Annotated in this window: 48 protein-coding genes (2 of these 48 cut by a window edge); 28 read left to right on the top strand and 20 right to left on the bottom strand. The window is 69.1% G+C overall.

Going from position 1 to position 57,671, the window contains the following annotated elements; genetic code table 11:
- On the top strand, positions 1–1,628 hold the 3' portion of the coding sequence (rho, locus tag AAFF32_RS04615) for a transcription termination factor Rho (protein ID WP_342316619.1). The gene continues 43 nt to the left of window position 1, outside the view; 1,628 of the gene's 1,671 nt are visible here — the last part of the coding sequence; its start codon lies beyond the left edge, outside the window; its stop codon occupies positions 1,626–1,628.
- A 127-nt stretch (positions 1,629–1,755) separates the two neighbouring features.
- On the opposite strand, the gene AAFF32_RS04610 is transcribed toward rho, so the two are convergent.
- Entirely contained in the window at positions 1,756–2,610 is an 855-nt protein-coding gene (locus AAFF32_RS04610) for a protein tonB (protein ID WP_342316618.1), read from the bottom strand.
- A gap of 320 nt (positions 2,611–2,930) precedes the next feature.
- Between AAFF32_RS04610 and AAFF32_RS04605 the strand changes: the two genes are divergently transcribed.
- Positions 2,931–4,766 carry a monovalent cation:proton antiporter-2 (CPA2) family protein gene (locus AAFF32_RS04605; RefSeq protein WP_216964541.1) on the top strand — a complete coding sequence of 612 codons (1,836 nt, stop codon included), beginning with the start codon at positions 2,931–2,933 and terminating at the stop codon, positions 4,764–4,766.
- Positions 4,767–5,363: 597 nt separating this feature from the next.
- Here the strand turns inward: AAFF32_RS04605 and AAFF32_RS04600 are convergent.
- The 4 genes from AAFF32_RS04600 to AAFF32_RS04585 all read right to left on the bottom strand — a co-directional run bounded on the left by AAFF32_RS04600 (position 5,364) and on the right by AAFF32_RS04585 (position 11,730).
- Positions 5,364–8,639 (bottom strand): ankyrin repeat domain-containing protein, encoded by a 3,276-nt coding sequence (locus AAFF32_RS04600; protein WP_342317226.1) that lies wholly within the window; start codon positions 8,637–8,639, stop codon positions 5,364–5,366.
- A 43-nt stretch (positions 8,640–8,682) separates the two neighbouring features.
- A complete protein-coding gene (locus AAFF32_RS04595) occupies positions 8,683–8,952 on the bottom strand; it encodes a YcgL domain-containing protein (RefSeq protein ID WP_216964542.1) in 270 nt (89 codons plus the stop codon).
- A gap of 361 nt (positions 8,953–9,313) precedes the next feature.
- Positions 9,314–10,327 (bottom strand): cytochrome d ubiquinol oxidase subunit II, encoded by a 1,014-nt coding sequence (gene cydB, locus AAFF32_RS04590; protein ID WP_216964544.1) that lies wholly within the window; start codon positions 10,325–10,327, stop codon positions 9,314–9,316.
- Positions 10,327–11,730, bottom strand: coding sequence for a cytochrome ubiquinol oxidase subunit I (locus AAFF32_RS04585; RefSeq protein WP_342316617.1), 1,404 nt, complete (start codon positions 11,728–11,730; stop codon positions 10,327–10,329). Before AAFF32_RS04585 ends, cydB begins: the two co-directional genes overlap by 1 nt.
- A gap of 203 nt (positions 11,731–11,933) precedes the next feature.
- On the opposite strand from AAFF32_RS04585, the gene AAFF32_RS04580 reads away from it, so the two are divergent.
- On the top strand, positions 11,934–14,321 hold the full coding sequence (locus tag AAFF32_RS04580) for a S9 family peptidase (RefSeq protein ID WP_342316616.1): 2,388 nt from the start codon (positions 11,934–11,936) through the stop codon (positions 14,319–14,321).
- Between the two features lie 140 nt (positions 14,322–14,461).
- On the opposite strand, the gene AAFF32_RS04575 is transcribed toward AAFF32_RS04580, so the two are convergent.
- Positions 14,462–15,355 (bottom strand): DUF2950 domain-containing protein, encoded by an 894-nt coding sequence (locus AAFF32_RS04575; protein ID WP_216964550.1) that lies wholly within the window; start codon positions 15,353–15,355, stop codon positions 14,462–14,464.
- A 26-nt stretch (positions 15,356–15,381) separates the two neighbouring features.
- Complete coding sequence (locus tag AAFF32_RS04570; protein WP_342317225.1) at positions 15,382–17,061, bottom strand: DUF3300 domain-containing protein; 1,680 nt, start codon at positions 17,059–17,061, stop codon at positions 15,382–15,384.
- A gap of 138 nt (positions 17,062–17,199) precedes the next feature.
- Here AAFF32_RS04570 and hemF point away from each other — a divergent pair, with 138 nt between their 5' ends.
- Positions 17,200–18,123 carry an oxygen-dependent coproporphyrinogen oxidase gene (hemF, locus tag AAFF32_RS04565; protein ID WP_342316614.1) on the top strand — a complete coding sequence of 308 codons (924 nt, stop codon included), beginning with the start codon at positions 17,200–17,202 and terminating at the stop codon, positions 18,121–18,123.
- Between the two features lie 9 nt (positions 18,124–18,132).
- On the opposite strand, the gene AAFF32_RS04560 is transcribed toward hemF, so the two are convergent.
- Together AAFF32_RS04560 and polA are read right to left on the bottom strand one after the other, a co-directional pair.
- Complete coding sequence (locus AAFF32_RS04560; RefSeq protein WP_342316613.1) at positions 18,133–18,630, bottom strand: YetF domain-containing protein; 498 nt, start codon at positions 18,628–18,630, stop codon at positions 18,133–18,135.
- Positions 18,631–19,190: 560 nt separating this feature from the next.
- Entirely contained in the window at positions 19,191–21,965 is a 2,775-nt protein-coding gene (gene polA / locus AAFF32_RS04555) for a DNA polymerase I (RefSeq protein WP_342316612.1), read from the bottom strand.
- 111 nt (positions 21,966–22,076) lie between these two features.
- Between polA and AAFF32_RS04550 the strand changes: the two genes are divergently transcribed.
- The 4 genes from AAFF32_RS04550 (at position 22,077) to AAFF32_RS04535 (ending at position 24,300) form a co-directional block, all read left to right on the top strand.
- Positions 22,077–22,367 carry a DUF2782 domain-containing protein gene (locus AAFF32_RS04550; RefSeq protein WP_216964561.1) on the top strand — a complete coding sequence of 97 codons (291 nt, stop codon included), beginning with the start codon at positions 22,077–22,079 and terminating at the stop codon, positions 22,365–22,367.
- 88 nt (positions 22,368–22,455) lie between these two features.
- Positions 22,456–23,202: a methylated-DNA--[protein]-cysteine S-methyltransferase gene (locus AAFF32_RS04545; protein ID WP_342316611.1), complete on the top strand. Its 747-nt coding sequence runs from the start codon at positions 22,456–22,458 to the stop codon at positions 23,200–23,202.
- Positions 23,199–23,939 carry a 2OG-Fe(II) oxygenase gene (locus AAFF32_RS04540; protein ID WP_216964565.1) on the top strand — a complete coding sequence of 247 codons (741 nt, stop codon included), beginning with the start codon at positions 23,199–23,201 and terminating at the stop codon, positions 23,937–23,939. Before AAFF32_RS04545 ends, AAFF32_RS04540 begins: the two co-directional genes overlap by 4 nt.
- 118 nt (positions 23,940–24,057) lie before the next feature.
- Entirely contained in the window at positions 24,058–24,300 is a 243-nt protein-coding gene (locus tag AAFF32_RS04535) for a hypothetical protein (RefSeq protein ID WP_342316610.1), read from the top strand.
- 82 nt (positions 24,301–24,382) lie between these two features.
- On the opposite strand, the gene uvrD is transcribed toward AAFF32_RS04535, so the two are convergent.
- Complete coding sequence (uvrD, locus tag AAFF32_RS04530) at positions 24,383–26,563, bottom strand: DNA helicase II (RefSeq protein WP_342316609.1); 2,181 nt, start codon at positions 26,561–26,563, stop codon at positions 24,383–24,385.
- A 72-nt stretch (positions 26,564–26,635) separates the two neighbouring features.
- On the opposite strand from uvrD, the gene AAFF32_RS04525 reads away from it, so the two are divergent.
- Positions 26,636–27,622, top strand: a complete 987-nt coding sequence (locus tag AAFF32_RS04525) for a hypothetical protein (RefSeq protein ID WP_342316608.1) — start codon at positions 26,636–26,638, stop codon at positions 27,620–27,622.
- A gap of 100 nt (positions 27,623–27,722) precedes the next feature.
- Here the strand turns inward: AAFF32_RS04525 and AAFF32_RS04520 are convergent, their stop codons facing one another.
- Positions 27,723–28,292 (bottom strand): TIGR00645 family protein, encoded by a 570-nt coding sequence (locus tag AAFF32_RS04520; protein ID WP_216964576.1) that lies wholly within the window; start codon positions 28,290–28,292, stop codon positions 27,723–27,725.
- A 403-nt stretch (positions 28,293–28,695) separates the two neighbouring features.
- On the opposite strand from AAFF32_RS04520, the gene AAFF32_RS04515 reads away from it, so the two are divergent.
- The 6 genes from AAFF32_RS04515 to AAFF32_RS04490 all read left to right on the top strand — a co-directional run bounded on the left by AAFF32_RS04515 (position 28,696) and on the right by AAFF32_RS04490 (position 36,849).
- Complete coding sequence (locus AAFF32_RS04515; RefSeq protein ID WP_342316606.1) at positions 28,696–29,391, top strand: glutathione S-transferase N-terminal domain-containing protein; 696 nt, start codon at positions 28,696–28,698, stop codon at positions 29,389–29,391.
- 44 nt (positions 29,392–29,435) lie between these two features.
- Entirely contained in the window at positions 29,436–31,649 is a 2,214-nt protein-coding gene (locus tag AAFF32_RS04510; protein ID WP_342317223.1) for a S9 family peptidase, read from the top strand.
- A 247-nt stretch (positions 31,650–31,896) separates the two neighbouring features.
- Entirely contained in the window at positions 31,897–33,720 is a 1,824-nt protein-coding gene (locus AAFF32_RS04505) for a DUF885 domain-containing protein (protein WP_342317222.1), read from the top strand.
- Positions 33,721–34,043: 323 nt separating this feature from the next.
- Positions 34,044–35,222, top strand: coding sequence for a beta-ketoacyl-[acyl-carrier-protein] synthase family protein (locus tag AAFF32_RS04500; RefSeq protein WP_216965332.1), 1,179 nt, complete (start codon positions 34,044–34,046; stop codon positions 35,220–35,222).
- A gap of 17 nt (positions 35,223–35,239) precedes the next feature.
- A complete protein-coding gene (locus tag AAFF32_RS04495; RefSeq protein ID WP_216964579.1) occupies positions 35,240–36,013 on the top strand; it encodes a beta-ketoacyl synthase chain length factor in 774 nt (257 codons plus the stop codon).
- On the top strand, positions 36,013–36,849 hold the full coding sequence (locus AAFF32_RS04490; RefSeq protein WP_342317221.1) for a glycosyltransferase family 2 protein: 837 nt from the start codon (positions 36,013–36,015) through the stop codon (positions 36,847–36,849). The genes AAFF32_RS04495 and AAFF32_RS04490 overlap by 1 nt, the downstream gene beginning before the upstream one ends.
- 100 nt (positions 36,850–36,949) lie before the next feature.
- Here AAFF32_RS04490 and AAFF32_RS04485 read toward each other — a convergent pair whose 3' ends face one another.
- From AAFF32_RS04485 to AAFF32_RS04445, 9 genes are all read right to left on the bottom strand, one after another.
- Positions 36,950–37,444 (bottom strand): DUF4156 domain-containing protein, encoded by a 495-nt coding sequence (locus AAFF32_RS04485; protein ID WP_216964583.1) that lies wholly within the window; start codon positions 37,442–37,444, stop codon positions 36,950–36,952.
- A gap of 77 nt (positions 37,445–37,521) precedes the next feature.
- Positions 37,522–38,268, bottom strand: a complete 747-nt coding sequence (gene fabG / locus AAFF32_RS04480; RefSeq protein WP_216964585.1) for a 3-oxoacyl-ACP reductase FabG — start codon at positions 38,266–38,268, stop codon at positions 37,522–37,524.
- Positions 38,265–38,663, bottom strand: coding sequence for a phosphotransferase (locus AAFF32_RS04475; protein WP_216965334.1), 399 nt, complete (start codon positions 38,661–38,663; stop codon positions 38,265–38,267). Before AAFF32_RS04475 ends, fabG begins: the two co-directional genes overlap by 4 nt.
- A 53-nt stretch (positions 38,664–38,716) precedes the next feature.
- Positions 38,717–41,062, bottom strand: coding sequence for an MMPL family transporter (locus tag AAFF32_RS04470; RefSeq protein ID WP_342316605.1), 2,346 nt, complete (start codon positions 41,060–41,062; stop codon positions 38,717–38,719).
- Positions 41,063–41,073: 11 nt separating this feature from the next.
- Positions 41,074–41,724: a LolA-related protein gene (locus AAFF32_RS04465; protein ID WP_342316604.1), complete on the bottom strand. Its 651-nt coding sequence runs from the start codon at positions 41,722–41,724 to the stop codon at positions 41,074–41,076.
- Positions 41,666–42,664 (bottom strand): acyltransferase, encoded by a 999-nt coding sequence (locus tag AAFF32_RS04460; protein ID WP_342316603.1) that lies wholly within the window; start codon positions 42,662–42,664, stop codon positions 41,666–41,668. The genes AAFF32_RS04465 and AAFF32_RS04460 overlap by 59 nt, the downstream gene beginning before the upstream one ends.
- Complete coding sequence (locus tag AAFF32_RS04455) at positions 42,661–42,957, bottom strand: hypothetical protein (protein ID WP_342316601.1); 297 nt, start codon at positions 42,955–42,957, stop codon at positions 42,661–42,663. Before AAFF32_RS04455 ends, AAFF32_RS04460 begins: the two co-directional genes overlap by 4 nt.
- 94 nt (positions 42,958–43,051) lie before the next feature.
- Positions 43,052–43,753, bottom strand: a complete 702-nt coding sequence (locus AAFF32_RS04450; protein WP_342316600.1) for a ketosynthase — start codon at positions 43,751–43,753, stop codon at positions 43,052–43,054.
- A gap of 22 nt (positions 43,754–43,775) precedes the next feature.
- A complete protein-coding gene (locus AAFF32_RS04445; protein WP_342316599.1) occupies positions 43,776–44,045 on the bottom strand; it encodes a phosphopantetheine-binding protein in 270 nt (89 codons plus the stop codon).
- Between the two features lie 149 nt (positions 44,046–44,194).
- On the opposite strand from AAFF32_RS04445, the gene AAFF32_RS04440 reads away from it, so the two are divergent.
- From AAFF32_RS04440 to AAFF32_RS04380, 13 genes are all read left to right on the top strand, one after another.
- Entirely contained in the window at positions 44,195–45,661 is a 1,467-nt protein-coding gene (locus AAFF32_RS04440) for an NAD(P)/FAD-dependent oxidoreductase (protein ID WP_342316598.1), read from the top strand.
- Positions 45,662–45,675: 14 nt separating this feature from the next.
- Positions 45,676–46,680: a pteridine-dependent deoxygenase gene (locus AAFF32_RS04435; protein WP_342317220.1), complete on the top strand. Its 1,005-nt coding sequence runs from the start codon at positions 45,676–45,678 to the stop codon at positions 46,678–46,680.
- Positions 46,681–47,222: 542 nt separating this feature from the next.
- Complete coding sequence (locus AAFF32_RS04430) at positions 47,223–47,471, top strand: hypothetical protein (RefSeq protein ID WP_216964600.1); 249 nt, start codon at positions 47,223–47,225, stop codon at positions 47,469–47,471.
- 360 nt (positions 47,472–47,831) lie between these two features.
- Positions 47,832–48,173: a hypothetical protein gene (locus tag AAFF32_RS04425; RefSeq protein WP_216964602.1), complete on the top strand. Its 342-nt coding sequence runs from the start codon at positions 47,832–47,834 to the stop codon at positions 48,171–48,173.
- Positions 48,170–49,834: a PA domain-containing protein gene (locus AAFF32_RS04420; protein ID WP_216964604.1), complete on the top strand. Its 1,665-nt coding sequence runs from the start codon at positions 48,170–48,172 to the stop codon at positions 49,832–49,834. The genes AAFF32_RS04425 and AAFF32_RS04420 overlap by 4 nt, the downstream gene beginning before the upstream one ends.
- 356 nt (positions 49,835–50,190) lie before the next feature.
- A complete protein-coding gene (locus tag AAFF32_RS04415) occupies positions 50,191–51,663 on the top strand; it encodes a porin (RefSeq protein ID WP_342316597.1) in 1,473 nt (490 codons plus the stop codon).
- 27 nt (positions 51,664–51,690) lie between these two features.
- Positions 51,691–52,701 (top strand): sulfate ABC transporter substrate-binding protein, encoded by a 1,011-nt coding sequence (locus AAFF32_RS04410; protein ID WP_342316596.1) that lies wholly within the window; start codon positions 51,691–51,693, stop codon positions 52,699–52,701.
- A gap of 85 nt (positions 52,702–52,786) precedes the next feature.
- Positions 52,787–53,656 carry a sulfate ABC transporter permease subunit CysT gene (cysT, locus tag AAFF32_RS04405; protein WP_216964610.1) on the top strand — a complete coding sequence of 290 codons (870 nt, stop codon included), beginning with the start codon at positions 52,787–52,789 and terminating at the stop codon, positions 53,654–53,656.
- The gene (gene cysW, locus AAFF32_RS04400; RefSeq protein ID WP_342316594.1) at positions 53,646–54,506 is read left to right on the top strand and encodes a sulfate ABC transporter permease subunit CysW; all 861 of its coding nucleotides are present in this window, start codon (positions 53,646–53,648) and stop codon (positions 54,504–54,506) included. The genes cysT and cysW overlap by 11 nt, the downstream gene beginning before the upstream one ends.
- A gap of 145 nt (positions 54,507–54,651) precedes the next feature.
- Positions 54,652–55,695 carry a sulfate/molybdate ABC transporter ATP-binding protein gene (locus AAFF32_RS04395; RefSeq protein WP_342317219.1) on the top strand — a complete coding sequence of 348 codons (1,044 nt, stop codon included), beginning with the start codon at positions 54,652–54,654 and terminating at the stop codon, positions 55,693–55,695.
- 84 nt (positions 55,696–55,779) lie between these two features.
- Positions 55,780–56,772, top strand: a complete 993-nt coding sequence (gene hemB / locus AAFF32_RS04390; RefSeq protein ID WP_216964615.1) for a porphobilinogen synthase — start codon at positions 55,780–55,782, stop codon at positions 56,770–56,772.
- Between the two features lie 2 nt (positions 56,773–56,774).
- Positions 56,775–57,224, top strand: a complete 450-nt coding sequence (locus tag AAFF32_RS04385) for a GNAT family N-acetyltransferase (RefSeq protein ID WP_216964616.1) — start codon at positions 56,775–56,777, stop codon at positions 57,222–57,224.
- Positions 57,225–57,274: 50 nt separating this feature from the next.
- On the top strand, positions 57,275–57,671 hold the 5' portion of the coding sequence (locus AAFF32_RS04380) for an SDR family oxidoreductase (protein ID WP_216964618.1). 350 nt of this gene lie beyond the right edge of the window; only the first 397 of its 747 coding nucleotides appear in the window; it begins with the start codon at positions 57,275–57,277; its stop codon lies beyond the right edge, outside the window.

Raw genomic sequence — 57,671 nt, 5'->3', positions numbered from 1 at the left:
GCGTGCGCAAGGCGCGCGTGAGCAAGGCCGCCGACAACGCGCCGGCCGTCGCCGACTCCACGCCCGCTCCCGCGCCCGCCTCCGAAGCGCCCGCGCCGCGCGCCGAAGCGCCGGCCCCGGCCGCCGACGGCGGCGGTTCGTCCGAATCCCGCGCCGACGGTGGCTCCGGCCAGGGCGGCGAAGGCGGCCAGCGCGAAAACTTCGAAGGCGGCAACCGCGGCAACAACCGCCGCGACCGCTTCCGCAACCGCCGCGATCGCCAGCGCGAGCGCTACCGCGACCAGAACGGCGGCATGCAGGATGAAGGCGGCAACGGCGAGAACTTCGTCCCGCGCCCGCACCCGCAGGTGCCGGAAGGCTTCCCGCAGTACTCGCTGGGCGACCTCAAGCGCATGCCCACGCCGAAGCTGCTGGACGTGGCCGACCAGCTCCAGATCCAGGAAGGCGTCGCGCGCGCCCGCAAACAGGACGTCATCTTCGCCGTCCTGAAGGTCCTGACCCGCCACGGCGAAGGCGTCGCCGCCGACGGCGTGCTGGAAATCCTCCCGGACGGCTTCGGCTTCCTGCGCGCCGCCGAGGCCAGCTACCTGGCCGGCCCGGACGACGTCTACATCTCGCCCAGCCAGATCCGCCGCTTCAACCTGCGCACCGGCGACCACCTGTCCGGCCGCATCCGCTGGCCGAAGGACGGCGAACGCTACTTCGCCCTGGCCGTGGTCGACACGATCAACGGCGAGCCGCTGGAAGCGTCGAAGAACAAGGTCCTGTTCGAGAACCTCACGCCGCTGTTCCCGCGCCGCAAGTTCCGCCTGGAACGCGGCGATGGCAGCACCGAGGACATCACCGGCCGCATCCTCGACCTGATGGCGCCGCAGGGCAAAGGCCAGCGCGCGCTGATCGTCTCGCCGCCCAAGGCCGGTAAGACGATGATGATGCAGCAGGTGGCCACGGCCATCACCAGCAATCATCCCGACGTGCACCTGATCGTGCTGCTCGTCGACGAGCGCCCGGAAGAAGTGACCGAAATGCAGCGCACCGTGCGCGGCGAAGTCGTCTCCTCCACGTTCGACGAACCGGCCGGCCGCCACGTGCAGGTCGCCGAAATGGTGATCGAGCGCGCCAAGCGCCTGGTCGAGCACAAGAAGGACGTCGTGATCCTGCTCGACTCCATCACCCGACTGGCGCGTGCGTACAACAACGTCGTGCCGTCCTCGGGCAAGGTGCTCACCGGCGGCGTCGACGCCAACGCGCTGCATCGTCCGAAGCGTTTCTTCGGCGCCGCGCGTAACGTGGAAGAAGGCGGCTCGCTGACCATCATCGCCACCGCGCTGATCGACACCGGCAGCAAGATGGACGAGGTGATCTACGAAGAGTTCAAGGGCACCGGCAACTCCGAAGTGCACCTGGACCGTCGCATCGCCGAGAAGCGCGTCTACCCGGCCATCAACATCAACCGCTCCGGCACGCGTCGCGAAGACCTGCTGATCGAGCCGGAACTGCTCCAGAAGATCTGGATCCTGCGCAAGCTGCTGCACGGCATGGACGAGATCGGCGCGATGGAGTTCCTGCTCGACAAGATGAAGACGACCAAGTCCAACGACGAGTTCTTCAGTTCGATGAAGCGCTGATCGTTACCGATCGCCTTCAACAGAAAACGCCCCGGTTTCCGGGGCGTTTTTCTTTGCGCGAGGGTCGCGGGCGCTCCCCTCGCGTGTCGCGATTCAGCGGTCCACCGCTTCGCGCGCGCACCGTCTCTCAACTCCCCTCCAGCGGCGTCAGCAGTCTCGGCCCCTTGCCGATCGGCTCGATTCCGCCTGCGGCCAAGGCGTCCGCGCCCACCGACGCATCGGCCTCGGCGAGCCAGGGCGCCTTCGCGCGGGGACCGGGAATGTACGTTTCCCAGCGACCGTATTCGGTGTGCTTCTCCTCGGGCGAGGCAAAGTCGAATGCCACGCGGACGAGCCACGCCGGATCGTCGGCGTCCTCACCGTGCGTGGGCGTGACGAACTTCCACCTGCGCGCGGTGGCGAGTGCGGATTCGCCCAGCAGGCGACGCCAGTTCGCCATGTCCTTCAGGCTGTCGACGACGCGCAGGTTGACCTGCTCTACGAAGGCGTCCTCCACATCGCCGCTGCGGCCGACGCGCATGACCACGTACGCCGCACCACGAACACCGTAGAAGTACGCATCCTTCGGATACTTGGGCCTGATCCGCTCCTTGGCGACCACCCATTCCTCGTCCTTCGGCGATCCACCGAATCCGGCGCCGACGATGCGCACGGCAACGCCACCGTCGGCTGCCTGGCGTGCGCTCAGTCGCACCCGCATGGGCGTGCGCACCTTCGCCACCTTGCCGTCCACCAGCACCGGTTCGAACTTCCACGCGCCGCGCGCACGGTCCATCACGCGCGACGCGAACGGCACCTTCTCCGGCTCGTCGATGGCATAGCCGCTGACGCTGCCGTCGGGTTCGATGTCGATCGTGCCGGTGAACATCACGCTGGTTTCGACCTGGTCGACCAACGGCGTCTGCTTCGGCGTGGCGGCCGAGGCCGTGCCGAATACGGCGCAAAGCGCCAGCGCCATCACGGCGATATCCGTTCGCTTCATGAAATCTCTCCGCATGGAATTCCCCTGGAATCGTGTGCGATGCCGTCGGTCAGCAATCGGGCGACCGCGAGATCGGACTGTCGCGCGCAATGGTGCGCTCGTCCGTTCACTCTGGATCGCAGTGCCATGACGCCTCCGTGTCGTGCCCCCTTGCGGCACGCCATCCCGCGCCTTGCGCCCCCCGGATGGCCCCGTGCCGAGCCTACCGGCCATGCGCGCGGTCCACAACGATTCGCGCCGAACACGGCTTGCAGCGTTGCCCATCCGGCAACGCCTGGACCACATGTCGGCGTGCATAATCCCGGAACGGAGGCGTTTACATGCATGGCGGCGGACTAGAACTGGCACTGGTGTTCCTGCTGGCCGCGGTGATCGCGGTGCCGGTGTTCCGCCGGTTCGGGCTGGGCGCGGTGCTGGGCTATCTGGCAGCCGGCGTGATACTGGGGCCATACGGGCTGCGCTTCGTCGCCAATGCCGAGCCGGTACTGACCGCCGCCGAGATCGGCGTGGTGATGCTGTTGTTCGTGATCGGCCTGGAACTCTCCCCCGCGCGCCTGCGCGTGATGCGCAAGCCGATCTTCGGCGCCGGCGGAGCGCAGGTGGTGCTGAGCACGCTCGCCATCGGCGGCGTGACGATGCTCACCGGGATGTCATGGCAGGCGGCGCTGGTGATCGGCATGGGCCTGGCGTTCTCGTCCACGGCCATCGGCCTGCAGTTGCTGTCCGAACGCAAGGCGATGACCACCGACCACGGCCGCCTCGCCTTCGCCGTCCTGCTGTTCCAGGACCTTGCAGCGATCCCGCTGCTGGCGGCGATCCCGCTGCTCGGCCGCGCCGGCGCGGTGGACGCGGAACTGGGCTGGGACGAAATCGTCAAAGCGCTGGGCGCGATCGCCGCGGTGGTGATCGGCGGACGCGTTCTGCTGCGGCATGTGTTCCGCATCGTCGCGCGCGCGCAGATGCCGGAAGTGTTCACCGGCGCAGCGCTGCTGGTGGTGCTGGGCACCGCATGGATCATGCAGGGCGCGGGCCTGTCGGCGGGCCTGGGCGCGTTCCTGGCCGGCGTGCTGCTGGCCGATTCGGAATACCGCCACGAACTCGAAGCGCAGATCGACCCGTTCAAGGGCCTGCTGCTGGGTCTGTTCTTCATGGCCGTGGGCATGAGCATCGACCTCACGCGCGTGCTGTCCGAGCCCGTGCTCATCGCCAGCATGACCGTTGCGCTGCTCACGGCGAAGTTCGCGATCCTGTTTACCGTCGGCCGCTCTGCCGGCGGCCTGGACACGCGTGAATCGTTGCGCCTGGGCGCGGTGCTCGCGCTGGGCGGCGAGTTCGCCTTCGTGATCTTCAACGAAGCGGTGAAGTCCGGTCTGATCGATGACCCCACGCGCGACCGACTCGTTGCCGCAGTGGGCATGTCGATGGCGCTCACGCCGCTGCTGGTGATCGCCGTCTCGCGCGTGCTCTCCGTCGCCGCGCGGCGCACGCAGCCGCGCGCGTTCGACGCCATTCCCAACGACCAGCCGGAAGTGCTGATCGCCGGCTTCGGTCGCTTCGGCCAGATCGTCGCACGCATGCTGCTGGCGCAACGCACGCGCTTCATCGCCATCGAGCACAGCGCCGACCAGGTGGACTTCGTTCGCCGCTTCGGCAATCCGGTGTACTACGGCGATCCGGCCAAGCCGGACCTGCTTCGCTCCTGCGGCGCGGACCAGGTGAAAGTGTTCGTCATCGCCATCGACAGCGTCGAGGAAAACCTGCGCACGGTGGAGACGATACGTCGGCTGTATCCGGACGCGACGGTGTTCGCGCGCGCCCGTGACCGCCGCCACGCGTGGGAACTGATGGACCTGGGCGCGCGCGCCATTCGCGAGACCTTCTACAGCAGCCTGAAGATGGGCGAGAAGGTGCTGGTGGAACTCGGCGTCGCCGAAGACGTCGCCCGCGTCCACGCCGAACAGTTCCGCGACCACGACGCACGACTGCTGCGCGCGCAGTACCTCATCCGCGACGACGAGGACGCCCTGCTGCAATCCACGCAGGATGCACGCCGCGAGCTTGAAGAGTTGTTCAACGCCGACAGCGGCGCGGGCGTGCTCAACGAACTTGCCGATGCGACGCGCAATGATCTGGCATCGGTGGACGAAGAGGAGTGAGGAGAACGTCCTCATCCTGTTGCACTGTCCCACCCTGACACACCGTCATCCGAAATACCTTCATCCCGACGAAGGATTTCTGTTGCTGTTGCTGTTGCTGTTGCTGTCGAACAGCCTTTCAGGCCCCTAGCCCCGAAGGGCGCCGCACATGGATGTGCGGCGGTGAGCGCTGAGCCAGGGATGGCGAATCGCGAACGCGCCTACTCGCTGTCCGGTCGTGGGATTGGTTTGGGCAAATGGAAGGCCCTTTCTTTTGGTTACTTTTCTTTGGGCAAGCAAAGAAAAGTGACCCGAGCGGCGTAGCCGATCGGAAGCTTTGCTATTGCTCCTTCTTTGAGAAGCCTGAGAAAGCCAAATCAAAATGGATTCCAGCTTTCGCTGGAATGACGGTGACAAGGTTCGCCGTCATCGGAGTGCCCGCGCGCTGCGGGCCTGGATCCCGGCCTTCGCCGGGATGACGGTGAGGTGGTTCATCGCAGAGGGAGTGCCCTTGCGTTACGGGCCTGGATCCCGACCTTCGCCGGGATAACGGTACGAACAGCATGACCTCCACCGGCATCGCGTCGTAGCGACCCAGCGCCGCCCAGAGCGAGCCACTCACCGCGGCTCGCGCAGGAACCTCGCCATCGACATGTTCTGCCCCGACGCCGGCGGAGCAAATTCCGCCGCGATATCGATGAACCCGCGCATCACCGCGATCTCGCGCGGCGTGCGGTTGAGCGAATCGCGCAGGTCCGGATCGGCCCCCGCGCGCAGCAAGAACTGCACCACGCGCAGCAGGCCATGCAGCGCCGCCAGATGCAGCGGGCCGAAGCCACGCGGATCCTTCGCGTCAAGCGAAGCGTCGTGATCGACCAGCAACTGCAGGCCCGCGATCAGCACGTCTTCATCGGCCGCGGTGCCCGGCTCGGCGCGCGCACCGAGCAGCAGCAGCAACGGCGTCGCACCTGCCGCCGGCTGGTCGGCATCCACGCCCGCCAGCAGCAGCGTGTCGAACATGGCCACCAGGCGCGAACGCTCGCGCGCGTTGAAGCCATACATCGCGGCGCAATGCAGCGCCTGACGGCCCTGCGCGTCGCTGGCCTGCACGTCCGCGCCCGCGGCGAGCAGGCGCGCGGCCAGATCGGTCAGGCCCAGTGCGCAGGCGACCATGAGCACGGTCAGGTCGCCCGGCAGGCGCTGTTCCAGCGGCGCGCCCGCCGCGAGCAGGCGGTCCACGATTTCGGCGTGACGCATGCTCACGGCGGCCGAAAGCGGCGTCGCGCCGGAGTTCGCCGTGCGTTCCGGATCGGCGCCACGCGCCAGCAGCAGGTCGACCACCGCGCGATGACCGCCGCCGGCCGCGCGCAGCAGCGCGGTGCAGCCCTGTGCGTCGGCGGCGTCGACCGGCAGGCCGAGGTCGAGCAGGCGACGGACCGCATCCGCGTCACCGACGATGGCGGCGGCGGGCACGTCCTGCGCCTGCAGCGGACGCTTCGGCAGCGGCCAGCCGCGCCAATCGAGCCAGTCGGCCAGGTCGCGTCGGCCGGAAGAGAGCGCGACACCGAGCGGCGTCTGACCGTCGGCCGCGAGCAGGTCCGGCGCGGCGCCGTGCGCGACGAGCCGCTTGAGCATGCCGTCGCGGCCGAGCGCGGCGGCCAAGTGCAGCGCACTCATGCCGTGGCTGTCGCGCGCATTGAGGTCGACACCGATGGCGAGCAGGCGATCGAGCAGGCGCGCCCAGCCCTGGCGCACCGCGAGCGCCAGCGGCGGATCGCCCGCCGGCGAGCGCGCGAACGGGTCGGCGCCGCGTTCGAGCAGTTCCAGTGCGAGGTCCTCCAGCGAGGCCGCATCGGCCGCGCCCTGCGAAGCCGCGAGGAAGCGCGCCAGTCCACCTGCGCCGGCGGGCGACACCGCGTGCTGCAGCAGCGCGCGCACCGACGGTTCGGCCTCCGCACCGCGCGCGAGCAGCGCCTGCATGGGCGTGTCGCCTTGCGGATCACGCACCTCCGGGTCCGCGCCCTGCGCGAGCAGCCAGCGCACGCGCGCGGCCGAACCCACGGCGTCCTCGTCGTGCAGGAGCGCGCCGCGTTCCTTCGCACTGAGCAGTTGGGCGAGGCCACCGAGTTCCTCGGCACGGCCGTCGCGCAGGCCATCGCGCAACAGCACGGTCGGCGCGCGATCGGGCAACGGCGCCTCTTCGTCGGCGTCTTCGCTCAGCGCGGCCGGCAGCGGGTAGGCGCGATCGAGCGCGGCGACCAGCGACCAGCGTCCTGCCTCGGCTGCACGATCGATGGCGCGCTTGCCGTCGGCGTCGCGGTGTTCGGCCTCGCTTCCCAGGTCGAGCAGCGTCTGCACCAGCGATGGCGAAGGCGCATCGGCCATGCACGCCAGGATCAGCGCGGTGCGGCCGCGTGCATCGGCGGTGGTCGCGGCCTCGGCACCGCCACGCGGGAGGTGCTGGAGCAGGCGGCCGAGCAGCGCTTCGCGCGAGGCGCGTGCGGCGTCGAGGAACGGGGTGCGGCCGTCGTGGTCGCGGATAGTCGGATCGGCGTGGGCACCGAGCAGCGTGGCGGCGATGTCCTCGTGTCCGGCGAAGGCGGCCTCGTGCAGCGCGGTGCGGCCACGCCGGTCGCGCGCGTCGACCTTCGCCTTGTGCTTGAGCAGCAATGCGACACCCGCCGGGTCGTCTTCCTCGCCGCCCGCCGCGGCGAGCAGCGCCGGCTGGCCGTCCGCCGGCTCCGGACGCGCACCGCGCTCGAGCAGGAACTTCGCCAATCTCCAGTTGCCCACCGCGCACGCCACGCCCAGCGGCGAGAGGCCATCGCGATTGAGCGGGTCGAGTTCGGCCGCGGCATCGCGCAGCAGTGCCGCCACGCCCGGATCGGAACTGCGCGCGGCGTGATGCAGCGGCGTGTTGCCTTCGTTGTCGGTCAGGCGCGGATCGGCGCCGTTGGCGAGCAGGGTCATCACCGCGTCGGGGCGACCGTGCCAGCTGTCGCGCGTGGCCGCGAGCAGCGGCGTCATGCCGGCGTGGCTGGCATTGAGATTGGCGCCGTTGGCGATCAACGCGCGCAGCAGGCGCAGGTCCGGCAGCACCGCGGCGAGGACGGCGAGGTTGCGCTGGTCGCGGTCGTCGGGCGGCGGACCCGCACCGACATCGGCGCCCAGTTCGATCAGTTCCAGCGCGCGTTCGACACGTCCGGCACGCGCAGCGGCATAGAGCAGCGGGGCCAGCGGCTCGCCTTCGGCCAGCGCGATGGGCGCTTCGGGTTCCTCGTCTTCGTCGTCTTCGTCGAAGGCGAATCCGGGCAGGGGATCGGCCGGCTCGATCTGCTGCAGCAAGGCGTGCAGCGCCGGCGCACCCACGGCCAGCACGGCCGCGAAGGCCCAGCGCGCACCGCCGCCGAGCAGCCCCGGCCACGCGAGCAGGACCACGCCCACGGCCAGCGCCAGCACGATCGCGGCGACGCCCAGGCCACGCCAGGCGCCCAGCTCGAGTTCGCCCAGCGCATGCCAGTGTTCGCGCAGCGGGCCGCCGTCGCGCTCCAGGCCGAGCCACAGCGGCCACAGCCGCCACAGGCCGAGCAGGACGAGGCCGACGACCGCACTCAGCCCGAGGGCCGAGGCCAGCGAGCCGTTCTCGCGCAGGGAAGACAGCGGCCAGGCAACGATCGCCGCCAGCACGGCGACCGCGCCGGCCCAGGCCAGCGCAAGGGCGAGCGCATCGCGCAGGGCCTCACGACGCGCGGGCAGGCCGCCGTCGCGCCAGGCGCGCACGGCCAGCGCATTCAGCGGCTGCGCAAGCGTGCCCGCGAGGGCGGCCACGACGCCGCCGAATCCGGCCAGAAGGCCCAGCGCCACACCACCGGCGAGCACGCCGCCAATGCGCATCGGCCAGGACACGGTGCGCGGAGCGCGGGAGGTCGGCGTCTGCTCAGGCATCGGTGCCCCAGTCCTCCCGCATCGGGTCTTCCACGCTGGGCGGGAATTGCAGGTGGAAGCCGCGCATGACGAGGTTTTCGCGCACGACGGCGACGTCCTCGCGGGCCAGCCTGCGTTCCGGGGTCAGTGCCAATTCCAGCACGAACTGCAGCGAACCCAGCTGCGTGCGCAACGGTTCGGGCAGGCGCGCGAAGTCGTCGCGCGCCGCGAAATAAACATAAGTGTCGGCCTTGCGGAGGCTCTTGTAGACGTAGGCTTGCATCGTTTCGGCAGCGTGGCGCGCTGGGGGACGGCGCGGCGAGAATTTCGCCACAGCATACCGTTGGAAGGCCGGGATTCGGGATTCGAGATTCGGGATTCGTAAAGCGCTTGTGTGAAGGGCGCCGCTCCCGGGCGAGCCAACGCTCCATTGCGCCAGCGGTGGCCCCTCGGAAAACCCATCGCCGAGCCCCCACCCTTCCGCCGTCATTCCCGCGAAGCCGGGAATGACGTGCTCCTGCGAATCCCGAATCCCGAATCCCGAATCCCGAATCCCGAATCCCGAATCCCGAATCCCGATTCCCGATTCCCGATTCCCGATTCCCGATTCCCGATTCCCGATTCCCGATTCCCGATTCCCGAATTCAGTGATACCCCGAGTCCGCCGCGACCTTCCCCTTGAACACGCTGTACGACCAGTACGTGTAGCCCAGGATCGCCGGCAACAGCACGATCAGGCCCACCAGCACGAAGCCCTGCGACGACGGTGGCGAGGCCGCATCCCAGATGGTCAGGCCCGGCGGCACGATGTTCGGCCAGATGCCCAGCACCAGGCCGATGAAGCCCAGCACGAAGAAGCACAGCGTCAGCACGAACGGGGTCGCGTCGCGGCCCCGCTGCATGGCCGCGCGCCACAAGCCGAACGCGTTCACCAGCGCCAGCAGCGGCACCGGCGCCAGCCACCAGAAGTTTCCGCCGTCGAACCAGCGCGCCATGATCCGCGAGTCCAGGAACGGCAACCACGCGCTCACCAGCCCCATGAACGCCACCACGACCAGCACGAGCGGCCGCGCGAGATTGCGCGCGATGTCCTGCATGCGGCCTTCGGTCTTCAGGATCAGCCAGGTCGAACCCAGCAATGCGTAGCCGAACAGCACCGCGACGCCGGTCAGCATCGAGAACGGGCTGAACCAGCCGAACGCGCCGGCCATGTACTTGCCGTCCTGCAGCGGCATGCCTTCCACCAGCGCGCCCAGGATCACGCCCTGCGCGAACGCGCACACCATCGAACCCAGCGAGAACGCCACGCCCCACGCGGGCTTGCTTCGCTGCGCCTTGAAGCGGAACTCGAACGCGACGCCGCGGAACACCAGCGCGATCAGCATCATCAGCACCGGCAGGTACAACGCCGATAGCACCACGGCGTAGGCCTTCGGGAACGCGGCCAGCAGGCCCGCGCCGCCCAGCACGAGCCAGGTTTCGTTGCCGTCCCAGATGGGCGCGGCGGTGTTCATCATGTGATCCAGCTGGTGTTCGTCCTCGGCGAAGGGCGCGAGGATGCCGAGCCCGAGCACGAAGCCGTCGAGCACGACGTACATCAGCACGCCGAAGCCGATCACGCCGAACCAGATCACGGGAAGCACGGTGGCCATGTCCATCACACGCCCTCCTCGAGGTTCTCGCCCGCGGCGGACAGCGGACGCGCCGGCGTCTTGTCGCCGCCCTGCGTGTGCTGCGGCGGTTCGTGCGGCAGTGGGCCCTTCTTCACCAGCCGGCTGAGGTACCAGATGCCGGCGCCGAACACGATGCTGTACACCACCGCGTAGACGATCAGCGAGGTCAGCACGCTGGCCGCGGCGAGGATCGGGCTCACCGCATCGGCGGTGCGCAGCAGGCCGTAGACGACGTACGGCTGGCGGCCGATCTCGGCCACGTACCAGCCCGCGAGGATGCACACGAAGCCCGACAGCATCATCGCGCGCCAACCGTGCAGCACGACGCGCGACTGATACAGGCGGCCGCGCCAGAACAACCACAGCGACGCCAGCGTCAGCAGCAGCATCAGCGTGCCCAGGCCCACCATCACGCGGAAACCCCAGAACACCGGCGCAACCGGCGGCCGCTCGCTGGCGGGCACCGACTTCAGCGGCGGGATCTCGCCGTCCCAACTGTGCGTGAGGATCACGCTGCCCAGTCGCGGTACCGCGACTTCCAGATCGTTGCGCTCGGCCTCTTCGTCAGGCATCCCGAACAACACCAGCGGCACGCCTTCGCCCTTGGGGTAATGCTCCCAGTGGCCTTCCATCGCCGCGACCTTGATCGGCTGGTGCTCCAGCGCGTTCAGGCCGTGCTGGTCGCCGACGAAAACCTGCATCGGCACGGTGATCGCGGCGAAGATCACCGCGGCTTTGAGCATCCGCTTGCCCGCATCCACGTGCACGCCGCGCAACAGGTACGACGCAGCGACGCCGCCGATCACGAAGCACGTGGTGATGAATGCCGCCAGCACCATGTGCGCCAGACGGTAGGGGAACGATGGGTTGAAGATGATCTCGAACCAGCTTTCGGGGTGGAACACGCCGTCGATGAGGGTGTAACCCTGCGGCGTCTGCATCCAGCTGTTGGCGGCGATGATCCAGAACGTGGAGATCAGCGTGCCCAGCGCGACCATCGCCGTCGCCAGGAAATGCAGCTTCTCGCTCACCCGGCCCCAGCCGAACAGCATCACGCCCAGGAACGTCGCTTCCAGGAAGAACGCGGTGAGCACTTCGTAGCTCAGCAGCGGGCCGAGGATGTTGCCGGCCTGCTCGCTCAACGTCGCCCAGTTCGTGCCGAACTGGAAACTCATGACGATGCCCGACACCACGCCCATGCCGAAGGACACGGCGAAGATCTTGGTCCAGAAGAAGTAGAGGTCGCGCCAGAGGGTGTCGCGCGTGCGCAGCCAACGCCATTCCACGAAGGCCAGCCAACTCGCCAGGCCGATCGTGAAAGCCGGGAACAGGATGTGGAACGAAATCACGAACCCGAACTGGATGCGCGAGAGCAGCAGGGCGTCCACGGCGTCACTCCATCGATGTTGGCCGGGTGCGAAGTGTGCGACCGGCGTGGCGCGTGTGTCGTGCGCCAGAATGTCCTACCCCGGCGGGACCGGGTCCGGCCGGCCCGCGCTGGCCCTGCGCATCCATGACGCATGGCCCGATCCGGCAAAGCGGCGGGCTGCTAGGCTGCGGGGGTTTTGTCCAACCGTCCCGGTACGACCACATGCCATCGCGACCCTTCCGCATCACTTCCCTGGCGGCCTCCGCCCTTTTCCTGACCGGCGCGACCCTGGCCTGCGCCGCGAACGCGCAGACGCCGGTCACGCTGACCGAAGCGATGGCCGATCCCGACTGGATCGGGCCTCCGGTCGAACAAGCCTGGTGGGCCTGGGATGGTCAGCGGGTTCAGTACCAGCTCAAGCGTGAAGGGGCCGCGATCCGCGACACGTACCAGCAGGGCATCGCCGGCGGCACCGCGGTGAAGCTGGATGGCGCCGCGCGCGCCGATCTCGATGCACCGCGCGCGGTATACGACGCCTCGCGCCAGCGCGCGGCCTTCGTGCGCAACGGCGACGTCTTCGTGCGCGACCTGCGCACCGGCGCGCTGACGCAGGTCACGCGCAGCAACGCCGACGAAGCCACGCCGCAGTGGAGCCGCGACGGCAACCTGGTCTTCCGCCAGGGCAACGACTGGTACCAGTGGCGTGCCGGCCAGGGCGTCGGCCAGGCCGCGGTGGTGAAGGCCGAGAAGGACCCGGCCGCCGCGCCCAAGCCCGACGACCTGCGCGAGCGCCAGCTCGCGATGATCGCGACGCTGAAGAAGGACAAGGAAACGCGCGACGCCGCACGCGAGCAGAACGACGCCTGGCGCCGCGCCGATCCCACGCGCGCACCCGCGCCGACGTACCTGGGCACCGACGTCGCGGTCGTCGACAGCGCGCTTTCGCCTGACGGCAAGTGGCTGCTCGTGGTCACCACCGCCAAGGGCGCCGACGAAGGCCAGGCCGGCAAGATGCCCAAGTACGTGACCGAGTCCGGTTACGAGGAATTCGAGGACGTGCGCACGCGCGTCGGCCGCAACGATCCGCTGCCGCACAAGCTGTGGCTGGTGGACGTGAATGCGTCCAAGGCGACCGAGCTGAAGTTCGATTCGCTGCCGGGCATCCAGGACGATCCGCTCGCCGCGATGCGCAAGGCCGCCAAGCAGGATCCGCTGAAGGGCGACCGCGCGGTTCGCATCGAAAGCGACGGCGACGGCAGCGGCCCGGCGATCCACTGGAGCGACGATTCCCGCAACGTCGCGCTACTCGTGCGCGCCGTGGACAACAAGGACCGCTGGATCGCCAGCATCGACCTGGCGAACGCGAAGCTGGTCACGCGCGACCGCCTCACCGACAAGGCGTGGATCAACTGGGGCTTCAACGACTTCGGCTGGACCGGCGACGGCGCGCTGTGGTTCCTGTCCGAGCGCAGCGGCTATTCGCACCTGTACGTCAACGAGAACGGCAAGTCGCGCCAGCTCACCTCGGGCCAGTGGGAAGTCTCCACGCCGACGCTTTCGGCCGACGGCACGACGTTCTTCTTCACCTGCAACCGCAAGTGGCCGGGCGACTACGAAGTCTGCGCCGTGCCGCGCAGCGGCGGCGACGTGCGCGAGGTGACTTCGCTCGACGGCGTGGAGGACTTCTCGCTCTCGCCCGATGGCAGCAAGGTCCTCGTGCGCCATTCGGCCAGCTACATGCCGCCGCAGATTTCGGTGGTGAACGCGGCCGGCGGCAACGCCACGCAGCTCACCGACACGCGCAAGCCCGAGTTCAAGAATCGCGAGTGGATCGCGCCGCAGTACGTGCAAGTGCCGAGCAAGCACGGCGCCGGCGTGGTGTGGGGCAAGTTCTACGGACCGAAGAACTTCGATCCGGGCAGGAAGTATCCGATCGTGATGTTCGTGCACGGCGCGGGCTATCTGCAGAACGTGTCGGAGCGCTATCCGAACTACTTCCGCGAGCAGATGTTCCATAACCTGCTCGTGCAGCAGGGCTACGTGGTGCTCGACCTGGATTACCGCGCGAGCGAAGGCTACGGCCGCGACTGGCGCACGGCGATCTACCGCCAGATGGGTCATCCGGAACTCGAGGACTACCTGGACGGCCTGGACTGGCTGGTCGCCAACAAGCAGGGCGACAAGGACCACGCCGGCATCTACGGCGGCAGCTACGGCGGCTTCATGACGTTCATGGCGCTGTTCCGCTCGCCCGGCACGTTCAAGGCCGGCGCCGCGCTGCGCCCGGTGGCGGACTGGTCGCAGTACAACCACGAGTACAGCAGCAACATCCTCAACACGCCCGAACTGGATCCGCAGGCCTACCAGGTCTCTTCGCCGATCAATTACGCCGACAAGTTGCAGGACAACCTGCTGATCGCGCACGGCATGATCGACGACAACGTGTTCTTCAAGGATTCGGTGATGCTGTCGCAGCGCCTGATCGAACTGCGCAAGGACAAGTGGGAGATCGCGCCGTATCCGCTGGAGCGCCACAGCTTCACGCGCTCGGACAGCTGGTACGACGAGTACCGTCGCATTTACGAGCTGTTCGAGCGGACGTTGAAGTGATCCGGTTTTCCCTCTCCCCTTGCGGGAGAGGGAAAGGCCGCGCAGCGGCCGAGGGAGAGGGGTCGGGCAACGTCACGGCCCTCTCCCTGACCGCCTCCGGCGGTCTGTCCCTCTCCCGCAAGGGGAGAGGGATTGGGGGGCTACGGGGTCGTCGCAGCCGTCGCATCCACCTTCGCATCCGTCCAACTGCTATCCGGATCGTAGGCCTTCATCGCCTTCGCCAGCGCTTCACCGTTCGGGCCCAGGTCCTTCTCGAACACCTGCCCGTCCGGGCCGATCATGAAACTCATCACGCCAGTGTCGGCGTACTTCGCCGGCCAGGCGACCAGCGCGAAACCGCGCGTCATGCGATCGCCGATCCTGTAATTGCGCGCACCACCGGGCGCTGACGGTCCCTGCGCAGTGAGGATGCGATAGCGGTAGCCCAGGTAATCGCCCTTGGGCGTGTCGTCGCCGAAGATCGGGCCGAGCGGACTCACGTCGCCGCTGTCGTCATCGGGCCAGTACAGGCCGTCGTGCTCGCCGTCGCTGCTGAGGATGCGCTGCGCGTACTCGAGCACGCCGTCGTCGTTGTGGTCGGTCTCGGCGTAGTCCAGCTGCGCATCGCGATACGCCTGCACCGCCTGCAGCACCGCCAGTTCGTTGCGGCCGATCCGACGCACGCGCATTTCCTCGCCGCCGGCCTTCGTATCGAAGCGCCACCCGCCCTTTTCCTGCTTCAGCGGGATGGGCAGCGTCCAGCCGTCGTTGCCTACCGCGACCTTCGCCGTCGCACCCTCGGCGAGGATGCGATGCGATAGCTTCCATTGCGCGAGGAAGGCGTCGATGTCTTCCTGGTCGATGCCTTCGGTCGGAATGTAGTCGCGCCACTGCGCGCCCAGCACCTTCTGCATCGCCGGGTGGTCGCGCTTCTCCACTGCGGCGACGAACGCGTCGGCGGCCGCCTCGGCGGTGGGATAGGCGCTCTGCGCGAAGACGGGCGTGGCGGCCATCGTCATGGCAAGGACCAGCGCGATCCGCATGGGACGATTCATCGCATCCTCCTCGTCGATCTGAACGCTCAACCGCGGCGCCGCGCGCCGCCTCCGCCGTGCTGGGCCCGCTGCACCTGGTGCCCACCCGATCCGCGCGACGACTGCGGCCGCTGCGAACTCTGCCGGCTCGCCTGGCCCCGATTGGCCTGCGCGCGCGCCTGCTGCGGATGGCTGGCGCCGGCGAATGCGTTGTTGCGCGAGGCTTCGTGCGAAGCGCGCGGTTGCGGGCGATTCTGTTGACGCTGCACCTGAGCGCCTTGCGGCCGCGGCGTGTGCACCTGCGAGCGTTGCTGATGCTGCGTGCGCGCCTGCTCACGCGCCTGCGTGTTGGCGTGCGCGGTGCGCGGCCCCGCCTGCTTGGCACGCGAGCCGTCGCGGTGCTGCCCGGCCTGTGGATGTTGTGTGCGGGCGTTGGCGACATCACGCGCATGATCGCGCTGCCCACCGCCGGCTTGCGTGCGGTTCTGCGCGACATCACGCGCACGGTCGCGCGAGGCCTGCGTGCCGGCGCCACCTTGCCCGGGTCGCGCATCGAGTCCACCGGCCGGCCGGTCGCGAAGATCGCGCCCGGCTTCGCGCGCACGGTCCTGCGCCTGGCGATTGCTCGCGGCGGGCGCTTCCAGTCCACGACGCTGCATCTCCTGCCGCGCGCGATCGCGGCTGGCCTGGTGCGCGGCGTCGTTGCCGCGGAACGCCTGGCGGTTCTCCGCACCGGGCAGGCGCTGCTGGCCGAACTCCTGACGGCTGCGCGCGTCGCGGTACGGCACGTCGCCGCGGAAGTTCGAGTCGTGCCGCCATGTGTTGCGGTTCGCGTCGATCTGCCGGTTGACGTTGATGTTGTTGTAGCGGTTCACGTCGATGTCGACGTCGCCGCCGTGCCAGTCCCAATCGCCCCACAAGGCGTCTGCGACCGCGACGCCGGTGCCGAATGCCAGGCCCGCGACGATGGCGCTGCCCGGATACCACGCCGGCGACGGCGGGTAGTACGCGGGCGGATACGACGGATACGGCCATGCGCCGTAGACCGTGGTCGGGTTGTACGAGGGGACGTAGACGACCTCAGGATTGGCCGGTTCGATCTGGATGATGGTCTCGCTGCTGGCCGGCGGCGGCGGCGCGCCACCATCGGACGGCGCGGGCGCCGGTGCGGGCGCGGCCTGCGCGGGCACCACGGTGATCTTCTGCTGCTCGGAGGATTGCAGGTTGCCCGCGGCCTGCGCGGCGCGGCGCAGGCGCTGCACCGCGTCCATCACGTCGCCGGGCTGCGCGAGGAAGGCGTCGCCCAGACGCTGCACCCAGCCCGGATCCTGGCCCAGCGTCGCCATGACCTGCGGGAAGGCCACCAGCGACTGCACGCTCGGATCCCACGGCTGGGCGGCCACCTGCTTCACCGCCTCGTCGCCCTTGGCGTCGGGATTGGCCTTCGACCACGCCACCGCATCGGCGACGTTGCCCGGATACGTGGCTGCCATCAGCACCTGCGTCAGCAGCGAATCGGGATACAGCGCGATCGGCGCGACCATCTGGTCGAGTTCTTCCTGACCGAACACGCGCTCGGCCGGCGCCGTGGCCGGTGCGGTGGGCGGCACCGTGACCGGGGCCTTGGCGGCAGACGGGGTCGCGGCCGGTTGGGCCTCGCGTTTGCATGAGGTCGCGGACAGTCCGGCGATCAGCACGACGGACAGGACACACCACGGGCGGAGCATGCGCACGACACACCTCCCACACCAATCGATCCGGAACGCCCCGGCGCCGGCTCGCTGCGCGCGCATGCCGGTCCTTCGACGTTCCCCTGAACGGGCGGCGGCTATCATGCGCGCCGTCCCCGCTACGTTCTTGTGAACATGACCGAGCCCGCCCCCGGCTTCGACGACGTCCGCGCCTACCTCGCCGGCTTGCAGGACCGCATCTGCGCGGCGATCGAGGCCGCCGACGGCAGCGCCCGCTTCCGCGAAGACCTGTGGGAGCGCGCCGAAGGAGGCGGCGGCCGCACGCGCATCCTGCGCGACGGCGCGGTTTTCGAGCAGGCGGGCATCGGCTTCTCGGACGTGTCCGGCACGAAACTGCCGCCGTCGGCCACGGCCGCAAGGCCGGAGCTGGCCGGCGCATCGTGGCGCGCTGTCGGCGTTTCATTGGTGTTCCACCCGCGTAATCCGCACCTGCCGACCACGCACGCGAACGTGCGCCATTTCCGCGCCGTGCGCGACGGCGAAACCGTGGCCTGGTGGTTCGGCGGCGGCTTCGACCTCACGCCGTTCTATCCCGTCGACGAGGACGTGCTGCACTGGCACCGCACCGCGCGCGCGCTGTGCGAGCCCTTCGGCGGCCAGGCGCGCTACGACAAGCACAAGCACTGGTGCGACGAGTACTTCTTCCTCAAGCACCGCAACGAGACGCGCGGCGTCGGCGGTTTGTTCTTCGACGACCTGCACGAAGACGCCTCGCGCGACTTCGCGTACCTGCGCGCGGTGGGCGACGGCTTCCTCGACGCGTACCTGCCCATCGTCGAACGCCGCAAGCACACGCCCCATGGCGATCGCGAGCGCCAGTTCCAGCTCTACCGCCGTGGGCGCTATGTCGAGTTCAACCTCGTCTTCGACCGCGGCACGCTGTTTGGACTGCAATCGGGCGGACGCACCGAATCGATCCTGATGAGCCTGCCGCCGCTGGTGCGCTGGGAATACGGCTTCACGCCGGAAGAAGGCAGCGCCGAAGCGCGACTGGCCGACTACCTGCGCCCGCGCGACTGGCTGTCCGAGCTGGGCTGAGCGCGCCGATCACACACCTTCGTCGCCGCCCTTGGGCGGATCGCGCAGGAGGATGGTGATGTGGCCATTGGTTTCCAGCAGCGCGAGGTGGATGCGATCGACCTCGCTGCAACCGGCCTCGCGCATCGATTTGGCGAAGTCGTCGCGGCTGACCAGTTCACGGCGCAGCACATCGCGGTAGATGTGCCCGTTGCGCGCCAGCACCACCGGCGCGCCTTCCAGCAGGCGCTCGGCCTTGCGACTGCGCGCGGTCAGAAGGCCCACCGTCCAGTTCAGCACGATCAGCGTCGCCGCCAGCAGCAGCCCGCCGGTCATCGAGGTGTCCTTGCCCAGCAGCGCGTTCTGCACCGCGTTGCCGAGCAGCACGATCAGCAGCATGTCGAACGCGGTGAACTGCCCCATCGTCCGCTTGCCCGACAGCCGGATCATCGCCAGCAGCACCGCGTACACCACCACCGCGCGCAGCACGAACTCCCACCACGGCATCGACATCTCGAACATGGGCATTCCCGAACCGTTGGAATGCCGCCACGCTAACGGCCAACGGTCGCGCTGGTAAGGGGCGAGGTGTGAAGCGCGCCGACGGAGGACGTGACGGCCTGGATCCCGGCCTGCGCCGGGATGACGGGATATGAAAAAGTCGCGGCGCCCCAGAACGGAGCACCAGCCCCCTTGGTAAGGGGGCGCGGCGGCAGCCGCAGGGATTGGAAGCATCGGCGCGGGGGCCCAAAGTTTTGCATCGCGAAACTTTGGGTTTATTTCTGGCGACGCCAGAAATAAAAAGCCCCGCAGGCAGGGGGGGCCGGCGGGGCTGGGGAGCGGGACCTGGGGAGGGGTCTTCGCTCCGGGATCACTCCAGGGGAGGGAGAGATCGGCGACAGGCGTTGCACCTGTCGCGACCTATATGACCATTCCGTACATGGATGGTTCGTGAAGATCCGGGTTAACAATTCGTTGGATTCAGGATGCATTCACTGAATTGGAAACGTTTTTCCCCGGGATTGCCGCTTAGAAGGCCTTCCGGGCATGTGGCATGAAACCTGACGGAAGGCCTCTCCGACGAACGGTCAGTGGGCCTCGTCCCAGTTGAGCCCGACGCCTGCGTCCACCACCAGCGGAACCCTCAGCCCGGCCGCACGCGACATCCGTTCACGGGCCTGCGTGAGCAGCGTATCGACGAACCCGGTCTCGACCTCGAACACCAGTTCGTCGTGCACCTGCAGGACCATCAGCGCGCGGTCGCGATGATCGGCCAGCCATGCGTCGATGGAGATCATCGCACGCTTGATGATGTCCGCGGCGGTGCCCTGCATGGGCGCGTTGATCGCGGCGCGCTCGGCGCCCGCGCGCAGGCCCTGGTTGCGGGCGTGGATGTTGTCCAGGTACAGGCGTCGGCCGAATACGGTTTCCACGTAGCCCTGCTCGCGCGCCTGCTGGCGTGTGCGCTCCATGAAGTCGCGCACGCCGGGATAGCGGCTGAAGTACAGCGCGATGTAGTCCTGCGCCTCACCGCGCGCGATGCCCAGCTGCCGCGCCAGGCCAAACGCGCCCATGCCGTACATCAGGCCGAAGTTGATCGCTTTCGCGGCGCGGCGCTCGTTGCCGCTCACCTCGTCCATCGCCTTGCCGAACACCTCCGCCGCCGTGGCGCGATGGATGTCGGCGCCGGACTCGAACGCGCGCAGCAGGCCCGGATCCTCCGACAGGTGCGCCATGATCCGCAGCTCGATCTGCGAGTAGTCGCAGGCGACGATGCGGCGGCCTTCCGGCGCGACGAACGCCTGGCGGATGCGACGGCCGTCGTCGGTGCGGATCGGGATGTTCTGCAGGTTCGGATCGCTCGACGCCAACCGGCCCGTCGCCGCGCCCGCCTGGTGGTAGCTGGTGTGCACGCGGCCGGTGTCGCGGTTGACCATCTCCGGCAGCTTGTCGGTGTAGGTGCTGCGCAGCTTGGCGAGGCCGCGGTACTCCAGGATCACGCGCGGCAGTTCGTGCTGGTCGGCGATGGCCTCCAGCGCCTCTTCGTTCGTCGACGGCGCGCCGGACGGCGTCTTCACCAGCGCCGGCAATTTCAGTTCGTCGAACAGCAACTGCCCGAGTTGCTTGGGCGAGTCCAGGTTGAACGTGCGGCCGGCCAGCTCCGTCGCCTTCTGCTGCGCGGCGAGCATGCGCTTGCCCAGATCGGCGGACTGACGGCGCAGCTCGTTGGCGTCGATCATCACGCCGTTGGCTTCCACGCGTTCCAGCACCGGCACCAGCGGCATCTCGATCTCGTGGTAGACGTGCGACAGGCCCGGCACGGCTTCCACCTTCGGCGAGAGCACGCGATGCAGGCGCAGCGTGACGTCGGCGTCCTCGGCGGCATAGCGCATCGCATCCTCGATGGCCACCTGCGAAAACGGAATCGACTTGGCGCCCTTGCCGGCGACGTCCTCGTATCGGACGGTGTCGTAGCCCAGGTAACGCTTGGCGAGTGAATCCATGTCGTGCCGCGTCGCCGTCGCGTTGAAGACGAAGCTTTCCAGCATGGTGTCGTCGGCGTAGTTGCGCACCTCGATGCCGTTGCGACGCAGCACGTGCAGGTCGTACTTGCCGTGCTGGCCCATCTTCTTGCGCGAGGCATCCTCGAACAGCGGACGCAGCGCGGACAGCACTTCGTTACGGTCGAGCTGCTTCGGCGCACCGGGATAGTCGTGGCCGAGCGGAAGGTAGGCGGCGCGGCCCGTTTCGGCGGCGAAGCTCAGGCCGACGAGATTGGCCTGCATCGGATCGAGCGAATCGGTTTCGGTGTCGAACGCGAACTCATCCGCCTCGCGCAGCCGCGCCAGCCAGGCATCGAACTGCTCGGGCGCGAGGATCGCCTCGTACTCGCCCTTCGCCGACAGCGCCGGATCCACGCCTTCGGCCACCGCGCCCGAACGCGCGTAGCCGGCGGCGGTGTTGCGCACGCCGCTGGGGCTGTTGGCGTGATCTTCGACCACCGCGCCGGGCCCTTCCAGCTCGCGCAACGCCTGCTTGAAGCCGTAACGCGCGTAGAGCTCGCGCAGCTCGTCGATGTGACGGTCGCGCAGGACCAGTTCGGTCGGCGTGCGTTCCAGTTCGAGGTCGGTGCGGATCGTCGTCAGCGTGCGGTTGAGCGGCAGTCGCGGCAGCGCGGCGCGCAGGTTCTCGCCGATCTTGCCCTTGATCTGCTCCGCATGCGCGATGACGCTGTCGAGCGTGCCGTACTCGCCCAGCCACTTCGCCGCCGTCTTGGGCCCGCACTTGTCGACGCCGGGAATGTTGTCGACGCTGTCGCCCATCAGTGCGAGCAGATCGATGATCTGGTTCGGGCGCACGCCGAACTTCTCGATCACGCTCTCGTCCGAATCCAGGCGGCTGCCGGTCATCGTGTTGACCAGCGCGATGCCGGGCCGCACGAGCTGGGCGAAGTCCTTGTCGCCGGTGGAGATGGTGACGTCGATGCCCTGCTCCGCCGCGCGCACGGCGAGCGTGCCGATGACGTCGTCGGCTTCCACGCCATCCACGCGCAGGATCGTCATGCCCAGCGCGTTGACGATGTCGCACATCGGCTGCACCTGCGCGCGCAGGTCGTCGGGCATCGCGGCGCGATTGGCCTTGTACTCGGGGTAGAGGTCGTCGCGGAACGTCTTGCCCGGCGCGTCGACCACGAAGGCGACGTAGGCGGGCTGTTCCTTCAACGTCGCGCGCAGCATGTTGACCACGCCGAACAACGCGCCGGTGGGTTCGCCGGCATCGTTGGTGAGGGGCGGGAGCGCATGGAAGGCGCGATAGAGGTAGCTGGAACCGTCGATGAGGACGAGGCGGGGCGTGTCGGTCATGGCGGGGATTCTACGCTCCGCTGCCGGCGCGGCCGTCACCCGCGCGATGATCGGCAGCGCGTATCCTGTGCACTGGACCCGCCCCGTTCGCCCCCCGGCCAGGAGACCGTCATGCGCACCGTTCTGTTTGCCCTGCTGCTTCCGCTGACCCTGATCGGCTGCGCGACGATGAGCAACGACCCGACCGCCGACCTGCAGAACGCGGAAGTGCGCTCGCGCACCGTGAGCGGCGGCGACACCATCGACGAGTACTACGTCGCCGGCCAGTTGCGCGTGGTCCGCATCACGCCGGCGCGCGGCCCGGTCTACTACCTGGTGGACAACAACGCCGACGGCATCCTCGACAGCAGCAAGGGCGAGGGCCCGATCTCGCCGGTGCAGTACAAGCTGCTGACCTGGTAAGCGCTCGCGCGACACGCCGCACGATCCGGATATCGGGCGTGCGCGGCGCCGCCTAGAGTCGATCGCGTTCCTTCCACGGGAGAACGCGATGGACCTCAACGACACTTTCGACCTCCGGCACGATCCGCGCTGGGCTGCGCTGTGCGCGCGCGATCGCGACGCCGACGGGCGCTTCGTCTATTCGGTCAGGACGACCGGCGTGTATTGCCGCCCGTCCTGCGCCGCACGTCGACCGCGCCCGGAGAACGTGCGTTTCCATGCGACGCCCGACGAGGCCGAGCGCGCGGGCTTTCGTGCGTGCCGCCGCTGTCATCCGCGACGCGACGCGGCACGCCCGCAGGCCGTCCGCTTCGCCATCGGCGAAAGCTCGCTCGGCCTGGTGCTGGTGGCGCAGAGCGATGCGGGACTGCGCGCGGTGCTGTTCGGCGACGACGCCGGCGGGCTCGTGCACGACCTGCAAGCCCGCGAGCCCGACGCGACGCTCGCCGTGGACGCCGCCGGCATGCAGGCGACGCTGGAGGAAGTGGTCGATTGCATAGAGGCGCCGCACCTGTCGCTGGATCGACCGCTCGACCTGCGCGGCACGCCGTTCCAGATCCGCGTCTGGCGGGCGTTGCGCGAGGTACCCACCGGCACCACGGTGAGCTATGGCGAATTGGCGCGCAGGCTCGGCGCCGCAGGTTCCGCGCGCGCGATCGCCGCGGCTTGCGCGGCCAATCCGCTGGCGGTGGTGGTGCCGTGCCATCGCGTGGTGGCGGCGGACGGCGCGATCTCCGGCTATCGCTGGGGCGTGGCGCGCAAACGGGCGCTGCTGCAACGCGAGGCGCGCGCATGAGCGCCGCGCTGCGTCTTCGCGACGATGCGGCTGCGTTGACCGAGCGCATCGCGTGGCAGGACTGGGCAGGCGTCAGCACCGCGCTCGACGCACGCGGTCATGCCGTGCTTCCAGGCCTGCTCGACGACACCGAATGCGCCACGCTGGCCGCGCTGTACGACCTACCCGACGGTTTCCGCAGCCGCGTCGTGATGGCGCGGCATGGGTTCGGCAGCGGTGAATACCGCTACTTCGCCTATCCGTTGCCGTCGGTCGTCGCGCGGCTGCGCACGTCGGTGTATTCGCACCTCGCGCCCATCGCGAATCGCTGGTACGCGGCGATGGGCGTGGATGTGCGCTATCCGGCGGTGCATGCGGAGTTCGCGCGGCGTTGCCACGACGCCGGGCAACTGCGACCCACACCGCTGCTGCTGCGCTACGACGCCGGCGACTACAACTGCCTGCACCAGGATCTGTACGGCGAGCACGTGTTCCCGCTGCAGATGGCGGTGCTGCTGTCGCAGCCGGGCGCGGACTTCGACGGCGGCGAGTTCGTGCTCACCGAACAACGCCCGCGCATGCAGTCGCGCGCCGAGGTGGTGCCGTTGAATCGCGGCGATGCGGTGGTCTTCGCCGTTCATCACCGGCCGGTGCGGGGCAGCCGCGGTGTGTATCGCGTGAACATGCGCCATGGCGTGAGCCGGGTACGTTCAGGGAGACGTCACACTTTGGGCATCGTCTTTCACGACGCGCTGTAGAACTGGGCCATAGTCTCGCGACGACCCTGCGGCGATGCGGGCATTCAAGCTTCGCAGGCGGCCGCCGTTAACGAGAGACCGCGCCGTTCACTGCCGGCGCGACGGAGGAAGCCCCGGCGTGTCCGGCAAAGAACGACGCAAACTCGCGCAGGCGCTCGACACCACCTCGTTGCGCCAGGGGCTGACCGAGGCCCAGCGCCGCACGCTCGAGGAACTGGAACACTTCCAGTGGACGCTGGAGTTCGTGCGCCGTCCGCTGTTCCAGGATCCGGTGCCGGTGATGTTCGACCGCCAGCGCACGCGCTGCGTCGCGCTGCTGCCGGACGGCACGCTGGACGAGGCGCCGAAGCTGCGGAAGTGAGCGAAGCCGCTGAGCGGGCGAAATCCCTCTCCCCTTGCGGGAGAGGGACAGACTGCGAAGCAGTCAGGGAGAGGGGTACGGCTTACGCCGGCTGCAGATTCGCGTACGCCAGCACCAGCCACTTGCTGCCGGCGTCGTCGAAATTCACCTGCACGCGCGCATGCGCGCCGCTGCCTTCGTAGTCGGTGACGGTGCCCAGTCCGAACGACGGATGGCGCACCATCGAACCCAGGCGCACGGCCGGTTGTTCGATCGCCGCATGCCCCATGTCGCGACGCTGCACGCCGCCGGAATACGGCCGCGACACCTGCACCTTCGGGCGCACTTCGTTCAGCAGCGGCGCCGGGATCTCGCGCAGGAAGCGCGACGGCACGCCGTACATGTCGGCGCCGTGGATGCGGCGCGTCTCGGCGTAGCTGAGCACCAGTTTCTGCCGCGCGCGCGTGATGCCGACATACGCCAGGCGGCGCTCTTCCTCCAGGCGACCGGATTCCTCGGTGGAGCGCCCGCTCGGGAACACGCCCTCCTCCATGCCGGCCAGAAACACCAGCGGGAATTCCAGTCCCTTGGCGCTGTGCAGCGTCATCAGCTGCACGCCCTCCTCGCCGGCCTGCGCCTGGCCTTCGCCGGCCTCCAGCGCGGCGTAGCTGAGGAAGGCAACCAGTTCCGGCATCGCCTGTGCGTCTTCCTCGTCGTTGCGCGTGAAGCGCGAGGCGACGGAGACCAGTTCGTCCAGGTTGTCCACGCGCGAATCCAGCTGGCCGCGCGATTCGTTGAAGTAGTGCTCGCGCAGGCCCGAGCGGATCAGCACGTGATCGATCTTCTCCGGCAGCGTCATCGTGGCGACTTCGTTGTCGACGTCGTCGATGAGCGCGAGGAAGCCCGCCACGGCATTGCGCGCACGCGCGGTGAGGGCGTTCTCGGCGACGATGCGCCGCGCCGCTTCCCACAGCGCGACGGCGTCGGCACGCGCGCGGCGGCGCACTTCGTCCAGCGTGCGCTCGCCGATGCCGCGCGTGGGCGTGTTCACGGCGCGCTCGAACGCGGCGTCGTCCAGGCGCGAGGCGATCAGGCGCAGGTAGGCCAGCGTGTCCTTGATCTCGGCGCGCTCGAAGAAGCGCTGGCCGCCGTACACGCGGTACGGCACCTGCTCGGCCAGCAGCGATTCTTCGAAGGCGCGCGACTGCGCGTTGCTGCGATAGAGCACCGCGACTTCGCCATAGCTGCCGCCGTCGCGCACCCACTGGCGCAGGCGCTCGACGACGAAGCGCGACTCGTCCATCTCGTTGTAGGCCGCGTACAGGTCGATCGGCTCGCCGGTGCCGCTGTCGGTCCACAGGTTCTTGCCCAGGCGGTCGGGGTTGTGCGCAATGACCGCGTTGGCCGCTTCCAGGATGTTGGCGCTGGAACGGTAGTTCTGCTCCAGGCGGATCGTCTGCGTGCCGGGGAAATCCTTGAGGAAGCGCTGCATGTTCTCGACCTTGGCGCCGCGCCAGCCGTAGATCGACTGGTCGTCGTCGCCGACGACGAAGACATGGCCGCTGTCGCCGGCCAGCACGCGCACGAAGGCGTACTGGATCGCGTTGGTGTCCTGGAACTCGTCCACCAGGATCTCGCGGAAGCGGTGCCGGTAATGCGCCAGCAGCGCCGGCGTGTCGCGCAGCAGTTCGTGCGCGCGCAGCAGCAGCTCGGCGAAGTCCACCAGGCCGGCGCGTTCGCAGCGCTCCTGGTAGGCCTCGTACGACTTGAGCATCACGTCGGCCCAGGGGTCGTTGTTGCCGGGCTGGATGTTCTGCGGACGACGGCCTTCGTCCTTCTGCGCGTTGATCCACCACGCGATCTGGCGCGGCGGGAAACGCGCCTCGTCCAGCTCCAGCGCCTGCACGACGCGCTTGACCAGGCGCAGCTGGTCGTCGGAATCGAGCACCTGGAAGCCTTCCGGCAACTTCGCTTCCTGCCAGTGCAGCCGCAGCAGACGGTGCGCCAGGCCGTGGAAGGTGCCGATCCACATGCCGCGCGCGCCGTGGCGCAGCTGGCCGTCCACGCGTGCGCGCATTTCGCCCGCGGCCTTGTTGGTGAAGGTCACCGCGAGAATGCCGTGGGTCGGCACGCCGTGGACTTCGTTCAGCCAGGCGATGCGATGCGTGAGCACGCGCGTCTTGCCGGAACCGGCGCCGGCGAGGACGAGGTAGTGACCGGGCGGGGCGCTGACGGCCTCGCGCTGCGCTGGATTCAGCGCGTCGAGCAGGTGGGAGACATCCATGCGGGTATTGTAGCGGCGGTGGTCTCAGGGCCCGCGTCGCGTGGGTTCCATTGGCGGGCCGGAGGACTTCGGATGCGTTCGATCGTGACGCCGCTTCGCATCGTGCTGGGCCTGCTGCTGGCGGCCATGGCGACGGCGACGCCCGCGCAGGACGAGACGACGCCCGACGCGGTGCGCGTCCTGCGCGCCGGCGACAGCGAGCTGCGCGTGGAAGTGGTCGGCGTTGCCGACGCGGGCCGTCGCGCGCAGTTGCAGGCGTGGCTGGCGGAAGTCGCGCAGGCGCAGCTCACCGCCTACGGCCGCTACCCGCTGCGCAGCGCGCGGGTGCGGATCGAACAGGTCAGCCGAGAGGATGAAGGCGGCGAAGACGAAAGCCCCGTGCCCTGGGGCCAGACCCTGCGGCGCGGCGATACCGCGGTGCTGCTGTACGTGCGTGGCGACGCGACTATTCCGGAGCTGCGCGCGGACTGGACCGCGATCCACGAGCTCTCGCACCTGTTCCATCCCTATATGGGCCGCGACGGCCGCTGGCTGTCGGAAGGTCTGGCGAGCTATTACCAGAACGTGCTGCGCGCCCGCGCCGGGCTGCTGTCGCCGGAGCAGGCGTGGCAGTTGCTGGATGCGGGTTTCGAGCGCGGCCGGCGCGAATCCAGCGGCCGCCCGCTGATCGAACTCAGCCGCGATCACAAGGGCACGATGCGCGTGTACTGGGCCGGCGCGGCGTTCTGGCTGGAAGCCGACATCGCCCTGCGCCGCGACCACGGCCGCAGCCTGGACGAGGTGCTCTCGCGCTATTCGGCGTGCTGCCTCAACGGCACCGGCGAGGTCGCGCCGCGCGCGTTCGTGGAGGAACTGGACCGGCTCGCGGGCGCGCAGGTGTTCGCGCCACTGTACGCGCGCTATGTCGATTCGCGCGCGTTTCCGTCACTGGAGGCGGCGTATCGCGCGCTCGGCATCGACACGCGCGGCGAGCGTCTGGTGTTTGGCGACAAAGGCCCGTCGGCGGTCTTGCGCCACGCGATCACCTCGCGCGGCAGCGGACGGGCCGCATCGCCTTGAGGAAACAACACCGCAGCGCCGTACGGCAGCCACCGTTCACCGCTCCGGCTCCATTGGCCCTCACCCCAACCCCTCTCCCGGCGGGAGAGGGGCTTGAAGGTTAGCGCGCGGCCGGGTGGGCGTCCTTGTGCGGCTTGTGCGAGGCGGCGGCCATCAGCTTGTCGGTGTAGGCGATGCCTATCGCCGACAGGATGAACACGCAGTGGATGATCGTCTGCCACATCACGCCGTCGGCGGTGTAGGTGCTGTCCGCGGCGCCGAGGTTGCCGATGGCGATGAAGGTCTTGAGCAGGTGGATCGAGGAGATGCCGATGATCGCCATCGCCAGCTTCACCTTCAGCACGCTGGCGTTGACGTGGCTCAGCCACTCGGGCTGGTCGGGATGACCTTCCAGGCGCAGGCGCGAGACGAAGGTCTCGTAGCCGCCGACGATCACCATCACCAGCAGGTTGGAGATCATCACCACGTCGATCAGGCCGAGCACCATCAGCATGATCTGCTGCTCGGTCCATTCCGTGGCGTGCAACATCAGGTGCCAAAGCTCCTTGACGAACAGCACCACGTACACGCCTTGCGCGGCGATCAGGCCCAGGTACAGCGGCAGCTGCAGCCAGCGCGAAGAGAAGATGAGGGCGGGCAGCGGGTTCAGCGAAGTCGGGCGCTCGGCCATGCGGGGCGTCTCGGCTCAAATCGGGGCCGGCTAGGGTAGCGGCCCCGGATGACGGTCGCCATGCCCGGGCGGGTCAGTGGGCGATCGAGGTTCGGGGCCCGGAGCTCCGGGCTTGGAGCTCGGCGCTCCGGGTTTGGAGCTCGGCGTTCCGGGCTCGAAGCTCGGCGCTCCGGGTTCGGAGCTCGGCGTTCCGGGCTCGAAGCTCGGTGCTCCGGGTTCGGAGCTCGGCGTTCCGGGCTCGAAGCTCGGCGCTCCGGGTTCGGAGCTCGGCGTTCCAGGCTCGCAGCTCGGCGCTCCGGGTTCGGAGCTCGGCGTTCCAGGCTTGGCGCTCGGCGTTCCGGGCGCCGGGCGCGGTCGCCCTTACACTGGGCGACCCCGCCGCCGCCCACCGGAGCCCGACACCATGATCGACCTGCACTACTGGCCCACGCCCAACGGCCACAAGATCACGATCTTCCTGGAGGAAGCGGGCCTGCCGTACACGATCCACCCCGTCGACATCGGCGCCGGCGACCAGTTCAAGCCCGATTACCTGACGATTTCCCCCAACAACAAGATGCCCGCCATCGTCGACCGCGAGCCGGGCGACGGCGGCCCGGCGATCAGCGTGTTCGAGTCCGGCGCGATCCTGGCCTACCTGGCCAACAAGACGGGCAAGTTCGTGCCCGCCGACCTGCGCGGCCGCACCGAGGTCAGCCAGTGGCTGCACTGGCAGATGGGCGGCCTGGGCCCGATGACCGGCCAGTACGGCCACTTCCACGTCTACGCGCCGGAAGACCTGCCCTACGCCAAGGAGCGCTACCAGCGCGAAGTGCTGCGCTTGCTGGGCGTGCTCGACCGCCGCCTGGAAGGGCGCGAGTTCGTCGCCGCCGGGAGGCTGTCGATCGCCGACATGGCGATCCACCCCTGGATCAATCCCTACACCAAGGCGCCGCTGGATCTGACGCCGTTCGCCAACCTGCGCCGCTGGCACGAAGCCATCGCCGCACGCCCGGCGGTGAAGCGCGCCTACGCACTGGCCGAGAAGTACGGTGCCAAGCGCGAAATGACCCCGGAAATGCACAAGATCCTCTTCGGAACCCCGTCCAACCCCGCATGAAGAACCTGACCGTCCGCGGCGTCGCCGCCTCCTGCCTGCTCGCCATGTCGATGACCCCGTCGCTGTCGCCCCTGGCCCACGCGCAGTCCGCGCCCGCGCCGCAAAAGCTCACCCTCGAAGCCCTCGCCGGCGATGCGCCGCTGTCCGGCCCGAGCCTGATGAAGGCCAAGGTGGCCCCGGACGGCACGCGCGTGAGCTTCCTGCGCGGCAAGGACACCAACAAGAACCGCCTGGACCTGTGGGCCTACGACATCGCCAGCGGCAATACCGTGAAGCTGGTGGACGCCGACGACATCCTGCCGGGCGATGAAGTGCTCAGCGACGAAGAGAAGGCCCGCCGCGAGCGCCAGCGCATCGCCGGGCTGAGCGGCATCGTCGACTACCAATGGGCGCCGGACGGCAAGTCGCTGCTGTTCCCGCTGGGCGGCGAGCTCTACCTGTACGACCTGGCCAAGCCGGGCAAGGCCGGCGTGCGCAAGCTCACCCACGGCGAGGGCTTCGCCACCGATCCCAAGATCTCGCCACGCGGCGGCTTCGTCAGCTTCGTGCGCGAGCGCAACCTGTGGGTGATCGACCTGGCCACGGGCACGGCGACGCAGCTCACCCACGACGGCAGCGACGTGATCGGCAACGGCGTGGCGGAGTTCGTCGCCGACGAGGAAATGGGCCGCCACACCGGCTACTGGTGGGCGCCCGACGATTCGGCCCTCGCCTTCGCCCGCATCGATGAAACGCCGGTGCCCGTGCGCAAACGCCAGGAGGTCTACCGCGACCGCACCGACGTGATCGAACAGCGCTACCCCGCGGCCGGCGACCACAACGTGCTGATCAAGCTCGGCGTGATCGCGCCCAATGCCGGTGCCGCGCCGATGTGGGTGGACCTGGGCGCCAACCCGGACATCTACCTCGCCCGCGTGGACTGGCGCGATCCGCAGCGCCTGACCTACCAGCGTCAGTCGCGCGACCAGCACAAGCTCGAGCTGGTCGAAGCCAACCTGCAAAGCGGCCGCCAGCGCGTGCTCGCCACCGAAACCAGCACCACCTGGGTGCCGCTGCACGACAACCTGCGCTTCCTCCAGGACGGTCGCATCCTGTGGGGCAGCGAGCGCAGCGGTTACGAACACCTCTACGTGCTGTCCGAAGACGGCGCCAAGGCCACCGCGCTGACCTCCGGCGACTGGCCGGTGGACGGCGTGCTCGCGGTGGATGAAACCGCCGGCTTCGTCTACTTCGCCGCGGGCAAGGATTCGCCGCTGGATTCGCAGGTCTACCGCGTGCCGCTGGCGGGCGGCGCGATCCAGCGCCTGTCGAAGGCCGACGGCACGCACAGCGCCAGCTTCGCCGGCAATGCCAGCGTGTACGTCGACAACTGGTCCAACCCGACCACGCCGCCGCAGCTGGAACTGTTCCGCAACGACGGCACCCGCATCGCCGCGCTGCTGAAGAACGACCTCAAGGATCCCCAGCATCCCTACGCGAAGTACGCCGGCGCGCAGCAGCCGATCGAGTTCGGCACGCTCAAGGCCGCCGACGGCAGGACGACGCTGCACTACAGCCTGCTCAAGCCGGCGGGCTTCGATCCGAAGAAGCGCTATCCCGTGGTCGTGATGGTCTACGGCGGTCCGGCGTCGCAGACGGTCAAGCGCGCGTGGGCGCCCGACTTCAACCAGTACCTCGCGCAGCACGGCTATGCGGTGTTCTCGCTCGACAACCGCGGCACGCCGCGCCGTGGCGCGGACTTCGGCGGCGCGCTGTACGGCAAGCAGGGCACGGTGGAAGTGGCCGACCAGCTCAAGGGCGTGGAGTGGCTGAAGTCGCAGCCGTGGGTCGAGGATTCGCACATCGGCGTGTACGGCTGGTCCAACGGCGGCTACATGACGCTGATGCTGCTGGCCAAGGCCTCCGACCAGTACGCGTGCGGCGTCGCCGGCGCGCCGGTCACCGACTGGGGCCTGTACGACACGCACTACACCGAGCGCTACATGGGCCTGCCGTCGGCCAACACCGACGGGTACCGCGAAGCGCGCGTGCTCACGCACGTGGACGGACTGAAGTCGCCGCTGCTGGTGATCCACGGCATGGCCGACGACAACGTGCTGCTCACGCACACCACCGCGCTCGCCGAGGCCATGAACGCACGCGGCCAGGCCTTCGAACTGAAGACCTTCCCGGGCGCGAAGCACGGCTTCAAGGGCGACGACAACCTGCAACGCCTGCGCCTGACGGAGAATTTCTTCGCGCGGTGTCTGAAGCCCTGAGGGTTGGCGACGCCTCCGCTGTTGCTCCCTCCCCTGCTTGCAGGAGAGGGTTGGGGAGGGGTCGCGAAGCCGCAACGCGGCGAGTTCGGCGCTGACGCGCCTCACAACCCCCTCCCAACCTCCCCCTGCACGCAGGGGGAGGAGCAACAAGCTGCAGATAAGCAACCGCGCATGACGTTAGAGGGATGGCCTCGTCAGACCTGACCCCTCATGCTCGCCGGCGGACCCATCCTCCTGCGAAGCCATGATCAAGCCGCTGACCCTCGCGATCGCCCTGTCCCTCACCCTCGCCGTCGGCGCCCCCGTGCTGGCCCAGACGGCGCAGCCCGCCGCCAAGTCTGCCGCCGCACCCAAGCCTTCGCCGGCCTGGGTGACCCAGAGCAACGAATACGCCCAGGTCCTGCTCAAGTCGCAGGCGGAATTCGCGCCGGAGCAGATGTCGTTCTTCGGCGTGCCCGGTTACGACGAACGCGTCGCCGATCTCAAGCCCGATGTCTCCAAGCGTTTCCGCGCGCAGACCGCGAAGGCGCGCGACGAACTCAAGGCCAAGCTCGCCACCGAGCGCGATCCGAACGTGCGCCAGGATCTGGAAATCATGATCCGCGCCGCCGACGACAGCATCGAGAGCAGCGAGCTCAACGAACGCCTGATGCTGCCGTGGAACGACGTGCCGCAGATCGTCTTCAGCGGCCTGCAGGGCCTGCTGTCCGACCAGACGCCGCCGGAGCGTCGCGCCAAGGCGCTGGAACGACTGAAGAACTACGTCGGCCAGGGCACCGAAACCACGCCGATCACCGAGCTGGCGAAGGCCCGCTACACCGAGCGCGCCTCCGACACGAAGCTCACGTATCCCACCAGGCTGGAAGTCGAGCAGTCGCTGGGCAACGTCGATACCTACATCGCCGGCATCCGCAAGCTGTTCGACAAGTACAAGATCGAAGGCGCGCAGCAAGCGCTGGCCGCGATGGAAACGCAGCTGAAGGATTACGGCAGCTGGGCCCGCGCCAACGTGCTGCCGACCGCGCGCACCGACACCAAGCTGCCGCCGGAGCTTTACGCCAACAGCCTCAAGCAGTACGGCATCGACATCGACCCGAAGCTGCTGATCCGCCGCGCGCAGGTGGAGTTCATGGAAACGCGCGCGGCGATGCAGCAGCTCGCCCCGCTGGTGGCGAAGGCGAACGACCTGAAGGTCGCCAATCCGCACGACTACGTGGCGGTGATCCGCGCGCTCAAGCAGCGCAACATGCCCAACGACCAGCTCGAGGCGCGCTACCGCACGGTCATCGACGAGATCGATCCGATCATCCGCAAGGAGCGCATCGTCGATGTGCCGCAGCGTCCGATGGTGATGCGCCTGGGCAGCGAGGCCGAATCGGCCGCGCAGCCCGCGCCGCATTTCCTGCCGGCGCCGCTGATCGGCAACACCGGCCAGCAGGGCCAGTTCGTGCTGCCGGTGTCGGTGCCCACCGCCGACGGCAAGGCGCTGGAGTACGACGACTTCAACTTCGACGCGGTGCGCTGGACGCTGTCAGCGCATGAAGGCCGTCCGGGCCACGAGCTGCAGTTCACCGCGATGGTCGAGCGCGGCATCTCGCTGGCACGCACGATGTTCGCGTTCAACTCGGTCAACGTCGAAGGCTGGGCGCTGTACGCCGAGGCCGAGATGGTTCCCTACGAGCCGCTCGACGGCCAGCTGATCGCGCTGCAGTTCCGCCTGATGCGCGCCGCGCGCGCGATGCTCGATCCGATGCTCAACCTGGGCCTGATCGACCGCGAGGAAGCCGGCCGCATCCTGCGCGACAAGGTCGGTCTGTCGGAGGCGATGACCAAGCAGGAACTGGACCGCTACACCTTCAATGCGCCGGGCCAGGCGGGCAGCTACTTCTACGGCTACAGCCGCATCCTGGAGCTGCGCATGGAGACGGAGATCGCGTTGGGCGACAAGTTCGACCGCCTCGCCTTCAACAACTTCCTGCTCGACCAGGGCCTGCTGCCGCCGGACCTGCTGGCCAAGGCCGTGCGCGAGCAGTTCGTGCCGGCGCAGAAGGCCCTGGCGAAGAAGAAGTAAGCACGTCCTGAAGCGCTGATGCGCCTTGAACCCCTCTCCCGCGTGCGGGAGAGGGGTTGGGGTGAGGGCCCCAACGCTGCCTCAAGGTAAGAGCGCCCTCATCCGCCCTGCGGGCACCTTCTCCCGCAAGCGGGAGAAGGGAACACCCCGGCGCCGCTGCACCGCCCCATTCACTCAATGCCGACCTTCCCCCGTCGCGCCTGAACACAACGGCCGCCCGCACGCCGCGGACGGGCCGCGCGCACCCCGCTGGCTATACTTTCGCGAACGCCGACCGGGAACCCTTCGTGCCATCCACGCTGCATCCGTCCACCGCGCAACCGATGGCGCCCCTGGCAATCCGTGCCTGTACCGCAACCAGCGCCGTCGGCGCCGGCCGGCAGGCGCTCGCCTCGGCCCTGCGCGAAAGCCGCAGCGGCCTGCGCAGGAATGATTTCGGCATCGACCCGCTGGCCTGCTGGATCGGCCGTGTCGACGGCCTGGAGACGCTGGCGTTGCCGGCCGCGCTCGAGGAATGGGATTCGCGCAACAACCGCCTGGCCTGGCTGGCATTGCAGCAGGACGGCATGCGCGAGGCGATCGACGACGCCATCGCGCGCGTCGGCGCCGATCGCATCGCCGTCATCATGGGCACGTCCACGTCGAGCATCGGCAGCACCGAAGAAGCGTACGCATCGTTGGATGCGGGCGAATTTCCCGAGCATCTCGCGCGCCCGCACGTCCACACGCCGCATTCGCTCGGCGAGTTCGTCCAGCACGCCACCGGCCTGCGTGGCCCGTGCATGACCGTCGCCACCGCCTGTTCGTCCAGCGCGAAGGTGTTCGCGCAAGCCGCGCGGCTCATCGCCGGCGGCCTGGCGGATGCGGCGCTGGTCGGCGGCGTGGACACGCTGTGCGGAAGCGTGTTGTTCGGCTTCAACTCGCTGCAGCTGGTGGCCGACGAACCGTGCCGTCCATTCGATGTCACGCGCACCGGTCTGTCGCTCGGCGAAGCCGGTGGTTTCGCGCTGCTCGAACGCGCGCGTGAGGGCGACACCGGCTTGCAGCTGCGCGGTTACGGCGAATCCAGCGACGCGCACCACATGTCCTCGCCGCACCCGGAAGGCCTGGGCGCACGCCTGGCGATGCGCGATGCGCTGCTGCGCGCGGGCATCGACGCCGGCGATGTCGGCTACCTCAACCTGCACGGCACCGCCACGCCCGCCAACGATTCGATCGAAGCGGCGGCCGTGGCGTCGCTGTTCCCCGCAAGCCTGCACGCCAGTTCGACCAAGGGCTGGACCGGCCATACGCTGGGTGCGGCCGGCATCGTCGAATCGGTGATCGCGCTGATCGCACTGGAACGCGGCGAACTGCCCGGCACGCTCAACAGCGCCGCGCCCGACCCCGCCTGCGGCCCGCAGATCCGATTCGCGCCGCAACGCGCCGACATCCGCTACGCGATGAACAACTCGTTCGGCTTCGGCGGCAACAACTGCTCGCTGGTATTCGGTCGCGCATGAGCATGGCGGAATCGCGGATGTTGCAGGCGCGGATCGAAGGAATCGGGTTCTGGACGCGCGGCCTGCCCTCTTGGGCGGCAGCGCGCGCCTATGCGCTCGACGGCACGCAGCCGGCGGACGCGCCTTCGCGTCCGTCGCCGCAGCTGCTGCCGCCGAACGAACGCCGCCGCGCGCCGGAAACGGTCGCCATCGCCCTGGAAGTGGCCATGGCCGCGTGCGAGGCCGCGGGGCGCGATCCGGCGTCGATGCCGTCGGTGTTCGCCTCCACGCATGGCGAACTGGCGATCACCGACTACATGTGCGCGACGCTGTCGCAGGATCCGCGCGCGCTGTCGCCGACGCGCTTCCACAATTCCGTGCATAACGCCGCGGCCGGCTACTGGACCATCGGCACCGGCGCGATGCAGCCGGCCAGCGCGATCAGCGCGCATGCGGCCAGCTTCGCGCAGGGGCTGATCGAAGCGGTGACGCAACTGGCCGGCGGCGCCGAGGCGGCGCTGCTGGTGGCCTACGACGGCCAGGCCATCGGCCCGCTGGCGCGCGTGGCGCCGAGCGAGGGCCTGCTCGGCGGCGCCCTCGTGCTTTCGCGCGACGGCGCGGGCCCGTTGCTGCGCGCACGCCTGGTGGCGAGCTCGCGGCCGGCGCCCGCGATCGGCCCGCTGGCGCGTTTTTCCGCTGGCAATGCGATGGCGCCGATGCTGCCGCTGTTCGACGTGCTCGTGCGTGGCGAGGGTTCGGCGTACCTGCCGGCCGGCATCGCGCACGATCTGTTCGTGGAGGTGACCCCTTGATCGACCGCAATTCCCGCCCGCACCTGAGCCGCGACGATCTGGTCGTCGTGATTCCCGCATTGAACGAGGCGCTGCGCATCCGCGACGTGGTCGAAGGCGCGCTGGCCGAATGCCCGCACGTGATCGTGGTGGACGACGGTTCCGACGACGGCACCGCGCAGCGCATCGCCGACCTGCCCGTCACCGTGCTGCGCCACGAGGCGCGCATGGGCAAGGGCGCAAGCCTGCGCGACGGCTTCGCCCGCGCGCTGGAGATGGGCGCGCGCGCGATCATCAGCATGGACGGCGACGGCCAGCACCGGCCCGCCGACATTCCGCGGATGCTCGCGGCGGCGAACCGTCATCCGGGCCACATCGTGATCGGCGCGCGCCTGCGGCGGCGTTCGCAGCAGCCGATCTACCGCCGCCTGGCCAACGAGTTCGCCGACTGGGGCATCGCCTGGGGCACCGGCTACCAGCTCGCCGACAGCCAGAGCGGGCAGCGTCTGTACCCGGCCGCCGTCGCGGCGATGACCGACGTGCCGGGCGAGGATTTCGTGTTCGAGGCGCAGGTGCTGATTTCGGCGGCGCAGCAGCTGGGCACGCGCTGCGTCTCGGTACCGATCGAATCGCGCTACAAGTGCGTGCACAGCGACGAGCAGTTCCGCCCGAGCCACTTCAAGCCACTGCGCGATTTCACGCGCATCACCAGCCACGTCGTGTTCGGCGTGCTGCGGCGCGGCGGCATTGCCGAGATGTTCCGGCGCATCCGCGCCAATCCGGTGTTGATCGACGATCCGTCCGGCGAGTTCGCAAGCCAGCCGCTCGAAGACGCGTTACCGACGCGCTCGCCCTGACTGCTTTTCGCTCCTCCCGCTTCCTGCCCCTCCCCTGCGTGCAGGGGAGGGTTGGGGAGGGGTCGCGAAGCCGCGTCGCGGTGAGCTCGGAAGAGCCCCCTCACTTCACCGGCGACGGCGCCTGCTGCGGCGCCACCGGCGCTTGCGAGGCCGGCGGCGGATTGGGCACGTAGATCGCCACGCCCTGACCGAACTTCTTGGTCGGCGAGATGTTCACGCCGATGCCGCCGGAGCTGAAGCTGCCGCCTCCGCCACTCCAGCTGCCACCGCCCGCGCCCACGCCCACGCTGCTGCCGCCGCCGGTGTTCTGGGCGCCCATGAACAGCACGCCGTTGGCGCCGAGCTTGGCCGCTTCCACACGCAGGTTGTTGATGACCGCGTCCATCTTGTTCTGCTCGCCGTAGGTGAAGTTGCCGCTGGCGGTCTCCAACTGGGCGATCTCCTCGTAACCGCCCGGCGGCGGCGTGAAATAGACGCGCACCTGCGACGGGTCGATCGGCGCGCGCGGCGTGCCGGTGACCAGTTGCGAGGTGGACGAGCAGCCGGCCAGCGCGGCCAGGGCGAGGACGGCGAGGGTCGATGCAATGCGGCGCATGGCGGCGCCTCCGTGTTGGGTTGCCGCGATCCTACGCCAGCGCAGGTGGGCTGAAAGCGAAAAATGTCGCTTTCCGTTCAGCTCATGCCGCCGTCGATGCCGATCACCTGGCCGTTGATGTATCCGGCCGCGTCCGAGCAGAGAAAACCGATCAGCGCCGCCACTTCCTCCGGCCGCCCCGCGCGCCCGGCGGGCACGAGCTGCTTGATGGCGTCGGCCGGGAACGCCGCCTCCGCCATGCGCCCTTCCACCACGCCCGGCGCCACGACATTGCAGGTGATGCCGCGGCTGCCCATCTCGCGCGCCAGCGACTTGGTGGCGCCGTGCAGCGCGGCCTTGGCGGCGGCGTAGTTCGCCTGCCCCCGATTGCCCAGCACCGCGGCCACCGACGACACGCTCACCACCCGGCCCCAGCGCGTGCGCGCCATCGGCAGCAGCAGCGGCTGGGTGACATGGAAGAAGCCGTGCAGCGACACGTCGATCACGCGCTTCCACTTCGTCTCGCTCATGCCGGCCATCGGACCGTCGTCGTGCACACCGGCGTTGTTGACGACGACCTGCACCGGGCCGTGCGCCAGCAGCGATGCCATGGCCGCCTGCGAAGCCTCCGCATCGGCCACATCGAACGCGACCGCCTCCGCCCGGCCACCGGCCGCGAGGATCTGCGCGACCACCGCGTGCGCGCGTTCGACATTGCGATTGGCATGCACGATCACCTCGCAGCCGTCGGCCGCCAGGCGCCGGCAGATGGCGCTGCCGATGTCGCCGCTGCCGCCGGTGACCAGCGCGCGACGCGGACCGTCGTGTTTCTTCTGCGCACTCATGCGCCATCTCCGGAAGGAAGCGAATGCAGCACGGCAGCGCGACCTTCGGCCAACGGCGCGCCCTGGTGCGTGACGAGGAAACGGTACTGGCTGCCGCCGGCATCGGCCATCAGGCAGTGCGCTTCCACGTCCAGCGCACCGGGCAGGTCGTCGAAACGCGCCACGTGCAGCCTCACGTCGCGCAATGCGACGAGCATGCCCGGCTTCACGCCCTCGCCGGCCGCGCGTGCGAGCAGGCCGCCGTGCACGGCCATCGCCTGCGCGCCGTATTCGCACAGGTGCACGGCATGCAGCCGATCGCGATGGCGCAGCGGATGCGCGGCATCGCGGTGGTTGTGCGCGCGCAGACGGATCGATTGCGCATCCCAGGCGACGACTTCATCCCACAGGCACATCGCGCCCTGATGCGGCACCAACGTGAGGATCTCGTCGCGGCCCAGGCGTTGCGTCACGCCACTTGCCTCACCGGCGCGCGCACGATCAGCAGCGCCAGCACGAAGTTGAAGGCCACGCCCAGCGCCACGGTGCCGCCGATCGCGCGCAGCACCGGAATGCTCGACGTCGCCAGCAGCGCGAACACCAGCAAGGTGGTGAGGCTGCACACGATCACCGCGTGCAGCGTGCGCAGCTGCTCGGCGCGATCGTCGCCGGCGTGATCGAAGAACAGCGCGTAGTCCAGGCCCAGGCCCGCGGCGAGGACCAACGACACCAGATGGAAGAGGTTGAGCTCCACGCCGATGCCACGCAGCACGGCGAGGATGAGCAGCGTCGTCAGCGCCATCGGCGCGAGCACGCGCAGCACGCGGCGCGGCGAGCGCAGCGCGAACCACACCGCGCCGGCCAACAGCACCGCCGCCAGCGCCAACGCCCACAGCACGCGCTCGCGGTACTCCGCGACCAGGGATTCGGACGCCTGCTTCAGGTCGAGCAGCTGCGCGCCGTGGGTCTGCGCGATGCGCGCCACGGCGCCGGGATCGCGCAGGCCCGACAGCGCGACGAGCGCGGTGGCGTGCCCTTCGCGTTGCAGCAGCAGGCCTTCGACGCTGGCGGCCAGCGGCGTGCCGGACACGTCGGCGGGCGTCAGCGGCCGCGCATCGCGCGCGGCGGCGACATCACGGATGAAATCGGCGAAGGCATCCTCGTTGAACGCGCCGCCGGCCATCGCCTCGCTCAGCGCAGCGCGCAGCGCATCGTCGGACGGCAGCTTCGCCTGGCGCGCGCGTTGCGTCGCCGCGCTGGGCAGGTACCGCGCGGCGAGATCGAAGCCGGCGATGCCGCCTTGCACGCGCAACACGTCCAGCGAACGCAACAGATCTTCGGAAGCTTGCAGCGCGTGTTCGGCGTCGGGCGCCTGCAGCGCGATCACGTAGCGGACATCGGGTGCACCGAGCTCACCGCGCAATTGCGAATCGCGCGCGAGAGCCTCCGCCGGCACCGGCGTGAGTCGCGCCAGATCGTTCTGCCAGAACGCGCCGGGCGTGAAGACGATCACCGCCACGGCGATCGCCGCCACCGCGCAGCCCACGGCGCCGCCCATGCGCGGCCAGCGCGCGAGCGCCGTCCAGCAGCGCGCCAGCCAGGCCGAATCGGCCGCATCGCGTGGCGCGGGATCGATCAGCGCCGGCAGAAGGAAGCGCGTCGCCAGCGCAGCGGTTGCCAGCCCGACCACGGTGAACACCGCCAGTTGCTGCAACCCGTCCACGCCGGACACCAGGAAGGTCGCGTAAGCGATGCACGTCGACGCCACGCCCGTGCCGAGCGTCGGCCACAAGGCGCGCGCACTCGCCCACGGCGACATGCCCGCGCGCTGGTGGCTGAAGAGGTGGATCGGATAGTCCTGCACCACGCCGATCAGCGTGAAGCCGAACGCGACGGTGATGCCGTGCACGCCGTCGAAGGCGAGCGCCACCGCACCCAGTCCCGCCAGCCCCGCGCTCGCCAGCGGCAGGCCGCCGAGCAACGGCGCCTTCCAGCTGCGGTACGCGATCCACAGCAGCAGCACGAATACGAGCGAATCGATGGTGCCGATCAGGCTGGCTTCGCGCGCTGTGCGCCCGCCGATCTCGACCGAGAATGCGCCCGGCCCCGTCAACGTCAGCCGCGTCTTCGTATCGCCGCGCACCGCGTCGAACGCGGCGTGGATGGCGTCCACCGCCGCCTGCTGGCCTTCGGGATCGAAGCCGGCGGCATGCGTTTCGATGGCGAGCAGTGCTTCGCGGCCGGCGCGGTCGAACCACACGCCGTGCAGGCGCTGCGGCGCATTCGCCGGTTGCCAGGCCTCGACGAGCTTCAGCGTTTCCAGCGTCGGATCGGACGGCAGCAAGGGCTCGATCATCGCCGCGGCGGGCGAGCCAAGATCCTGCAGGCGCGCATCGAGTTCAGCGCGCAGGAACGCGGCATCCAGACGCTGCATGTCCAGCGTGGAAGACAGCAGGTAGCGGTACGGACGCAGGTGCGCCGGGATCGCATCGAGCCCGACGTCGGCGCCGTTGGCGACCAGCTTGAACGGCGTCGTCGCCGCGCCGCGCGGGGGGGCAAGCAGGCGTTCGCGCATGGCCTGCGACTGCGCCGCGAGCGTCTGTGGCGCGTCACCGGACAGGGCGACCAGCAGCAGCCGCGAGCCCGGGCCTTCGCCCAGTTCGTCGATCAGCAGCTTCTGCGCGGGCGTCTGCGGCGCGGGCATGAACTTGCGCAGGTCGCCGCTCAACTGCACGCGCGGCGCGATCAGCGCGCCCAGCAGCGCGAGCACCGCCAGCCACAGCAGCGCGAGCGCGAGCCGGCGCGTGGCGCTCATCGGACGTTCGTTCATTGCGCGCCCGCGCCGTGGCACAGCGTGGCGAGCGCTGCGCTGTCCTGCACCTTCGCCGCGTCCTGCGCGGCGCCGGCCAGCAGCGTGCGTTGCGCTTCGACGTTGCCCACCGGGCGCGTCTCGATGCAGCGAAGTTCTGCGCCGCGTCCGTACAGCACGATCGCCTGCAGCTTCGCCGCCATCGCCGCGTCCCTGGGCGTCATCGTCATCGTCCAGCGCTGGCGGGTGCCGTCGGCCTGCAATCGGTAATGGGCTTCCAGCGCGGTGCGGTCGCCGCCGAGCAGCGCGCCGAAGCCGTTCTGCAGGCCGGCCAGCTCGGGCACGCGCGACAGCGAGAAGCGGCGCGGCGATTGCCCGGCGCGCTGGATCACCGCCTCACCCGCGCGCAGCGTCGTGGTTTCCGCGTACGGAGTGCGCACATCGCGCACGAGCGTGTCCGCGTCGGGACGCACGTACTCGCCGGTGAGGCGCAATGGCGTCTTCAGCAGCTTCGAGCCGCGCACCTCGACGAAGGGCGTGCGGGCGGGCGCCGGCCGCGCGATCTTCGCCAGGATCCAGCCCGGCTCCGCCGACGATTCGGCCGAGGGTTCAGCCGGCGCGGCGCAGGTCGCGGCGCTCGCCAGCAGCAACGCCGGCGTCAGCCGCATCGCCCAGGTGCGGAAGTGAAGTGCCGGGGTCGTCCGCCGCGTCGTTGCCATGCCAGAAGTCGTAGAAGTTGAACCAGTTGTAGGGCGCGCGGCGCACATGGTGCTGCAACCTCGCGGCATAGCCGCGCACCAGCGCGGCGAGTTGTTCGCGGCGATGCTGGCGCGGGATGTCCAGCCGTTCGCTGAATTCCTCGAACACCAGCTCGTAGCGGTTGTCGCCACGGTACAGGCCGAACGCCAGCATCACCGGCACCTTCAGCGTGGCCGCCAGCGACCACGGCGCGGTGGGGAACGACGCCTCGTGCCCGAGGAACGACGCAGGCGCGGTCGCGTCGCCCGGTTCGGCGCGATCGACCAGCAGCGCGACGAGCTCGCCGTTCGCCAGCGCTTCCTGGATCGCCAGCACGATCGACACGCCGTCCTGCCCCGCATCGATGACATCGCGCGCGAGCTGCGGATTGAGCGCGCCCAGCAGGCGCGTGATGGCCTGGTTGTGGGCGACGTCCAGCACGATGCGCACGCGCAGCGCCGGGCGCGTGAGCGCCAGCACGCGCAGGGCGTCGAAGCTGCCGTGGTGGGAGCCGAAGATCAGCACGCCTTCGCCGCGGTCCACGCGCGCGGCCAGCGCCGGCAGGCCGACGGTCTGGATGTCGAAACGCGCCAGCTGCCCGCTGAGCAGGAACACGCGGTCCAGGATGGTCGCAGCGAACGTGTGGATGTGGCGGGCCGCGTCCCACAGCGTCGGCCTGCGATCGAGCACCCGCGCCAGGTAGGCCAGCGAGGCCTGGCGCTCGGGGCCGCGCACGATCAGGAAGTAGAGCGTGATCGGATACAGGCAGGCGCGCGCGACCGCGCGTCCACCGTGGCGCGCGATGCCGCGGATCACCCACAGCGCGAACATGCCGCCGCCTTCCGGACGTTGTTTCCAGTGCGCGTTCATGCGACGGCCTGCGCGTCCATGGCGACGATTTCGCCGCTGGCCAGCAGCGTGGTTGCGCGCAATACGCGGAAACGCCAGCGCGGTGGCTGGCCCTCGAGTTCGATCGACGCCACCTCGCCGGGCAGCAGCGGCTGCAGGAATTTGACTTGCGGCAGGCGCAGTGCGCGCTGCGGGCCGTGGGCGGCTTCGATCGCCTCGACCACGCGCTCCAGCAGCACCACGCCGGGCACCAGCGGACGTCCCGGGAAATGCCCGGGCAGGCTGGGGTGGTCGTCGGGAAGGCTGAAGTCCATGCGGGGCGGCGGCTGCGCGCGGAAAGCGCTCAGGATAAGCCAGCGGGGCAGCGGCCGTGGCGCGGTCGCACCGCCCACGCCGGGAGCGCGCGCATCAATCGAACAGCCCGCGCCAGAAACGCGGCCCCAGGGCCGCCATCTGCCGCAGGAAATCGAAGAAATGCCGGTACGGGCGATGCGGGAACAGCCAGCGCCGCAGCGCGTACTCGCCGACGAAGAAGCCGCCGACGATGCCGTAGTTGAGCAGGTTGGCGAACAGCGACCACTCCTCCTGCCCGATCGCCACCGGCGGCGTATGCCCCAGTCGCGCCAGCACGCCGTCCGGCACGGCGATCATCGCCAGCACGCCGTTGGCCAGCGCCAGCGCGGCCATCACGTAGGCCCAGCCGGCGGTCAGGCCGCGCGAATAGCGGTACAGCGGCGGCGGCAGTTGCGACGGCTCGCAGCGCTCCATCGCGGCCACGATCCGCGTGATCAGTGGTTCGCGCGGCGGTCGCAGGCTGCGCCAGAACATCCACGCCACGAAGCCCACGAACAGCATCGGCGGGGCCAGCAGCAGCATCTGCGGGTAATGCGTCTGCGCCAGCCAGGCCAGCCCGGCGACGCAGCCGGCGGTGGCCGCCCAGGCCCAGGCCTTGCCCTGCATCAGCGGCGCGATCAGGCACAACGCCACCAGGTCCAACAGGGCGATGGTGGCCGACACCCCGCCGCCGTCGTGCGTGGCCCAGTGGGCGAGCAGCGGGTAGGCGACGGCGAGCGCGATCGGCGGGACGGCCCGCAGGACGGCGGAATTCACGGCCCGGGTCCGGCGGCGACGATCAGGCCGCGCGGCGCTGTTCGATGTGCGCCGCCAGCGCGCGCAGCGAGGCGAAGATGCGGCGGTTCTCGTCGTTGTCCGAGCGCAGCTGGAAGCCGTACTTGCTGGAGATCGCCAGCGCCAGTTCCAGCGCGTCGATCGAATCCAGGCCCAGCCCCTCGCCGAACAGCGCGCCCTCCGGATCGATGTCGCCCGGCGCCACGTCTTCGAGGTTCAGGCTGGCGACCAGCAGCTCGGCCAGTTCGCGTTCGACGGGGCTTTGTTCAGACATCTTCGGTTCCAGCGGTGGCATTGCAAGGGACGCCACGATCCGGCATCGGCGTCGCGCGCGCAACCGTCCACCACGGGCGCCCGCCTAACAGCCTCCCGGGGCCCGGCGCTGCACGGGCTGGCGGCGGGCATTCCCTTATCATGCGCGCCATGACCGATACCGTCCCCGAGTCCGCGCCGGCAGCTCCTGCCCCGGCCGAGCTGAACACGCCTTCCGACGCACCCTCCACGCTGACGCCTGACGTCCTGGTGATCGGCGGCGGCCCCGCCGGCACCACCGCCGCGACGCTGCTGGCGCGCAAGGGATGGAAGGTCCTGCTGCTGGAGAAGGACGCGCACCCGCGCTTCCACATCGGCGAATCGCTGCTGCCGATGAACCTGCCGATCCTGGAGCGCCTGGGCGTGCTGGAGCAGGTCAAGGCCATCGGCACGTTCAAGCCGGGCGCGGAGTTCCCGATCGTCAACGACGACGGCACGCCGATGCAGTCCGGGCAGGACGGCGCCGACCAGTACAACACCTTCCGCTTCGAGCGCGCGCTCAATCCGCTCTTCGGCTACGCCTACCAGGTCAAGCGCGAGCAGTTCGACGAACTGCTGTTCCGCCACGCGCAGGCCAACGGCGTGGATGCACGCGAACGCCACAAGGTCGAACGCATGGAGTTCGGCGCCGACGGTCGGCCGTCGATCGCGCATGCGCGCGACGCGAAGGGCAATGCCTTCACCGTGCGGGCGCGCTACGTCGTCGACGCCAGCGGCCGCGACACCTTCTTCGGCAACCAGCTCAAGCTCAAGCAGAAGAACACGCTGCACCAGTCGGCGGCGATCTTCAGCCACTTCACCGGCGTGGAACGCCGCCAGGGCGATGACGCCGGCAACATCACCGTGCAGCGCTTCGCGCACGGCTGGATGTGGCTGATCCCGCTGCGCGACGGCGTGATGAGCGTGGGCGCGGTGTGCTTCCCCGAATACCTCAAGCAGCGCCGCGGCGAAAACGAAGCGTTCCTGATGAAGACGCTCGAGTCCGAACCGCAGGTGCGCAAGCGCATGCAGAATGCGCAACGTGTCGCGCCGGTGCACGTCACCGGCAACTACTCCTACACCTGTACGCGCATGCACGGCCCGGGCTGGGTGATGGTGGGCGATGCCTACGCCTTCGTCGATCCGGTGTTCTCCTCGGGCGTGTACCTGGGCATGAACAGCGCCGAGCAGGCCGCGCAGGTGGTCGATGGCGTGCTGCGCGATCCGTCGCGCGAATCGGCCCTGCAACGCGGCATGGACAAGCGCCTCAAGCGCGGCCTGAAGCATTTCCAGTGGTTCATCTACCGCTTCACCACGCCGGTGATGCGCCACCTGTTCAACCATCCGCGCAACATCTGGCAGGTGGAACAGGCAGTGATCTCGCTGCTGGCGGGCGATGTGTTCGACAACCCCGAGGTGCTCAAGCGCCTGCGCCTGTTCCGCATCATCTACTCGATGACTGCCATCAGCATGGCGCCGCTGGCGCTGCGCGGCTGGTTGAAACGGCGTCGCCAGGTCGGTGTGGACGTGGGCCTGCACGGCGCCGCCGACACGCTGCAGCCGGGGCCGGATCAACGTGACATGGGACTGCGCTCGTGAGCGCAGTGCGCCCCATGCCGCTGGCGGCGCCGCGCTGGTCGGTGGAATACGTGCATGCCGCGCCCGAATCCGTATTGACCGCGCCCGACGTGCTCGCGGTGATCGGCTTCGGCGCGCAGGCGCCGCATAGCGACGACCCGCGCTACCTGCGCGTCGCGCTGGAGCCCTACGGCGATTCACCGCTGGAAGTCTGGCGCGCAAGCGGTCCGGTGCAGTGCGGACGCGACGGCGACGTCGCCTGGGCGGAAGACGGCGCGCTGCAGTTCGGCGCGATCGAACTGGACGAGGGCGACGACACCCTGCCCGGCCGCAGCGACATCGAAGCCACCGCCGACCGCCTGTACCGTCGCCTGATCGAGTTCGTGCAGGCGCGCGGTTATCCGCACCTGCTGCGCGTGTGGAACTACCTCGACGGCATCACCGTGGGCGAAGGCGACCTGGAGCGCTACCGCCAGTTCTGCGTCGGCCGCGCGCGAGGCCTGGGCGAAGTGGAGCCGCATTCGTTGCCGGCGGCCACGGCGATCGGCCAGGTGAACGCCGAAGGCGCGCCGCGTCGCTTGCAGGTGTACTGGCTCGCCTCACGCGTGCCCGGAACGCCGCTGGAAAACCCGCGCCAGATCAGCGCCTACCGCTACCCGCGCCAGTACGGCCCGCAACCGCCGAGCTTCGCCCGCGCGATGCTGCCGCCGCCCGGCAGCGCGATGCCGCTGATGCTCTCGGGCACCGCGGCCATCGTCGGCCACGAATCGCAGCACGCCGATTCGGTGGCGACGCAGCTGGACGAAACGCTCGCCAATTTCGACAGCCTCATCGCCGCCGCGCGTTCGCAGTGGCCCTCGCTGCCGGCGCATTTCGGCGCGTATTCGCCGTTGAAGGTGTACGTGCGCGATCGCGACGAACTGGACACGGTGAAGCGCGCGCTCGATGCGCGCCTGTCGCCCGAAGTGCCGCGCGTCGTCCTGCACGCCGCGGTGTGCCGGCGCGAGTTGCGCGTGGAAATCGACGGCGCGCACGGGTAGGGATTCGGGATTCGGGATTCGGGATTCGGGATTCGGGATTCGGGAATCGGGAATCGGGAATCGGGAATCGGGAATCGGGAATCGGGAAAGCGTCTCCGAAGCCGTCATCCCGGCGAAGGCCTGTCCTGAGCTTGTCGAAGGGCCGGGACCCAGGCCGTCACGCCCTCCCACCCATCACGTCATTCCCGCGAAGGCCGGAATCCAGGGACTTTCCATGCTTTACCGATTGCGTGTCGAGCGACAAGCGCGACGCTGTTGCTTCTGACAAGTAACAGGTAAGGCGTGAAACTTCCCTGGATTCCCGCCTTCGCGGGAATGACGGGGGCAAGGCCAGAGACGCCCGCAGACGATCCGCCCCGGCGCCCCGGATTCCTCGGTACGCCCCGATTCCGCGCCACGCTCCGCCCCTCATTTGCCCCGTTTCGGAACCCCATCCGGCCGTTTCGTCGGAACGCATGTTCACGCCACCCGGTGCCCGGTAATCTCGGCACTGCACCGCATCGCCACCCGGCCGCCCGTCGGCCCTCACGAGGAACGTCGCCATGGGTCTCATCAGCCTGCTCTGGGGCATCGTCGCCATGATCTGGATGGTGATCGCGTTGATCCCGCTGCTGGGATGGGGCAATTGGCTGCTCATCCCGTTCGCCTCGGTGGGCGCGATCATCGCCGCGCTCGGCATCCTCTTCACCAGCCCGGGCAACCGCGGCCGCGCGAAGACCGGCCTGGTGCTCAACGGCATCGTGATCGTGGTCGGCATCGTCCGCCTGGGCATCGGCGGCGGCATCATCTGAAGCGTCCACGGTCGCGTTGCATGCGACGCGCGTGATGATGTTCTTCACGCGCACGCTCCGTACGTGGCCGCATTTTCCGCCTGAATACGTAGGTCGCGCGATGTTGCGGCGCAAGCTTGTCGCGCGCGTCGAAGCAGGCGCATAGTCGGCACGGGTTGAAGGGGGAAGCCCACATTGCATCCCCAACAGTCGATTCTTCGCGATGGCCATCGCGAGGGCGGAATCGGCCGGGGAAACATCACCTTCAAGATCGGGACGTGACCCATGAAAAGGATCGGATCCGCGCTTTGGTTGTCAGGTGTAGCGCTTGGACTGTGCATCAACGTCCATGCCGCTGATGCCCAGTCCACACCCCATCAAGTGACCGTTGCGGGCGTCAAGGTCGGCATCGATGCCGAGACCGGACAACTGCGTCCGCTTACCGCCAGCGAGAGCGCGCAGCTCGACCAGGCGCTGACTCAAGGCAAGCAGGCCAAGGTCGCGCCGGCGATGGCGAAGACGTTCGCCGCGCCGCAGGATGCGGCGGCCGCGCGTGCCACGGTACGTCGTTCCGCGCACGGCGGCGTGTCGGTGAAGGTGCCCGAATCGCAGATGACCTCGTTGACCGCGCAGCGTGATGCGTCCGGCCAGCTGGTGATCCAGCACTCCGGCGACGAGAGCAGCGATTCCCATGACACGCACAACGAGGAGCTGCTGAAATGAGAAAGCAACTTCTCGCCTGCGCGCTGGCCATGACCGGTGCATTCGCCTTCGCCAACGCCGACGCCGCGCAGCTGGTGCTGCTCAACGGCGATGCCGGAACGGGCCTGGGCCTGGACGATCCCACGCCGGCCACGCCGATCGGCCTCAACCCCGGCACGACGGTCGGCCAGCAGCGCCAGATCGTCTACCGCTTCGCGATGGACCTGTGGGGTTCGGTGCTCAAGAGCGACGTGCCGATCAAGGTCGGTGCGTCCTTCCAGCGCCTGAACTGCACCGCGACCGGCGCCACGCTCGGTTCGGCCGGTGCGAACTGGATCGACCGCGACTTCCCGAACGCGCCGCGTCCGGGCATCTGGTACCACTCCGCGCTCGCCGACTCGCTGGCCGGCGTCGACCTGGATCCGGTTCCCGATGATCCGGCCGACATCGTCTCGCGCTTCAACGGCGACCTCGGCAAGCCCGACTGCCTGGCCGGCACGACCTGGTACTACGGCCTGGACGGCAAGACGCCGGCCGGCGGCATCAACTTCCTCAACGTGGTGATGCACGAGATCGGCCACGGCCTGGGCTTCCAGGGCTTCCTGGACAAGTTCACCGGCAACTTCGGCGACTTCGACGGCACCGGCCCGCGTTCGGACATCTACACACAGAACGCATTCGACAACGTGCTCAACATCGGCTTCAACGATCCGGCCAGCACGCCGGCGCAGCGCGCCGAAGTGATGAAGACCTCCGGACGGTTGGTGTGGTCGGGCAATCGCGTGAAGAACGAAGCGGCGCTCGTGCTCGACAACCGCCAGTACTTCACCGTGACCGCGCCCGCGGGCATCGCCGGACGCTACCTGTACGGCACGGCGAGCTTCGGCCCGGTGGCATCGCCGGCGAACTTCACCGGCCAGGTCGTGCTCGGACAGGACGAGGCCAATGCGGCGGGCCCGACGACGGGTGACGCCTGCACGGCGCTGACCAACGCCGCGGCGGTGGCCGGCAAGTTCGTGCTGGTCGATCGCGGCACCTGCGGCTTCGTGATCAAGGCCGCGAACGTGCAGGCCGCGGGCGGCATCGGCATGGTGGTGGCGGACAACGTCGCCGGCTCGCCGCCGCCGGATCTGGGCGGTACCGATCCGAACATCACCATCCCGGCACTGCGCATCACCCAGGCCGACGGCGTCACCTTCAAGGCGAACCTGCCGGTGAGCGTGACGTTCCAGGTCGATCCGGTGCTGCTGCAGGGCGCCGACGACAAGGGCCGCACGCGTCTGTACGCACCGGCGGTGGTGGCCGGCGGTTCGACGTTCTCGCACTACGACACCGCGCTGTCGCCGAACGCGCTGATGGAGCCGTTCGACACGCCGACGGTGCAGGCGCAGTACAACGTCGACCTCAGCCCGGCGCTGTACCGCGACATGGGCTGGAAGGTGAACTCGGGCGAAGCGAAGATCGGCAAGTGCAACACCACGGTCGATCTGCTGGAGCCGGGTGGCTTCATCGTCGGCGCCAACGTGCAGGCCTGGAACAACCTGTGCAAGGTGACCAACAAGAACCCGGGCAAGTACGTGCAGTGCATGGTCGATCTGCAGCAGCGCCTGCGCGCCGCGAAGCTGATCCATCCGCTGCAGGGTGCGGTGATCATGTTGTGCACGGCGACGAACCTGAAGTAAGTCGCGCGCTTCATGCCCCACCGGAACCGGCGCCGAAAGGCGCCGGTTTTCTTTTGCAACTTTGGCCCCTCCCCCTGCGAGCAGGGAGAGGTTGGGAGGGGGGCGCGAGGGCGCGAAGCGCCGAGCCTTGGCACGGTGAACTCGCCGCTACGCGGCTCTTACCCCTCCCCAACCCTCCCCTGCGAGCAGGGGAGGGAGAACACCTCACGATTCCTTAGCACCCCGCCCCCGCTCATACCGCTTCGGCATGAGCGCATGACGCTCCCGCCCTTGTCCGGCGCGGCGTGGGCGGCGACAGTCGCGCCGTGCCGCCCGACATCGGCAGGCCCGCCCTCCCCTCCCAGGAATCCCACGCCATGCCCAGGTATCGAACGCGACGATTGCCCGTTCCCTCTCTTGCCGGCAGCGTGCTGGCCTGCGGAATCGTGGCCGCGCTGGCACTGCCCGCGTCTGCCTTCGCGCAGCAATCCCAACCGACGGTGGAAGAACTCGCCCGTCGCCTGCAAGCCATCGAACAACGCCTGGGCACCGCGCCCGCGGCCGGCGACACCACCGACGCCAACGGCCTGGCCGATCTCGACCAACGCCTGCGCGTAATCGAACGCAAACTCGACCTGCAGGCCGAGGAAGCCGAGGCCAAGGCCGCCAGCACGCCGGTCGTGAGCCTGAGCGCGGCCAAGGGCCTGTCGGTGAAATCGCCGCCGCCGGGCGATGTCGAACTGAAGTTCCGCGGCCTCGCGCAGGCCGACGGCCGCTTCTACATCGACGACGACGCGCTCCCGCAGAACGACACCTTCCTGTGGCGCCGCGCGCAATTGACGATCGAGGGCAGCTGGGGCCCGCTGCTGGCCTTCCGCATCACGCCCGAACTGGCCGGCGACAGCGTCACCCTGCTCGATGCCTGGGCCGACCTGCGCTTCAGCCCCGCGGCGACGCTGCGCATCGGCAAGACCAAGAGCCCGGTGGGCCTGGAGCGCCTGCAGGCCAGCGGCGCGACCGAGCTGGTCGAACTGGGCTTCCCGAGCGAACTCGCGCCCGGCCGCGACCTTGGCGTGCAGTTGCAGGGCGAAGTGGCCGGCAGCACGGTCAACTACGTCGTCGGCGTCTACAACGGCACCGTCGACGGCCGCGACGCCGTGACGACCAACCCCGACAACCATTTCGAAGTCGCCGCGCGCGTCTTCGTCGAACCGTGGAAGAACGACGCCAGCGCGCTGTCCGGCCTGGGCTTCGGCATCGCCGGCAGCAGCGGCGACAAGGAAGGCAGCGGCAACAATTTCCTGCCGCGCTATCGCACGCCGGGCCAGGTGCAGTTCTTCAACTACCGCAGCGCGGTGGTCGCAGACGGCGAGCAGACGCGCTGGTCGCCGCAGGCGTACTACTACCGCAACGCGTTCGGCGCACTCGCCGAATACATCAGCTCCGAGCAGGAAGTCCGGCTTCCCGCCACCGGCGCGCGCGCGAAGGTCGAGAACACCGCGTGGCAACTCGTGGCCGGTTACGTCCTCACCGGCGAGGACACCGGATACCGCGGCGTCGCGCGGCCTAACCATCCTTTTACGGTCGGCAGTGCAGGCTGGGGTGCATGGGAACTGGTGGCGAGGTACGGTGAACTGGAGATCGACGAGGACGCATTCCCCGTGTTCGCCGATCCCAACGCCGTGGCGCGACGCGCCAAGGCGTGGGGATTGGGCGTGAACTGGTACCTCACCGGAAACTTCAAGCTCGTCGCCAACTACACGCAGACCGACTTCGATGGAGGCGCCGCCGCGGGCGCCGACCGTGAAGACGAAAAGACGTTCTTCACGCGTGCGCAGTTCTCCTTCTGACCTTTCGGCCTTACGGGAAACGACACCATGAAAACCTTTCTCCGCAATGCGGTGCTCGGCCTGTCGGTGGCGCTCGCCAGCGGCGCGGCCTTCGCGAAGGACGTGCAGCTGCTCAACGTCAGTTACGACCCCACGCGCGAGTTCTACGCCGAGGTGAACCAGACCTTCGCCGCGCAATGGAAGCAGCAGAGCGGCGACACGCTCAACATCCGCGCCTCGCACGGCGGCTCGGGCAAGCAGGCGCGCGCGGTGATCGACGGGCTGGAAGCGGACGTGGTCACGCTCGCGCTGGCCGCCGACATCGACGCCATCGCCACCAACGGCAAGCTGCTGCCCCCCGACTGGCAGAAGCGCCTGCCGCACAACAGTTCGCCGTACACCTCGACGATCGTGTTCCTGGTGCGCAAGGGCAATCCGAAGCAGATCCGCGACTGGGGGGACCTGGTCAAGCCGGGCATCGGCATCATCACGCCGAATCCGAAGACGTCCGGCGGTGCGCGCTGGAACTACCTCGCCGCGTGGGCGTGGGCCTCGCAGGAATACCGCGACGGCAACAAGGTCACCGATTACCTGACGCGACTGTTCAAGAACGTGCCCGTGCTCGACACCGGCGCGCGCGGCGCGACGACGACGTTCGTCGAACGCGGCATCGGCGATGTGCTGCTGGCATGGGAGAACGAAGCGCTGCTCACGCTCAAGGATGCCGATACGCGCGACAAGTTCGAGATCGTCGTGCCGAGCCTGAGCATCAAGGCCGAACCGCCGGTGGCGTGGGTCGACAAGAACGTCGACAAGCACGGCACGCGCAAGGTGGCCGAGGCGTACCTGCGTTTCCTCTACACGCCCGAAGGCCAACGCCTGGCCGCCAAGCACGGCTATCGCCCGTCCGAACCGGACAAGGTGCCGGCGGAGGAACTGGCGCGGTTCCCGCAGGTGAAGCAGGTGACGATCGACTCGGCGTTCGGCGGCTGGAAGAAGGCGCAGGCGGAGCATTTCGCCGATGGCGGGTTCTTCGACAAGATTTATCGGCCGCGGTGATGTGTGCGTGCCACGTGGTTTTGCTCCTCCCCCTGCGTGCAGTGGGAGGGAGCCGTAGCGTCCGTGTCGTAGCGACGGAGTTCTGATGTCCACCCTCGCCCTGCCACTCCCCCTCACCCGCCGCGGCCGCCGTCCGCTGCCCGGCTTCGGCCTCAGTCTCGGCCTGGGCCTGGCGTGGCTCAGCGTCGTCGTGCTGTTGCCGTTGGCGGCGCTGGCGATTCGCGCCGCCGGGCTGGGCCTGGACGGCTGGCTGCGCGCGATCCAGGACGAACGCGTGCAGGCATCGCTGAAGCTGAGTTTCACCGCTTCGCTCGTTGCCGCGCTGATCGCGTCGGTGGCCGGTGCGCTGGTGGCGTGGGTGGTGGTGCGGTATCGCTTCCCGGGTCGGCGCCTGCTCGATGCGCTCGTCGACCTTCCCTTCGCGCTGCCCACCGCCGTGGCGGGCATCGCGCTGACCGCGATCTATTCCGCCAACGGTTGGGTCGGACGCTACACCGAGCCGCTGGGATTGAAGATCGCCTACACGCCGATCGGCATCACCATCGCGCTGATCTTCATCGGCCTGCCGTTCGCGGTGCGCACGGTGCAACCCGTGCTGGAGGCGCTGGGTCGCGAGCAGGAAGAGGCCGCTGCCTCGCTGGGCGCATCGCGCCTGACCACGCTGCGACGCGTGGTGCTGCCGGAACTGCTGCCGGCGCTGCTGACGGGCTTCTCGCTGGCGTTCGCGCGTGCGCTGGGCGAGTACGGTTCGGTGATCTTCATCGCCGGCAACCTGCCCTACAAGACCGAGATCGCGCCGCTGCTCATCACCATCCGTCTGGAGGAATACGACTACGCCGGCGCCATCGCGATCGCCGCGCTGCTGCTGGCGGCGTCGTTCGTGTGCCTGCTGGCGATCAACGCGATTCCGTCGTTGTTCGCGCATGAGCGCAAGGGGGCCAAGCGTGGCGCGTGACGTGAAGCATCGCGACGACTTGCAGGAGCCGGCATGGCTGCGCTGGGCGTTGATCGCGCTGGCGGTGCTGGTGATGCTCTCGCTGGTGGTGCTGCCGCTGCTGATGGTGCTGGGTGCGGCGTTCGCCAAAGGCTTCGGTACGTGGATCGATTCGCTCACGCAGCCCGACGCGCTGTCCGCGCTGAAACTCACCCTGTTCACCGTCGCGATAGTCGTACCGGTCAACGCCGTGTTCGGTCTGTTCACCGCGTGGGCGGTGACGCGCTTCGAGTTCCGCGGCAAGCAGTTGCTGCTGTCGCTGATCGACCTGCCCTTCGCGGTGTCGCCGGTGGTGGCGGGTTTGTGCCTGGTGCTGCTGTTCGGTTCCAGCGGCTGGTTCGCGTCGGTGCTGGAGCACTACGACGTCAAGATCCTGTTCGCGCGCCCGGGCATCGTGCTGGCGACGCTGTTCATCACCTTCCCCTTCGTCGTGCGCGAGTTGATCCCGCTGATGCAGCAGCAGGGCGCGGACGAGGAACTGGCCGCGCGTTCGCTCGGCGCCGGCGGCTGGACGATGTTCCGCCGCGTGACGCTGCCCAACATCAAGTGGGGCCTGCTGTACGGCGTGCTGCTGTGCTCGGCGCGCGCGATGGGCGAGTTCGGCGCGGTGTCGGTGGTGTCGGGCCACATTCGCGGGCTCACCAACACGCTGCCGCTGCACATCGAGATCCTCTACAACGAGTTCGACAGCACGGGCGCGTTCGCCGCGGCATCGCTGCTGGCCGGGCTCGCGCTGATCACCCTCATCCTCAAGTTCTGGCTGGAGTCCCGCCATGGCGACGCCCTTGCGAAGTCCCACCGTCGACATTGACGCCGCCGATGCGGTTGGCGCACCCACCACCGGCTGGCGCTCCGGCCACGCGGCGCATGTGACGGCCGCGCATTCGACCGCGCCGGCCGGGTCTGTCACGCTGCCGACCACGCCCGCTCCCGCCCGGCCTTCGACCCGTTCCGGCATGGACCTGCACCTGCGCCAGCTCAGCAAGCGCTACACCGGCGTGGCCGCGCTGGATGGCGTGGACCTGCACGTCGAAGCCGGCGAGCTGGTGGCGTTGCTCGGCCCGTCGGGCTCGGGCAAGACCACGCTGCTGCGCGTGATCGCAGGCCTGCTGCATCCGGATTCCGGGCAGGTGCTGTTCGGCAAGGACGATGCGACGCGGTTGAGCCTGCGCGAACGCAACGTCGGTTTCGTGTTCCAGCATTACGCGCTGTTCAAGCACATGACGGTGGCGGAGAACATCGCCTTCGGCCTGCGCAGCCGACCGCGCCGCAAGCGCCCCGACAAGGCGACCATCGCGCGCCGCGTGGAGGAATTGCTTGGGCTGATCCAGCTTCCGGGCTTCGGCAACCGCTATCCCGAACAGCTCTCCGGCGGGCAGAAGCAGCGCGTCGCGCTCGCGCGCGCACTCGCCATCGACCCGACCGTGTTGCTCCTGGACGAACCCTTCGGCGCACTCGATGCGAAGGTGCGCGTGGAACTGCGCCGCTGGCTGCGCCAGCTGCACGAACGCACGGGCCAGACGACGCTGTTCGTCACGCACGACCAGGAAGAAGCGCTGGAGCTGGCCGACCGCATCGTCGTGCTGCGCGAAGGCCGCATCGAACAGGTCGGCACGCCGGACGAGATCTACAGCGCGCCCGCGTCGGCCTACGTGTTCGATTTCATCGGCCGCGCGAACGTGCTGGAAGGCGAAGTGCGCGGCGGGCGTTTCCATCTGCCCGGGCATGCGCACACCTTCGCCGCGGGCGATGTCGCCGACGGCCCCGCGCGGCTGTACGCGCGTGCGCACGACTTCGCACCGGGCGACGGGAACGACGGCATCGGCGCGCGCGTGGTCGCGGCGCACCGGCTGGCCGACCGCATCACGCTGGAGCTGAACGTCGAAGGCCAGGCGCGGCCGGTGGAGCTGGACTTCTCCGCGACGCCCGGGCTGACCACGCCGGCGCCGGGGAGCGAAGTGCGGCTGGTGCCTTTGCGGTATCGGGTGTATTCGACTTAGCAGCTATGCCCTCCCTCTGCACGCGGGAGGGAGGTTGGGAGGGGGTGCGAGGCGCGCCAGCGAGCGGGCGTACAATGCCCCGCCATGAGCACCTACCCCCATGCACGCCCGCGGCGGATGCGCCGCGATGAGTTCTCGCGCCGCCTGATGCGCGAGTCGGTCCTCACCGCCAACGACCTGATCTATCCGGTCTTCGTGCACGAACGCGACGGCCGCGAAGCCGTCGCCTCCATGCCCGGTGTCGAACGCCTGTCCATCGACGAACTGCTGCGCGTGGCCGAACAGGCCTGCGAGCTGCGCGTTCCCGCCATCACGCTGTTCGGCGTGCCGGACATCGCGCGCAAGACGCACGACGGCGTGATCGCGTGGGACGACGACGGCATCGTCCAGCGCGCGGTGCGTGCGCTCAAGCAGCGCTTCCCGGAGCTGGGCGTGATCACCGATGTCGCGCTCGATCCCTACACCACGCACGGCCAGGACGGCTTGCTCGACGAGAGCGGCTACATCCTCAACGACGACACCGTGCAGGCGCTCGTGCGCCAGGCGCTGTCGCACGCGCACGCCGGCGCCGACGTGGTCGCGCCCAGCGACATGATGGACGGCCGCATCGGCGCGGTGCGCGCCGCGCTGGAAGAGGCCGGTTTCGTCAACACGCGCATCCTCGCCTACAGCGCGAAGTACGCCAGCGCGTACTACGGCCCGTTCCGCAGCGCGGTCGGTTCGGCCGCGGCGTTGGGCAAGGGCAACAAGTACACCTACCAGATGGACCCGGCCAATTCGGACGAAGCGCTGCACGAAGTCGCGCTCGACCTGGACGAAGGCGCCGACATGGTGATGGTGAAGCCGGGCATGCCGTACCTGGACATCGTGCGTCGCGTGAAGGACGAGTTCCGCGTGCCGACCTACGTCTACCAGGTGAGCGGCGAGTACGCGATGCTCAAGGCCGCCGCGCAGAACGGCTGGCTGGACGAGCGCGCCACCGCGATGGAAGCGCTGCTCGCGTTCAAGCGCGCCGGTGCCGACGGCGTACTCACCTACTACGCGCTCGACGCGGCGCGCTGGCTGCGCGAAGGCTGAGCGTGGGCGACGCGTCGACGAACGCCACCCTGCGGCGCGCCCGCGCCGACGATGCCGCCGAACTGGCGCGGCTGTCGGCGCAGCTGGGCTATCCGCAACAGGCGGATGCGTTCGCGCGACGCCTGCGGCAGGTGCTGATTTCCGCCGATCATCCCGTCGTCGTCGCCACCGACGACGGCACGCGGCTGCTCGGCTTCATCGCGATCGAACGCCGCTTGATGCTGGAAACCGGCGAGCGCGTGGAGATCGTCGGCTTGGTGGTCGACGACGCCGCGCGACGGCGCGGCATCGGCCAGGCGCTGGTGCGGGCGGCGGAAGACTGGGCGCGCGCGCAAGGCCTGGACGAGGTGATGGTGCGCTCGAATGTCCTGCGCGCCGATTCGCATCCGTTCTACGAAGGCGCCGGGTTCGAGCGCACCAAGACGCAGCACGCCTATCTGAAGCGGTTGTAGCGCGCCGCGCCACGGCACGGCACGCGAAACAGGACAACGTGGAGGTCCGCATGCAGAAGATCGTGATCGTCACCGGCGGCAGTCGCGGCATCGGCGCGGCCACCGCGAAACTCGCGGCGAAGTCGGGTTATCGCGTCTGCGTCGCCTATCGCAGTCGCGAGACCTCGGCGGCCGATGTCGTCGCAGCGATCGAACGCGACGGCGGCGAGGCCATCGCGGTGGCGGCCGACGTCGGTCGCGAAGCCGACGTGCTTCGACTGTTCGACGAGGTCGACCGCCGCTTCGGCGAAGCGACCGCGCTGGTGAACAACGCCGGCATCCTGGAACGGCAGATGCGCGTGGAAGAGATGGACGCCGAACGCCTCACGCGCGTGTTCAACGCGAACGTGGTCGGCAGCTTCCTGTGCGCGCGCGAGGCGGTGCGGCGCATGTCGACGCGGCACGGCG

It is taken from the genome of Lysobacter sp. FW306-1B-D06B (genome assembly GCF_038446665.1).
In the GTDB taxonomy this organism is placed as follows: Bacteria; Pseudomonadota; Gammaproteobacteria; order Xanthomonadales; family Xanthomonadaceae; genus Lysobacter_J.
The sequence above is the reverse complement of the archived record's forward strand: the minus strand, read 5'-3'. Positions and strand labels throughout refer to the sequence as shown.

Bases quoted from the DNA above. Each gene is read 5' to 3' on its own strand.
- AAFF32_RS04495 (WP_216964579.1), top strand. From the start codon at position 35,240: ATGTTGCAGGCGCGGATCGAAGGAATCGGGTTCTGGACGCGCGGCCTG.
- AAFF32_RS04475 (WP_216965334.1), bottom strand. From the start codon at position 38,663: ATGTGCCTGTGGGATGAAGTCGTCGCCTGGGATGCGCAATCGATCCGT.
- AAFF32_RS04395 (WP_342317219.1), top strand. From the start codon at position 54,652: ATGGACCTGCACCTGCGCCAGCTCAGCAAGCGCTACACCGGCGTGGCC.
- AAFF32_RS04560 (WP_342316613.1), bottom strand. From the start codon at position 18,630: ATGCCCATGTTCGAGATGTCGATGCCGTGGTGGGAGTTCGTGCTGCGC.
- AAFF32_RS04465 (WP_342316604.1), bottom strand. From the start codon at position 41,724: ATGCGGCTGACGCCGGCGTTGCTGCTGGCGAGCGCCGCGACCTGCGCC.
- AAFF32_RS04430 (WP_216964600.1), top strand. From the start codon at position 47,223: ATGGGTCTCATCAGCCTGCTCTGGGGCATCGTCGCCATGATCTGGATG.
- AAFF32_RS04580 (WP_342316616.1), top strand. From the start codon at position 11,934: ATGCCATCGCGACCCTTCCGCATCACTTCCCTGGCGGCCTCCGCCCTT.
- polA (WP_342316612.1), bottom strand. From the start codon at position 21,965: ATGACCGACACGCCCCGCCTCGTCCTCATCGACGGTTCCAGCTACCTC.
- AAFF32_RS04460 (WP_342316603.1), bottom strand. From the start codon at position 42,664: ATGAACGCGCACTGGAAACAACGTCCGGAAGGCGGCGGCATGTTCGCG.
- AAFF32_RS04515 (WP_342316606.1), top strand. From the start codon at position 28,696: ATGATCGACCTGCACTACTGGCCCACGCCCAACGGCCACAAGATCACG.
- uvrD (WP_342316609.1), bottom strand. From the start codon at position 26,563: ATGGATGTCTCCCACCTGCTCGACGCGCTGAATCCAGCGCAGCGCGAG.
- hemB (WP_216964615.1), top strand. From the start codon at position 55,780: ATGAGCACCTACCCCCATGCACGCCCGCGGCGGATGCGCCGCGATGAG.
- AAFF32_RS04605 (WP_216964541.1), top strand. From the start codon at position 2,931: ATGCATGGCGGCGGACTAGAACTGGCACTGGTGTTCCTGCTGGCCGCG.
- AAFF32_RS04600 (WP_342317226.1), bottom strand. From the start codon at position 8,639: ATGCGCATTGGCGGCGTGCTCGCCGGTGGTGTGGCGCTGGGCCTTCTG.
- AAFF32_RS04415 (WP_342316597.1), top strand. From the start codon at position 50,191: ATGCCCAGGTATCGAACGCGACGATTGCCCGTTCCCTCTCTTGCCGGC.
- AAFF32_RS04570 (WP_342317225.1), bottom strand. From the start codon at position 17,061: ATGCTCCGCCCGTGGTGTGTCCTGTCCGTCGTGCTGATCGCCGGACTG.
- AAFF32_RS04440 (WP_342316598.1), top strand. From the start codon at position 44,195: ATGACCGATACCGTCCCCGAGTCCGCGCCGGCAGCTCCTGCCCCGGCC.
- AAFF32_RS04445 (WP_342316599.1), bottom strand. From the start codon at position 44,045: ATGTCTGAACAAAGCCCCGTCGAACGCGAACTGGCCGAGCTGCTGGTC.
- fabG (WP_216964585.1), bottom strand. From the start codon at position 38,268: ATGAGTGCGCAGAAGAAACACGACGGTCCGCGTCGCGCGCTGGTCACC.
- AAFF32_RS04610 (WP_342316618.1), bottom strand. From the start codon at position 2,610: ATGAAGCGAACGGATATCGCCGTGATGGCGCTGGCGCTTTGCGCCGTA.
- AAFF32_RS04420 (WP_216964604.1), top strand. From the start codon at position 48,170: ATGAGAAAGCAACTTCTCGCCTGCGCGCTGGCCATGACCGGTGCATTC.
- AAFF32_RS04575 (WP_216964550.1), bottom strand. From the start codon at position 15,355: ATGAATCGTCCCATGCGGATCGCGCTGGTCCTTGCCATGACGATGGCC.
- AAFF32_RS04435 (WP_342317220.1), top strand. From the start codon at position 45,676: ATGCCGCTGGCGGCGCCGCGCTGGTCGGTGGAATACGTGCATGCCGCG.
- AAFF32_RS04540 (WP_216964565.1), top strand. From the start codon at position 23,199: ATGAGCGCCGCGCTGCGTCTTCGCGACGATGCGGCTGCGTTGACCGAG.
- AAFF32_RS04410 (WP_342316596.1), top strand. From the start codon at position 51,691: ATGAAAACCTTTCTCCGCAATGCGGTGCTCGGCCTGTCGGTGGCGCTC.
- AAFF32_RS04595 (WP_216964542.1), bottom strand. From the start codon at position 8,952: ATGCAAGCCTACGTCTACAAGAGCCTCCGCAAGGCCGACACTTATGTT.
- AAFF32_RS04500 (WP_216965332.1), top strand. From the start codon at position 34,044: ATGGCGCCCCTGGCAATCCGTGCCTGTACCGCAACCAGCGCCGTCGGC.
- AAFF32_RS04510 (WP_342317223.1), top strand. From the start codon at position 29,436: ATGTCGATGACCCCGTCGCTGTCGCCCCTGGCCCACGCGCAGTCCGCG.
- AAFF32_RS04545 (WP_342316611.1), top strand. From the start codon at position 22,456: ATGGACCTCAACGACACTTTCGACCTCCGGCACGATCCGCGCTGGGCT.
- AAFF32_RS04525 (WP_342316608.1), top strand. From the start codon at position 26,636: ATGCGTTCGATCGTGACGCCGCTTCGCATCGTGCTGGGCCTGCTGCTG.
- AAFF32_RS04550 (WP_216964561.1), top strand. From the start codon at position 22,077: ATGCGCACCGTTCTGTTTGCCCTGCTGCTTCCGCTGACCCTGATCGGC.
- cysT (WP_216964610.1), top strand. From the start codon at position 52,787: ATGTCCACCCTCGCCCTGCCACTCCCCCTCACCCGCCGCGGCCGCCGT.
- hemF (WP_342316614.1), top strand. From the start codon at position 17,200: ATGACCGAGCCCGCCCCCGGCTTCGACGACGTCCGCGCCTACCTCGCC.
- AAFF32_RS04470 (WP_342316605.1), bottom strand. From the start codon at position 41,062: ATGAGCGCCACGCGCCGGCTCGCGCTCGCGCTGCTGTGGCTGGCGGTG.
- AAFF32_RS04455 (WP_342316601.1), bottom strand. From the start codon at position 42,957: ATGGACTTCAGCCTTCCCGACGACCACCCCAGCCTGCCCGGGCATTTC.
- AAFF32_RS04485 (WP_216964583.1), bottom strand. From the start codon at position 37,444: ATGCGCCGCATTGCATCGACCCTCGCCGTCCTCGCCCTGGCCGCGCTG.
- AAFF32_RS04520 (WP_216964576.1), bottom strand. From the start codon at position 28,292: ATGGCCGAGCGCCCGACTTCGCTGAACCCGCTGCCCGCCCTCATCTTC.
- cydB (WP_216964544.1), bottom strand. From the start codon at position 10,327: ATGGACATGGCCACCGTGCTTCCCGTGATCTGGTTCGGCGTGATCGGC.